Raw genomic sequence first — 57,671 nt, 5'->3', positions numbered from 1 at the left:
ATCTTCGCTGTGTTGGGTCGATAAGACGACTGTGTGGACGCGGACGGGGTGATGGTTGTCATCGTATTCGACGGTCACTTGCGACTTGGCGTCTGGCCTTAGATAGGTTAAGACATTGCGCTGCCTTTTTTGACGCAGTTCCCGCACAATGGCATGGGCTAACATCAAGGGGAGAGGCATGTACTGGGGGGTATCGTCGCAGGCATAGCCAAACATGAGTCCTTGGTCGCCAGCTCCCTGTTCTTTATAGGGATTTTGCTCTTCATTGACCCCTTGAGCAATATCTGGTGATTGTTTGTTGATGGAGGTAATAACGCCGCACGATTGATAGTCGAATCCGAGCTCGGGATGATCATATCCAATTTCTTTAATGGTTTTTCTGACAATGTCTTGATAGTCGATTGCGGCATGGGTCGTAATCTCCCCTGCAACCAAGACAAGTCCTCGAGAAACTAGCGTTTCACAAGCGACGCGGGAGTTGGGATCACCTGACAGGCACGCATCTAAAATGGCATCGGAAATTTGATCGGCAATTTTGTCCGGATGACCGATAGAGACCGATTCTGACGTGAAAAGAAAATGACTCATGGTTTAAGCTCGCTATATAATTTTTTGAATATAAAAAACACCATCGACTCGTTTACAATTAATTTCAAGAAACTTTTTGAGCCGTGAAAAATGACTGATTTGATTGACCTGCACAATTTTATTTAGAGGACAAATGAATACGACTTGGTTAAAAAGCGGGATAGTGGGGATCTGGCTGCTTTTAGTGTCTGCCCATGCACCGCTCTTTCTAACCTTTGATTCTCTCGAGCAGTCAAGCCTTGAGCAGGAATTTCCAAGAGTCATTCATATGAGGGGATTTCTTTATCAAACTCCTTCCCAATCGCTTGTATTGGCTGCACAGCCTGACCTAAAGAGTTGCTGTATTGGGACCTCTTCCAAAGTGTCGGAGCAGATTTTTGTGAAGGGGGAGATCGCTAAAGAGGCATTGACGCATCGAGCCGTCACCGTTCAGGGCGTGTTGAAAAGGGAGCCACTCTTTGATGCCCGGGGAGAGCTGGTTCAATTGTATGTATTGGAACAAGCGATCCTTCTCTCCTCAAAGCCTTTTCCTTTGTGGACAATTGTGGGTGTCGTTTTGATTCTTGCCCTTCTTGGATGGCTTCGCTATTCGGGAATCTTTTGCTTTTCAAAAAAATGATTGATCATTCATAACTATCTTTCTTAATTTCTTCATTTCGGTTTTTTTGAGAGCCCTGCTTTAAACGTATCCGACTGTTTATTAGAAATTAAGGATGTTTGCATCAGCTTGATATCAAAAGATACCATCCACCAGACCGGAGGTTTAATGCGTTTATTTCTATATTGCATGACGGCACTTACAGTTTTATTTGGACATTCTTTTTTAGTTTCAGAAGAAGTGGAGAGCGATCCAGCTTTTGCCATGCGGCACCGCTGCAGGCCAGATTATGCCAAAACAGCCACTCTTGAGAGTCCCAATCTTCTTCTGAATCCTATTGGAGGAAATGACTATGGCAATTCCGTGGCTTTTAATGGGCGCTACTTATTTATAGCAGATAAGAGCGCTGTTTCTGATTCATCCTTGTCCTCAGGAGCCGTCTATGTCTATTATTACAATGACAGCAATCAGTGGGAATTTACTCAAGCCTTGACGACTGGCGGCAATGAAGACAACGTAGGGAATTTGAGTGTCAAGTCAGAAGGAAAGTTTCTTTTCATTTCAGCCATTGGAACACCGCTGAATGAGGAAGATCCCCTTGCTAAAGATTACACAGGTGCACTGCTCGTCTATCACCGCTCTCATAAAAAGGTACCTGGCACAGAGGCTCATCGCTGGGAATTGGTGCAAGTGATCGATCGCCATACGCCTGGATTAGAGGGGTTGACTGCTTTTAGCTTCGAACATCTCAATAGCGGCGCTTTATTTGGACTGCAGCACGCGGTAGATTTGGAAAAAGGGTGGTTGCTCGTCGCAGCCCCTTTTCAAGTCGTCAATGATCCTGTGACACATGAAGCAATCGACAATGCTGGAGCTGTTTATGCTTTTCGTCGCAATAGCTTGAGCGGTCTTTGGGAGCTGCATCAAACGTTGATAAATCCAGAAAACCTCTCGTTGTTGCTGTTCGGAGGTAATCTGGCCGTGAATAATGGCTATGCATTGATTTCAAATTCGCTCGTTGGTTCAGTACCAGCTATTAGTCCCTTCATTTCTCGCAATGGGACTGTTTATGTTTTTCATCTATCAGAAAAAAAGCAGCATTGGCACTACTTTCAAAAGTTAAAAGGCGATGAAAGTATGGATCTTGCACAACAAGTGGAATTCGGGGATAGTTTTGGCGGTTCTCTTTCCATCGATGGAAAATGGGCTCTCATTGGAGCTCCCTTGGAAAGCTTTAGCGACTCATTAGAAGAGCGCTTTCAAGGAGCGGCCTATTTCTTTCATCTGCTAAATGATAAGTGGCATCGCGCACAAAAAATTGTCTCTGACGATGTCAATACGCCTTTTAAGCGTACCTCTTATTTCACGGCAGATATTAAAGGCCATATGGCCATTATTTCAGATTCTTCGCGTACTGGACCGGCTGGGGAGCAGCAAGGAGGCATTCTTGTTTATCATCGCCGCCATGGAAGCTGGAAGCCGTATCCAATTATTTTTGATCCCAATGGAGCTGCCTTTGAAAATTTTGGCGCTTCAGCCGCACTATCGTCTATTAGGCTGATTAATGGGCGGCCGAAAATATTTTTTGCAGGGGGCATATCAAATTTCACGTTGCCTTCTATTCAACCAAAATCGGTCTTGATTTTCGAAGGTATCTGCCAGTAATAAGCGGGGTGTATGAGTGAAGTCTTAAGACTTCACTCACCCCAAAAGATAAGCGTAGCCCGGAGTCACGTAGGCTTTGCCTGGATGAGGCAGAATACAGCCATTTACACATAAATTGTGCTTGCTTTGCCAGAATTTTATCTTAGATCTGGCAAAGTTTGACATAGCCTGCGAAACGGCATCATCCCCATCATAGACCGTATCGGGGTATTCTTTTTGCTCACTTTCTACATTGAAATATTCCGACGGCTGGAAGCAAGGCGCAGTTACTTTTTCTAAATCGCCCCATCGGTAAGAGGCCTCAATGCTGCCAATCAAGGCGCGCAGATCATAAGCATGATTGGGATTGATCAAGATGAAGCAGCTTGCCAAACAAACCAGGCTCAATGTAGTGGCATAGATAGGGGTGCGAAGGCAATCCATTACATTTCGGTAGATTCTTTGAGCAACCCTTTGGCAAATTTCACGCGCGGGCAGCTCTTCCTTTATTCCATAATAAATAGTGCATCCAATATCGATCGGCAAGGAGACGGGAAAGCAGATCAGATAGACCGTACGAATTGTCAATTCAATGGGATAAAGGATAGCCAGTCCTAAGCATTTGAGGGCAATTTTAAGGGGGCTGCAGTCGAAGTAAACAGCGCCGCTTCTTCGATCGATAGTAGCGACGTAAAAATGGCGTAGACGTGCATGTGTTTGCTGTTCATTCCACGCGCAAATCAGCCTGCCCCAATGAGGAGTCTTTGGTATGATATGGCTTTCTAGTTGGGGATGGCTTTCCAGCCATTCGTTAAATCTTGTTTCAATCATCGTTGCTGTCTTCTGACAATGTAGATTTTTAAGCCATGCATCGCCATAACTGATTTTAAGCTGTTTTTAAGTTATTGGTGTGGCAATTGAATCAATTTACTCCTATTGGCAATGTCTGTGCGTTGGGATGAATTCATCGCCTCTGTAAAGATATACTGCTTTTGCGCATAGGATATCTCTTCTGTTGGATATCGATTGGACTCTCTCCTTTTTTTGAAGACGCGGAGAACAGGCTTCTCATTTTGCGAGCAAGTGTGGATTTGCGCAACGCAATTGGTATTTACTTGGGATAATTTGTTGATCAGCTTGTCCAGCAACTCCGAATCGGCGCTATCAAATGCTCGTCTTCATTAAATGCGAGCAAGATTTCGGCGACTTTTTGCCCATTCTACTCATATTGATAGAATCCATAATGGGCAACTTGCTGATTGAGGCCCTGCTGATCAATTGCCTGATTCTCTGGCAGCTGGCTATTAACCATTTAAAAGTACTTTTCTTATTAACGTAATAGGGTAAATTTTGTTAAGGATAATTAGAATTATAATAATATTTGCATGTTAATTTATTATTAAGATGGCTTGTTTTGTATTAAACGTGAATTTAATGAAATTATTCTGGCTTTTGTAGTTCGATGTGGGGAAGGGGTTGGCCGAACAGCTTTTCACCCAGGTCATGGAATTTATCTGGGTCGTCGGAAACGTAGTAGCGGTGAGTGGCCTGATTGGTTGGCGACTCGAGCTTGTGGGTTTGCAGGAGATGTGCCACTGTTTGGGCGCAGGTTGAGGCAGAGTCCACCAAAGAGATATGGGGGCCGGCTTGCTCTTGAATCAACTCTTTGAGAAGGGGATAATGGGTGCAGCCGAGAAGGATTGTATCGACTTCGGCTTTTTCAAGCTGGTTCATGTATTCTTTGATTGCGAGTCGCGTGATCGGATGATTGAGAAAGCGCTCTTCGACAAGAGGGACAAGCAAGGGGCAGGCAACTGGAACGACGGTGGCTTGTGGCAAGAGGCGTTGAATTTCTAGCTGGTACGCACCTGACTGAATGGTTCCTTTCGTGCCCAATACGGCAATGCGCTGATTGCGCGTGACGGAAACAGCTTTTTGCGCGCCAGGTTCGATGACTCCGACGATTGGGATATTAAAAATCTGGCGCAGTTTAGGGAGTGCAAAGGCTGAGGCCGTATTACAGGCAACGACGAGGAGCTTAATCTGCTTTTCTAGCAAAAAAATGGCATTTTCTATGCTATAGCGGATGATGGTTTCTCGGCTTTTATTGCCATAAGGAACTCTGGCTGTGTCGCCAAAATAGAGAAGACTCTCGTGGGGAAGCAGACGGGCAATTTCTTGCATGACCGTCAAACCTCCCACGCCCGAGTCAAACAACCCAATGTGGTAGGTAGAAAGGGAGCCGTGCATGGTCATTCAGGGAATTTTGAGTGTTTGGCCGATGACGATGCGGTCTGTTGAAAGATTGTTGTAGTCTCTTAAGATCTGCACTGTCACTTTATGGGCCTTGGCAATTTTCTCTAAATTATCCCCTGCCTGGACTTTATACGTTTTAGCTGTCTCGGCAGCAGCTTGAGCCTGTTTGGCAGCAATTTCTTGGGCCGCAGTTTCTTTGGCTTGCCAGACATCTACCAGGGAATGCAGAGCGTTCTCTAAGCTTGTCATATGCTGATTTTGAGCCTCAATCATTTTTTCCAGTTCCCCAAGCTTCTGCTTATACTGGCCTAAAATGGTTACCGAGTCATTGGCTTGATCTTTGATTTGACGCAAATCTGCCATGACCCCTTTAACGGCATTATCGAGAGTATCGATCTTTCCTTCCAAATTGACGCTCATGGCGCGGGTATAGTCCTTCTGCCCTTGCAAATCATCTACAATCTGCTGCCTGATGTGGTCTAATGCACTTTCCTGATTGTGCAATTTGTTTTCAAAGATTCGAATTTCTGTTTCGTGATTACTTAATTCGTGCTTTAAATCGGCGACAGCCGTTTTAAGCTGGCGTGGATCCACATTGCTGTCTATAGCAGGTTGGCGCACTGTTTGTTGAGGAGGTTGTTGAGGAAGCGGCCGACCTTGATAGGCGGGATAGGGAGCGCTCCAACAAGCAAAAAGAGGGAACGCTAAAAGCGCTCCCATGAAACAAAGAGATTTAGCGTTCATAAATCTTGAACTCAGCTCGACGGTTTCTTGAAAAACCCTCTTCATGCTTTTCTAAGACGACTGGGCGCTCTTTTCCGTAAGAGATCGTAAAGAGATTGTCGGGACTAACGCCTTCGCTAATCAAAAGATTGCGCACAGCGTTGCTGCGGCGCATTCCTAGAGCTAGGTTGTAGGCTTGAGGCCCTCTCTCATCTGTATGCCCTTCGATGAAGATATACAAATTGGGGTGGCGGCGCATGAAATCAGCAATCTGATGGATTGTCTGAAGGTTTGCCTGTCCTTTAATCAAGCTGCTGTCGTAGTCGAAGTAAACGGTTCTAAAAATACCTGCCAATTGTGGAACTGTACTTGGATCTCTAAAATAAGAAATTCCCGGGATCGAACTACCAGCTTCGCCAGGAGCCTCTCTTGGTTGACGCGCTAGGATATCTGCCATTGCAATTTCATCGTTGGCTTGGTCTTCTAAAGGAATAAAATCGGCTTGAGAATAAGCATTCGATGTACAGCTATTTGATGGGCTGTCTTGATAGTCGCAGTCTTGAAAACTACCTTCTGGGTAATCATTTTGGTCTTCAATGCATTCAAAGTCGTTGCGGCAGCGAATTTGTCTGGAATCACCATGCTTACCACCTAAGGCTCTGACACCGCGGTTAACATGTCTTCCGGCTGATTTGGTATCTTCCCATACATCATTGCTTGTTCTGGCACAGCTTTGAAGTGCGCAAACAGTTCCCATAAGGGTAATAAAATGTAAAAATCGCTTTCTGTTCATAGATTTCTTCCTCAGAAATTAGAAGGAGATAAAAGAAAATTTGTTGTGGAAATGGATTTTAACAAAACCAATCCATATTAGCAAAAAAAATCACGATAAATTAGATGTTTGAAATAAGCGCTTAAATATCAATTGGATACGTTTTTCTGTGGGGTGCAAAAGGCGTTGCGGAGTTGTCAATGGAGTATCTTAAAGGTCATGGCGTTCTTTCAGAGTGGTTTTAAATGAGGGTAAGTTTCAAAAAATTTATCTTTATTGCTTCTCAGTTGTTTGAGACGAGGATGATTAGTTGATTATTGTATTTATAGCTCTGAAAGATAATCTAGAGGAGTGTTTTTGTTCATGAGTTAAAGGTCTTTATGCAGTTAGATCGGTTGGCCTGTGGCGGGTAAAGGGATTAACATAAAACAAGGGAAAAGCTTTCGATTTGCAAGAATCAGATTCGATCTCTGATTCTTGCATTAGCTTGCTATTTAAAGCGCGGCTCCCAGCTTGGATAGCGCTTTTCTCCTTGTCCGGATGTAATTTTGGTAGCGCTGCTTTGATTGAGATTGATGAGATAGAGTTGGCTATCGTGGGAGTCGGAGGAGTTGAAGACAAGATGGCGGCTGTTGGGAGCCCAGGATGGGTTTTCCTTGTTGCCAGGACCTTGAGTCAGCTGCCTTTCTTGATTCGTTGTGAAGTCGTAAATCCAGATCTGCCTTGTGCCGTCGGTGCGCGAACAATAGGCTATTTTGGTTCCATCTGGCGACCAGACAGGCGCCGAGCTTTCCCGGTTTCTTTTGGTGATGAGCGTTGCCTTCACATTTTTCAAGCTTGTGCCAGGCTCTGGAATAGTGATGACGTAGACTTTTGGAGCTCCATCCTTGTCTGATACGAAGGCGATTTTTTTGCCGTCTGGACTGAAGGTAGGCGAGCTTTGGGTGGCTTGCTTGGCTGAAAAAATTTGTTGGGGCTTGCCAATGGCTCCATTTTCTGGGCTAAAGGGCTGGAGAAAGAGATCAGGATTGCCGGTGGCATCGCTGATGAAAGCGACTTTGTCTCTTTGCTGGGATAGGGCCGGCATGAGCTGATTTCCTCTGAGAGAGAGCAGGCGGCGTCCTGTTCCATCCTTTAAATTGGCGACATAGATTTTAGGCTGGCCAAGCTGGTAGGAGACATACAAAAAGCCTCCAGTCAAATAGCCCGATTTGGGCGGAAGGTAGGCAGGCGTCACGCAAAACGATTTTTCTTGTGTAACTTGACGGGCATTGCCTCCATCGTAATCTGCTTCCCAAACGTCTGAGGTGAGTTTTTGACTGCTATTGACGAGGGGAGTTTTAACGGTATAGAGGATGCGCGTCGACGCAATGCCTTCTTTTCCAAAGAGGGCCTTGTGGATAATATCAGCCACGCGATGAATAGCCTTGCGGTCTTCGCTTAAATCTCCTGTCAATGAAATGGGATCGGAACTCTTCAAGTTCTGCGTATTTACGCTTAGCATGAAGACTTGTAAAGACTTGCCGGTCAGTTGGGCTTTGACTACGTAAAAAATGTTTTGCGACTGCCATGCTTGAGCAGGGCCTAGATTATTCGGCTCACCGCCTGTAGCCAAGTGATCATTGACTGGGTTGCGTTTGACTAAAAAGGTGGATCCATTGTGATTTAAGTCAAAGGCTAGAATGGATTCTAATTGGCGAAGATATGGCTCTACAAAATCGGTTTGCGTAGAGCTTAAAGGGGCTAGATAGAGAGGAACCAGGGGGCTTTCGGTAGCCAAGCGAACGATAATGGCATCTCCTTCATCCTCTTCTGCACAAAGAGGAGCTGAGAGGGAAAGCAGGCATGCAATGGCACTTAGCCATAAAAAAAAGTAGCGTAATGGATTCATAAAGACTCTTAAATAAATTGTTTGAATACTCAGACACCCTCTAATCAATCGGTTAGTAATCATTGTTTAAGGTGACTAAAAACGTATATTGCGATGCTCCTTCAAATTGATTGCCAAAGCTTGGGAAGAAGAGGGTGGGCAATGTCTTTTCGATATACTGCTTGTTTTTTTGGCTTTCGCTTGCAACGATGGTAACCTGAGAGACCTTGCCTGAGCGATCGAGGGTCAACTTGACTTTGACCGATCCATGATCGGGCAAGCGCAGATTGAGCTTCAAGCGCTGAGCGACCTCATCGCGATAGCTGATTTCCCGAGCATTCAGCTGAGCGGGAGTCGATCCAGTTGGTAAAGCATCGATTTGAAGGCTTTCAATTTGCCGGGGAATGGAGGAGCTTTCTAAGGCAAGAGAGGGAACGGCGCTCATCTTGTTGCGTGTTTCGCCTGCCTTGGTCAGGTTTTCTTTGGCTTTGGCAAGTAATTCTTGTTGTTTCTTACGAGCAACCTCTTGAGCTGCCGCAATCTCTTGCTGCCGGAGCCTTTCGGCTTCTTTATGTGCAGCCGCCTCTTTCGCAAGAGCCGCTTCTTTGGCGGCCGCGGCCTCTTTTTGCCGCTTTTTTTCGGCTTCGGCTAGGCTATTTTTATTGGCTTCTTCCTTGGCTGGTTTTTTGACAATCGGTTCCGCCTGTTTTTTGGCAGCGGGCGCTGGAGTCGTTTTTTTAGCCGGGGCTACTTTCTTAGGTTCTGGCGTTGCTGTCTTGGGCGCTGGTTTTGCCGCTTTTTTCTCTGGCTTAGCCTCTATTTTTTTTTCGGCCGGCTTGACTGCTTTGGTCTCGCGTTTGGGAACTTCGGCTGGTTCTGGAGCAGAAGCGGGAGCTATCAAAGGCTCAGCCACGGGTTTTGTGAGTACTGGTGGCAAGGGAGGAGCGATGTCTTCTTTAAGAATAGGCTTGGCAGGAGCGGGAGGCAGAGGCTCGGCTTTTGCGATGAGTTCTTCTTTGGGAGGAGCGGGGGGAAGGGGTAGAGTACTGGGGGGAGTGGTCGATCGTGGGATCTGCGCCACTTCCTGCACCTTTGGATTCAAGGTGATGGTTGTGACAACGACCCGCTTGGTCTCTTTTTTAGGAGCTGCAGCTGACCAAAAAGCTCCAAAGAGAAGAAGCAAAACGTGGCTAGCCACGACGGCAAAGCTTATGATCCACCAAGCCGCTTGCTGGGATTGGCGGTTTTCGAAGGAAATGAAGGATGAAGAATAGCCTTGCATAGGACGATTGGACTACTTAAGCGGGTTTTAAAATAATATCCATCTTTGAAAATCCGGCCTCTTCGGCAGCGTTTTTTACAGATTGATAGGTGCCAAAATGGGCTTTCTTGTCGTGGAAGATTTGAGGGGTGACAGTAGGATAGTGTGTTTTGGCTTCTTTAAGCTGCTCGACCAATTGATACAGGGTCGTTGGTTGGAGATTAAACCAAATAGTGTTATCGGCGTGCACGTGAACCGTAATGGGGCTGCTCTCTTGAACCGATTGAGTCGATTGCAGGGGAAGGTGGGGAGCGTCGGCTAATTCGACTCGGTCCTGTTCCAGCAAGGGGGCGATGACAATAAACATGATCAATATGACAAAGACAACGTCAATCAAAGGGGTTAAATTAACAGTTGGCTCTTCATGAGCCGATGAATGAGGAAAGGATAGGCGGCTTCTTGTCATCGTACATCCGTCTCTTGTAGAAATGAAAATTTATGATAGTCTTGTGTGCAATCAAAAGAAGCTTTGCCAAAAGGAGCCGATTCACTCACTTTGATCAAAAGAGGAGCTTTTGCACAAAAAGCATATTTTTTGCCATTTTGCGACTACCATACTAAAGGGCGATTTTGCACTCCACCTAAAGGAATGATTTGCACGCTAGATTCCAGCTCCTTTTTGGAGCGTCTGCCGCTAAGCCTCTACTTTGCGGTATTGGAGTTCGACGGCGGCTAAGATGTCATTTGAAAAGCCTTCCATCTCCATGGTAAAGTCGCGAATCTCGTTCTTTAAATAATTGTAGCCAATTAAAGCCGGAATAGCGTCGATCAGCCCAAGAACGGTCGTTGCCAGGGCAAGCGACAGCCCACTCAAAACCATTTGATGGGTTCCCCCTCCTGAATGCTGCGTCTGCATTTCAGCAAAGGTCGTTAAAATTCCCCACACAGTGCCCAATAATCCCAAAAAAGGAGCCAGACTGACCGTCGTTGAAAGAATATATAGATTTTTTTCCAGATGCTTGACTTGCGCAGACATCTGCGTCGATAAGTGCGAAGCCACAAAGTCAATGTCGCTCAAAGAAAGGCTCGTATTGGAACTGTTTGCCGACTCCGAGGTTTGAGCAAAGTGGCGATTCTTAGCCAAAAGATCGAGAGACTGCCTTTTTAAGACGCGATAGAGGTCTAAAAAGGGATTGATGCTCTTTTTCTGGCTGATCGTCTCGCAGTCAAGGCTTAAAGGATTGGCTTTTTGCATGAGGAAAGTTTCATGAAATCTGAAAGCATATTTCTTAGCTTGATGGGTCAACCACAACTTATGAAGCAATACAATCCAACTGCAAATTGAAAGTGCATAAAGCCCAATAAATATTAATTTGCCTAATAAATCAGATTCTGAATAAGCTTCAAAGAAAGGATTACTAGCTAATATATTATGATTTACATACATTTACAGTTCCTTTATAGTTTGATTTAAATTGCTTGATTGTAATTTTAAATTTTATTATTATAGTTATCCTATTACTTAACATTGAATAACTGATTGAGATCCTATTTGTCAAGAGATAGAGTATATAGGGAGAAATAAAAAAACTTAGTTGATGACTTTTGCCAGTGAGTGAAACTTCATCTATATGCGGAGTACCCGAAAAATTGGTTTTTGAGGCAATATAAGGTTTCGGTCATTCAAGCGATCATGAGTTCAATAAGGGCTTTGGTCTTGAGTCCGTAGGCTTTGGCACAGTAGAAACCAAGTTTTCGGGTACTTCGTGTATAAAAGGCTTAAGTAAATTAAGCCGTCTAAAGTCAGGAGATATTAATGAATTATTATATTCGTTTCTTTTTACTGTTAATTGGGCTTGCGTTACCTTTGCAGTCCTTTGCGGGATTTGGTGGCCCTGCGCATGTACAGGTCAAATTAGTTCAGGAGGAAGAGACGATTCAGCCCGGCCGCCCCTTTTGGGTTGCCATCCATTTGAATATTGAAGATGACTGGCATGTGTATTGGAAGAATCCAGGAGACGCCGGGATGCCTCTTAAAATAGAATGGAAGCTTCCGCCCGGGTTTGAAGCGGGACCTCTCCAATGGCCTTTTCCGGAAAAATTTACGGTTGCTGACATGGTTGGATTTGGCTATAAGGGCGAAGTTGTCCTTTTGAGCATGCTGAGTCCGCCAGCCGATCTTCCCTCGAATCAGCCTATTCAATTAGATGCGCAAGTCAAGTGGCTTGTTTGCTCTGCCCTAACTTGTCAGCCAGGATCGGCTCCGGTTTCGATCAAAGTTACGTCCCAAGACGGGATGCCTCAAACGAGTCAAGAGGCTGTTGCTCTATTTAGCAATGCACGAGCTAAGATGCCTACTTCGCATGCAGAGTTTAAAACGGTTCGCAAAGAGGGCATCGTTCAAATTGAAGTTCCCAATGCCGACCAAGAGCCGCAATCTAATAATATTGTCGGAGTCTATTTCTTCCCTGAGCAAAAAGATGTCATCGACCATTCGGTTGATCCAACTGTTGCCAACCATAAAACAGACAATCGCTATTTCGTGAATTTAAAAGGCAGCGATGAGATAGGGGCGAAGAGTCAGATTTTAAAAGGGGTCTTAGTTGTCCATACCCAGCAGGGTGCCGAAGAAAATGTACAAGCTTTTGACATCGATACTCCAATTGAGGAAGCCAATGACGATCTTTTGAGCGTTTTAGATCATTCTAGTCTTAGTTCAAATTCGATTGGCATCAAGAGTGCTACAGCCTCTCAGACACACGCTACTTTTGAAGGCGGACTTGCCCTTGCCCTCGTCTTCGCTTTTGTTGGGGGAATGATTTTGAATCTGATGCCTTGCGTACTGCCCGTGATGTCTTTTAAAGTCATGAGCTTTATTAAAATGGCGGGCCAGAGCCGTTCTTTAACGATCAAGCACGGCTTAATGTTTTCTCTTGGTGTGATCCTCTCTTTTTGGGCTTTGGCTTCTGCCATGCTGATGTTGCGTGCCTATGGACAAGCCGTGGGTTGGGGATTCCAGTTGCAAGAGCCTCTCTTCGTCATCATCTTGGCATCAGTCTTATTTATCTTTGCCTTGAGCCTGTTTGGGATGTTTGAGTGGGGAATGTTCTTTGCTTCGTGGGCAGGCCAGACTCAAGCTGAAAAAGCAACGCAGTCGGCTGGATTTACGGGATCATTCTTAAGCGGTGTTTTGGCAACAGCTGTGGCAACGCCTTGTACGGGTCCATTTTTAGGGTCGGCAGTTGGCTTTGCTGTGACCTTGCCCGTCTTCCAATCGCTCTTGATTTTTACGGTGTTGGGATTGGGAATGTGTTTTCCTTATTTATTGCTGGCGGCCTTTCCTTCATTCTTGCGATTCATGCCAAAGCCTGGGGCTTGGATGGAAACATTCAAAGAGCTAATGGGCTTTATATTAATCGCAACAGTGCTATGGCTTCTGTGGGTCTTTAGTGCCCAAACCAATACATTGTCGCTTATCTGCGTATTGGCAGGATTCTTGTGCTTCTCAATTGGAGCCTGGGTGTATGGCAAAGGAAGCACACCACTTGTGAGCCGTAGGAAAAGGCTTCTAGCCTATGCGTTTGTTGCTTTATTTATGTTTGCTGGTATTCAAGCCATCATTTTCCCGCGCGCATCTTGGTATCAAGATAGTTCGCTTGCAAAGGGACAAAAGGGAGAGTGGCAAGGATGGGAGACGTTTTCTCCTGAACGAGTCGCAGAATTGCGCAAGCAAGGACGTCCAGTCTTGATCGACTTCACAGCAAAGTGGTGTCTGATTTGCCAAGCCAATCACATGGTTTTAGATTCAGAAGATGTTGAGAAAAGATTGGCCGATGAAGGCGTTGTTAAAATGGTTGCAGACTGGACAAAGAACGATCCTGTCATTACAGAAGAGTTGAGTAAGTTTGGACGCAATAGCGTGCCGCTCTACGTCCTTTATGGAAAAGATGAAAAGCAAGCTCCAATCATCTTACCACAAGTCCTGACGACCGACGTTGTGACGCAACACATCGATTCTGCTATGAATAGTGAAGAGGTCGCATTAACCCCCTGATTGCACTCTATCTTTAGGCAAGTGCTACAGGCTAGCAAAAGATAGATTTTCCTATCGGCCATGTCGAACATGGCTGATAGGGAAAAATTGATAGCTGTCTTCGCTAGCCTGATAAAAGGATCCTGAAAAGCGGATCGAGCTTTTTGCTAAAAACTGTTTTATTTATTTTGGCGCAGCTAGTAGAGTTATATTCCCCTATAAGTTAGTCGCACGCAGCTTCATTTAAAACCTTGCTAACCTCCTGCCTCGCCAAACTCTCAAGTTTTGCTTATGACGGACATAGCATCCCTGGCTTTAAGATCAGGCTTTGAGCGAGAGGGGGCAACACGGATTAAAGTAATGAGTCAAATGCCTTTTTTTATCGATTCTCATGCTCACTTGACGAGTACTGCTGTTTTTGACCAGGTAGATGCTCTCATCGAAAGGGCGGAGCAGGCACATGTTCGTGCCATCGTCAATATCTGTACCGATCTTGTGACCTTGGAGAGGGGATTAGAGCTTTCGCGCCGCTATCCTTGGATTTATCAAGCGGCTGCTACGACCCCGCATGATGTGGAAGCAGAGGGAGAATTGGTATTCGAAAGCATCGCCACTTGCGCACGCCAAGGACTGCTAAAAGCAGTTGGAGAAACAGGACTCGATTATTATTATGAGCATTCTGCAAGGTCCGTCCAACAAGCCTTCTTGCGACGCTACTTGCACCTGGCTTTGGAGTGCAGGCTTCCTGTAGTCATTCATTGCCGAGAAGCCTTTGCCGATTTTTTTGAGATTCTCGATGCGGACTATCAAGTCAATGGACGCCATGCACCCGGCGTGCTGCACTGCTTTACCGGCACCATGCATGAGGCGGAAGAGGTTTTAAAAAGAGGATGGATGCTCTCCTTAAGCGGCATCGTGACCTTCAAAAAAAGCATCGAACTGCAACAAGTGGCAAGAGAAGTCCCTTTGTCGCAGCTCTTGATCGAAACTGATACTCCCTATCTCGCCCCCCAAAAACACCGGGGTAAAACTAATGAACCTGCCTTTGTCGCCGAAACGGCCGCCTTTATTGCCTCCATCAAAGGCATTCCCATCGAAGAGGTTGCACAAGCAACCGCTCAAAATGCATGCGAACTATTTAATCTGCCACATTAGTTTCTTGGATCTTTTTATAAGTTCTTTAATTTCATTTAATCTAAAGAAGAACTTTATTCATTATAATTAACTTTTAATTTATTCGAATTAAAGGTTTATTTCATGTTTTCTTTTTCTTCACATGCGTCTTTAGAAGTCGATCAAGTTAGAGAAACTTTGCACAATTTATATCAGTTGCGTCACGTTGCGAGTACAGGTGATGAAGTGTATGTGACGGATCATGCGATTGCGACTTCTGCGGAGGGAACGACAAGGCAAAAAGTGTACAATTATATGTCTACTTGGTGTGGTTGGAGCCGCGATTTGGACCATTTACCTATTTTGACAAAGAAGATAGTGGCTTTTATCAAGTCGGACAGCAGCTTTCAGATTAGTGAAAAAGAAGTAGTAGAGGCCATTCAAGGCCTGGGAACACTTCTCAGTGTAAAAGGGCAAAATAGTCAGTTGTGCAGCCAGATTGAGCAAGGGCTTAACGATTTGAACTCTGCTTTAGTGATGATTGAATCAAGGCAAGAAAAGTTTGAAACATCCGTTCAAGCAGAAAAGAAGGTAGGGGCCTGGCTGTCTTATGCATGGAGCCACTATGTTCCCAATCTTTCCTTACCGGGTCTTGCTAGCATGGCGGCTAATCAGTTGAGCCATTCTCTGTCCAATTGGGGGTATTTCGCAAAATCTTCTTCTCATCCCTTATACGGCAAGGCGGAGCAACGTCTGCATGCGTTTATTCATCCTCATTCGGAGGAGAATTCTCCTGCTTTAATGCAAAAAATTAGGGAGTTTATGGTCGACCCTTCGCTGACGAAAAAAGTCGAGATTGCCATGCCTAAAACTGAAGGACGATTGAACGTGCCTGAGCAGTTTTTTGTCGATTGTACTCGTTTTAGAAAAATATTTTTAAATAATCAGCTGATATACGATTTAATAGATCAGCCTGTTAAAGGCAATGAGATTGCATGGGCTATGGTGCAGGGGATGGGGCAGAAGGTTTTTGAGCGTTTGGGCTCTGTTGTCCATCAATCACTTGTAGCTGACCAAGTTGTCGCTTGGATGCTTAATTATTGGCCTCAAGAATGGTATGAGAGTGAATCACCTTTTAGTAAGGCGCATTTTATGCAAGCAGAGAGCTTTTGTTTCACAATCGACGTTCAGGATCAACTAATTAAAGTGGATGCCAAAGTACCTTTGGTTTTGAATGTTGCAGTGGATGGCATTGATGGAAATGATGAAGTTCAGGCTGTTGGGTATGTCATGATTCATAGACAGCTCACTTTTTTGAAAAAAGATCTCGAAGAAGATATGGAAGCCCTATCTTTGGAAGAGCGTCTTCCAAGTCTAACTGTTAAACATGCCATTTCTGGTTTTTGCTCGAGTTTGGATGAAGCGCGCAGTCATTTTTCTTGATTGGCAGCCTCTCATTCCCGATTATTTTTGCCTTTCGGCTTGAGCAAAGCTCTATACACCTTTCTTTGAGCGTTTGTAAACGATTTACCCATGCTACTGCACCCTACTTCCCCCAAATTTTCTTTGCTGATTAGACAATTGCTCCTCTTCGAATGGAGACAATCAAGTCTGTTGTGTTCAATCGCATGCTCACAAAAGATTCGGGTAAATGCTTTTAGGTTTTCCTTTTCAAAATAAAATCTGATAGTTATACACAGACTACTTGATGATAATTGTGCGAGCAAAGAGAAGACAATGAGTGATACCTATCAGGCTCCTCCCATTCCAAAGGCCTTTATTTGGCGCCGGGCTCATTCCTTAACAGGAATTTGGCTGGTCTTGTTTCTGATCGAGCATCTATTGACAAATTCGCAAGCCGCTCTTTTGATAGGACAGGATGGAAGCGGTTTTGTCAGAGCAGTCAATTGGATACAAGAACTGCCTTATTTGCATGTGATTGAAGTGACGCTGCTTGGCATTCCCTTTCTTATTCATGGAATATGGGGTGTCAAGTACCTATTCCAAGCACAATACAATGTTTTCCCAAGCGATGGATCGGCTCCTTCCCTTCCACAATATCCGCGCAATCAAGCCTATACATGGCAGAGAATCACCTCGTGGATCTTGCTATTTGGCATTCTCGCTCACGTCATTCACATGCGCTTTATTGAATATCCACAGTCTGCGCAGCTGAATAATCAGCAAGTTTTCTTGGCAGCACTTAAAAAAGATAATGGCTTGTATACGCTTTCCAGGCGTCTTGGGTTTGAAATATATGATGCAGAACAATTGCAGAGCATGAAGCTGGAAACTTTATTGCATTTAGGGCCAGTAAAAGCATATGAAGACACACCAAAGCAGCTTATTGAGGCTCAAAAAAATAGAGAAGGGCTTGCTTGGGTGAAGGCTTTGGATCAATGGGAACTAGGTGAAAATCATCTGCTTGCCGTTTCGAAATCGTTTGGCATGGCTGAATTATTGATCGTGCGCGATGCATTTAAAAGCCCAATGATGATTTTTCTCTATACAGGGCTTGTCATTGCCACTTGTTTTCATGCCTTTAATGGCCTTTGGACGTTCATGATAGCGTGGGGGATCACTCTTACGGCTGCTTCGCAAAATTTGATGAGAAAGATTGCGGTTTTTTTGATGGTCGTCATTGCTTTTCTCGGCCTTGCATCGATTTGGGGAACATACTGGCTAAATTTGACATACTGATAGGGATAAAAGATGGCGTGCAAAGATAAAGAAGTCATTGTTGTTGGTGGCGGATTAGCGGGCTTGTCGGCAGCCATGAAGCTGGCAGAAAACGGGTGCCGCGTCAAAATTGTGTCTGTCACCAAGGTAAAGCGCTCTCACTCAGTTTGTGCGCAAGGCGGCATCAATGCGGCGATGAATTTAAAAGGAGAGGATGACTCTCCGTTGATTCATGCCTATGACACCATTAAAGGGGGGGACTTTCTGGCCAATCAACCTCCCGTCCTGGAGATGTGTTTGGCGGCTCCAGCCATCATCCAGATGATGGCTCGCTTTGGATGCCCTTTCAATCGCACACCCGAAGGAAATTTGGATTTCAGGCGCTTTGGGGGGACGCTTTACAACCGCACAGCTTTTTGTGGGGCATCAACCGGCCAGCAGCTTCTTTATGCGCTCGATGAACAGGTACGAAAGTACGAGGTCATGGGACGGGTCAAAAAATTCGAGGCGCATGAATTTATGCGTCTGGTCATGGATGAGCAAGGCCTTGCGAGGGGCATTGTGATCATGGACCTCTTCAATATGAAGCTTGAGGTACTTAAAGCTGACGCGGTTGTCATTGCTACCGGCGGCATCGGCATGATTTTTAAAAAGTCTACTAACTCAACTTTTTGTACGGGAGCGGCTAATGGCAGGCTGTTTAAGCAAGGGATGTTGTATGCCAACGGAGAATTCATTCAAATTCACCCAACTGCCATTCCAGGACATGACAAGCTTCGGCTGATGTCGGAGTCTGCTCGTGGTGAGGGAGGACGCATTTGGGTTTACGGGGATTCTACTAAGCGTATTCAGATGCCAGACGGCAAAGAAGTTCCCTGTGGAAAGACAGGCGAGCCTTGGTATTTCCTGGAAGAGCTGTATCCGGCCTTCGGCAATCTTGTGCCTCGCGATATTGGCGCAAGAGAAGTGTTGCGCATTTGCGAGATGGGGCTTGGCATTAATGGCGAGATGCAAGTGTACTTGGATGTTTCTCATCTATCAGATGAGAAAAAAGAGAAATTAAAGGCCATTTTAGAAATTTACCAAAAATTTACCGGTGATGATCCCAAAAAAGTTCCCATGCGCATTTTCCCGGCCATGCACTACACGATGGGAGGGGCGTGGGTCGATTGGCCGGCAGCCGATGATCCAGACCGCTTTGAGCGCTATCGGCAAATGACCAATTTGCGAGGCTGCTTCAATATCGGTGAATCAGACTATCAATATCACGGCGCTAATCGTTTGGGAGCCAACGCTCTTTTAGCCTGTATTTTTAGTGGCCTGGTGGCAGGGCAGGAAGTGCCTAGATACTTGGACAATTTGAAGTCTAGTTATCATGATACGCCTGTAGCCGTATTTGAAGAGGCCTTAAAGGCAGAGCATGACATCAAGCAAGATATCCTTTCGCGCAATGGACCAGAAAATATCCACCAGCTGCACGATGAGTTGTCAGAATGGATGTTAGCGAACGTCACTGTTAAACGCGATAATCAAGGGCTGCAGAAGACGATGGACAAGTTGAAGGAACTAAGAGAGCGCTATAAGCACATTTCTTTGGATGATAAGAGTCAATTTGCCAATCAGACCTATGCTTTTGCCAATCAATTTGGCCCCATGCTGGAATTGGCCATGGTCATAACGAAGGGAGCGCTGCTTAGAGACGAATTTCGGGGGGCTCATTATAAGCCTGAATTTCCTGAGCGCGACGATGAAAATTGGCTGAAGACAACTCTTGCTAGTTACAGCCTGGCATTGGACGAGCCTACCATCACTTATGAACCTGTTGATTTGCGCCACCTAAAGCCTATCTTACGCGATTATACGCATGCCAAAAAAGTGAAGCCTAAATTAGAAAATATTCCAACCAACATTGTCTTGCCTATTTAACAGTCAAAGGGGATATGATGGCTCAAACTTATATTTTAAAGATTTACCGCGGGCAGCCAGGCCATCAATACTGGGAAGAGTTTGAGTTAGAGCTCATTCCTTATGCTAACGTCATTTCGTCTTTGATGAACATTCAGCGCAATCCCATCAATATTAAAGGGGAAAAAGTCACTCCGGTCGTATGGGAGTCGGGGTGTTTGGAAGAGGTTTGCGGATCTTGCTCCATGCTTGTCAATGCTTATCCGAGGCAGGCTTGTACAGCCCTAATTGAGCCCATTATCAAAGAAACGGGAAAACGCACCATTACGCTTGCTCCGCTGACTAAATTTCCTCTCGTGCGAGATCTGATTGTCGATCGCAGCATCATGTTTGATAACTTAAAAAAAATTCACGGGTGGATCGACGTCGATGGCACGCATCAGCAGGGCTCTGGGCCTAAAATTAGCCCCGAAAAGCAAAAAGTGATGTATTCTCTTTCTACGTGCATGACATGCGGCTGCTGCTCTGAAGCTTGCCCTCAAATCAACGACCATTCGCCCTTCATCGGTCCGGCAGCCGTTTCCCAGGCTCGCTTGTTTAATGCCAACCCGATTGGAAAAACGCAAAAAGACCTACGTTTGCACCCTTTAATGGAAGAAGGAGGAATCGGAAATTGTGGTAATAATCAAAATTGCGTTAGGGTCTGCCCCAAAAATATTCCTCTCACGGACTCCATTGCAGCCATTAGTCGCGATGTCACTCTGCAAGCCATCGAAGACCTTTTCAGTTTTCCTGACAGGCAAGATTAGGCTGCTTCGTCTGAAGGCACAATCTTAAGTGTGCCTGAGAAGCAGGCCAAGATTTTGACTGTACTGCCGTTTTCGCCTGAAATTCATTTTAAAGGCGAGTTGTTCAGGGACAAAGGGTTAACGTACCTGCATTTGAATTAAAGCAGGCGGAGCTGGAATAGCCCCGCCTTTTTTCTCTACCAATCTTCTAGATCAGAATCGAAGTCTGAATCTGAATCCTGGTTGTCAACATTGAAAAAGCCTAAGTTGCTCATGCTCTTTTTCAAATTAGTGATAAGAGTGGATTTTTCTTCCACTTTCTCTTCTACTACCACGGCCTTTAACTGGTTCTTATTGAATTTGGTTATGGAATCCAATAGGCTTCCCCGGTCCTGCTCAATGGGTTTTTGAAACAGATTTACTGGATCGCTTACTTGAAACGAATGCCCAGCATTCAAGGAATGCGTGGTTATGTCATTAAAAGACTTTGTGGTAATAGGAGTCATAGGCGTTGAAGGGCTTTCTGGTTCTTCACCGATTATTTGTGAGCGTCTTAAAATCAAGCTGTTTGTCAGAAAGTCACCTAAATGATGATTTTCCTGTTTGGGAGGGCGACTGGCAGATGTTGTATTGGGCTGCGAAAGCAGTTTAAAAGGCGGCGGTTCTGGTATAAACCCGTTTGTGGATTTGACTACAAAGTCTGTTTTATGCGCAGCTTCCAATTGCTCCATTTTAGCCTCGCTTTCTCGTGAAGAAGAAGTCATGACTTCTAGATCCTTTGATGCCTGGCTTTGAACCTTGTTGCTTCCTTTTTCTAAGGAGAGATCTTTCATAGCAGGATTTTGAATGGTTAGAAGTTGTAGATTCTCAATGCTTTCTACAAGATCCTGGCTTCCTTGATTGTCCACTATAGGATTTAACTCAACAGCTTTCTTATAGCTGCGCGGAGGTAGAGGCGGCGGAGTGCGATGAGTCAATCGATCTTTTAGGGAAGGGCGCTGAAGAATATCAACGGTCGTTAACGGGGATAAGTGAACTGTCTGCTCGATGGCTTTTTCTTCTCGATTCATGGCTTCTGTTTGCGGCAAAGATTGCAGGTTTGAGTGATCGACAGCCTTCTCTGCGAACCGATTTTTCACTGCAGAATTTAACTCTGCCTTCATATAATTGCGTGGAGGCAGAGGTGGCGGAGTGCGAATCAGTCGCTCTTCCCGATTAACTGCCTGCTCTATAGTTTTTTTCCCCCGGTTAACTGTTTTCTCTTGAACTGAAGCCTGAGTCTCGGAGTCGATAGATTTGGTCGAAATGGGGCTAACAGGAATCCGAGAAGTTGGCGAGTCGATGCCTACATTGGAAACCGCAGGAGATGAAGAAGAGCCGAACGGCCACAAATAATTGATGGATTGCTGAAAGATGTGAATGGGAATGGTTAAGAGGTTGACGATTTGATGAGAAAGGGAAGGATTGTTCTTTTGATTAGACAGGCCGGCCGCCGTCTGCGACTCATTGAGCCACTGAACAGTATGCTGGGAGACCAACTGAATCTGGGACAGCAACTCATTTTTTTCCTGCTCAGCAAATTCTACGAATGACACGTACTGAATATGACGCATGCTCTCATCTAGTACGTCTAACGGGCATTCTTGCTTGTAAAGCTCGTCAATAGATAGCAGCTCAACTTTAGCCTTAATGTCTAATAATTGATTCAAGTCCTCTTGAACTTGTAAGAAATGCCGCTGCAGAAGCTGTGTCTTTTCAATCGTATTTTGATCAGCCTGCATCGCTTTATCAAAGGCATTCTTGCCATTTTCTATGGTTGAATAGAATTGATAAAAAAAGCTTTCAAAATTATTAATCATAATCAGCTCCTTAATAATTGATTAGGTTAATTTGCTTTTATATTTAAATGTTAATGTTTTTTAGTTAAGTGGTTATTAAATGTTTATTCGTTTTGATTTAATTAATAAAAATAAATCCTAATAAAAGAAGTAGGTATATGGTAATTTGTAGAGATGAATTTAGAGAAAAATGATGAGTAAAAAAAAACGAAATGAATAGTGAAAAAAATTGAATGAGACTTTGTAAAAAGTCTAAATAAAAGGATTTAGTAATTTGCTGCGCTGAGTTATACTTGCCCTTCCATTAATCTTTTTTTGCAGGCCCTATTAATGTCATCCCAGACTCTTTTCTATTTCAAGCGTTTGTCTTTCTTATTAGCGGCTAAAATTTTTTTAGTGTTGGGAGTGATTTTGTGGGGAGGGGTTGGCCTGGGTCCCGATGAGGCTCAGTATTGGACATGGAGTCAGAAACTCGATTGGGGCTATTATAGCAAGCCTCCCGGAATTGCCTGGCAGATTTGGCTTGGCACGCAGCTTGTTGGTCAAACAGAGCTAGGAGTGCGCCTCTTTGCCTTATTGTGGGCGACTGGGCAAGCCTATTTAGTCTTTGCACTTGCCCTTCAGGCTGGTCTGCAATCTAGATCTGCTTTTTGGAGCGCCGTTTTGATGGCTTTATCACCGATTGGATTGATCGGTGCTTTACTTGCCATTACGGATGGGGGTTGTCTATTTTTCTGGACGTTAGCCTCTTTGGTCGTGGTTCAAGCCTTAAGGCGTGAAGAGGCTCCTTCACCTCTTTTAGTGGGGCTTTGTTTGCTGGGCGGAGCATTATTCAAGTGGCCGGTTTATTTATTTTGGCTTTTCTTTTTGCTTGCCCGCTGGCGTTGGTTTCCTCAGCAGCCTCTCACACGCGTTTTTGCAGGTGCTGCTATTTCTTTATGCGGGCTTTTGCCAAGCGTGTGGTGGAATATGACTCATGAGTGGGCCACTTTTCGCCATGTCTCATCTACTCTACAAGGCGGGCATGGGTCGCCTGGGGGGAATTTTTTTGAATTTGTTGGATCGCAAGCTTTGCTGCTCTCACCGGTCTTATTTGTTTTAATGCTCGTGAGTTGGTTTGGCTGCATGCGCAGGCCGCGCTTTTTACAGCCTGCCCTGTTTTTTTGCGGAGGTGTCTCTCTGATTTGCCTAGCTGGAGCTTCAGGATTGTCTCTTTTTCAGAAGGTGCAAGGCAATTGGATCAGTTTTGCTTATCCTACGGGGCTTGTTTGGCTGGCGTGGTATGCAAGTGAATGGCGTCCCAATTTATCGAAATGGCTGACAGTTGGTGTTTATGTTTCGGTTGTTTTGACAAGCTGTTTATTGACTCTTCCTTGGCTCTATACCGCCGATCAGTGGCGCCCTCGCCAACTCTCTCACCGGATGAATCCATTTAAACACAACATGGGGTGGGATCGATTAGACGAAGCACTTCAGCGTGCCGATTACAATCCGGAAACGGATTTTTTAATCAGTGATAAGTATCAAACGACGAGCATCTTGAGCTTTTATGGTCCCATGCAGAAGCGCGCTTACTTTCTCAATTTGCAAGGGGCGCGCCATAATCAATTTTCTTATTGGCCTAGCATGGTCGATGAACAGCAAGGCAAGACCGGCTATTTTGTCTGGACCGAGAATCAGCCCCATCTCGAGCGGGAGTGGAGGGGTAAGTTGGATTTTTATCAAAATGAACTGGAACGCTATTTTGAAAAGGTAGAATTCTTAGGCTTAACACCTCTTCTTTATGATCAGCAAAGAGCTGTAAAAGGGGCATTCATTTTTAAATGTTCTATTTGCAAAAAGGGCGCTCTGCCAACTACCACTCTTTATTAAAGATGACACAAATCTGCTGTTGACTTAGTGTGCAACGCCGAACTGCCGCGTCCAAGAGTCATGAGCTTATCCTTCGAATTGATGATAGATCTTGACGATCGCCTTCCAGATGCCATTGATTTTAATGAGGGTTAGGAATTCGTTGTAATCGGCGCCAATTGCAAGTACGTCGAGCCTCGTCTAATGTGAGGCACGGCGCCGTTTTTCTGGACAAAACCGTAAAGATTCTTGACCGATGCTTTAATCTGCTTTTCAAGCCTAGATTTTTCTTCTTTAGATATAGATTTAAGTAATATTGTGCTATGTGAGGGCATGGCTTAGCTCCAAGCTTGCATGCTCACACAATCGGCGTATTTTGCAGCGGATTTTTCATTTTTAACAAACTCCAGAGCCTTATTCCGTGCTCGCCCTAAATAGACTTGCTAAGTTCCATACGTTTGTTTGACGCATGGATACGTAGGAATGTATCTGTTTCAAGAGCGATTCTTTCTATTACCCACATCTTTTCTTGAGTTGTACAAAGCTATTCCCTGCTAAATAGCCTTCTAAAAAGCACAAAATTTTATATAGTTTCGCCTATCTTACTGAAGAAAAAATCATAAAAACCAAGGACCTTCAAATCCGTCATGTTATCTTCTTCAAATAGAAGGCGATCCAGAATTCAGGCTATTCTCTAAGTCCGCTAGAAAAAATGGAATAAAAGCCGAGTTTAATCCAGCTAGAGTTTAAATCCAGCTGGATGGATTTATCAAAAAAAGAGGGGATGGGATTATTGCCTAGAAAAAGCTTCCTTGCCTAAAATGGAATTGTAGATTTGAAAATAGGATCTATAAATAGCCATAAACCAGACGCGCAAGCGCTTTTTTGAGAGGGTTACCTTTTTCAATCACGTTTTAAACTAAAAAGTTTAAATGGTTTAAAAAATGAAGAATGGGGTATTATTAAAGTTAGAGATCTATTTTTCACTGCTAATTGGGATATTCGGATATAAAGCCAATCAACGATATTTATTTTTTTAAGGGACCAGGACGCTGACGGGATAGCTTGAATTGCTTGTCAATTTAAAGCGAAGACGTTGGGAAACGGACCCACGTTTACAAAACGTGTTGATAGTGCTAATTCGAGTCCCTCTTAGCGGTGTTTTCTTTTCCATCCTTGTTTGTATTTATTGTCAGGATGCTCATCCTTAGACCCGACTTAAAATTTAGACTACGTCATCGTTTTTTCTTTATTCTCTTTTCGTGGAAAGATTCTTAGTCTTTACAATTTATCTTTTTTTTTCTACTATAGTTCCATGTTTGCAAAGTTAAGCAAATAACCTGAATAAGTACTGGAGAGGATATGTCTTCTGTTAAAAAGAAGCGCAAGTATAAGATTGCGAAGCATAAGCGCAAGAAGCGTAGCCGACGTGATCGGCACAAGGGAAGATAGATCTCGTTGATCTAGAGGGTGTATTAGAAGCTAAATCATAGAATTTAATTTCTGATATGCCCTCTAGACGGCTAGATCGATTCCCTTCACTTGCGGTCTAAAATCATTTTAGACCGCAAGATCACCTTCTATCGCAGAACGCACTCATTCCCTAAAGAGCTAATTTCCTTCAATATTTCCAGCTTTCCGACTTCTTCTTCTTAGCTTTGCCCTAATTATTTAATTTGTTACGAGAGTTTCTAATCAATATGTGGAAATTTCCTGTTCGTTATGATGTCATTGTAATTGGCGGCGGTCATGCCGGATGTGAAGCAGCGTTGGCGTCTGCCCGCATGGGTTTGCGTACACTGTTGTTGACAATGAATTTAGATACGATTGCCAAAATGAGTTGCAATCCGGCTGTCGGTGGAATCGCCAAGGGGCATATCGTAAGGGAGATTGACGCCCTTGGAGGGGAAATGGGGAAGGTGATCGATGTCACTGGAATCCAATACCGCATGTTGAATGCAACCAAGGGACCTGCCGTTTGGGCTCCCCGCGCACAGGCCGATAAGCTGGCTTATCAAACCGAGATGAAGCACCGGATGGAGCAGACGCCAAATCTTGAGATTAAGCAAGGGACAATCGAAGATTTAGTCATTGAGAATGATCGGGTATGTGGTGTCATTACGAAAGAAGGGATTACCTATGACTGCCAGGCCATCGTTCTTTCATCTGGAACGTTTTTACGCGGCCTCCTACACATTGGAGAGACAAATTATTCTGGCGGCAGGGCTGGAGATCAGCCATCGGTTGGCATGTCGGCTAGCTTAGAAAAATACGGGTTGAAACTTGGGCGTCTAAAAACGGGAACGCCTCCGCGAGTTAACAAGCGCTCAATTGATTACAGCCATACCGAAGAGCAGCCAGGCGAGCCAGGTGTCAAATTTTCTTATGACGATGAAGGATTGCCACGCCTTCCTCAAGTCTCTTGCCACATTACCTATACAACTGAAGAGACTAAACAGATCATTCTGGCTAACATCCACCGCTCTCCCATGTATTCTGGCCAGATCAAAGGCGTAGGCCCGCGCTATTGCCCCTCGATCGAAGATAAAGTGGTCCGCTTTTCAGATAAAGAGCGGCACCAAATTTTCTTGGAACCAGAAGGATTACAGACTCAGGAAGTCTATGTCAATGGCGTATCCTCTTCATTACCCTTCGATGTCCAATTAGCTTTCATCCGCAGCATCCCGGCCTTAAAGCATGCCGAAATCATGCGACCAGCTTATGCGATCGAATACGATTATGTTGTAAGCGGGCAGATTGACTTTTCTCTGGAATGCAAAAACGTTGAAGGGCTCTTTTTAGCCGGTCAAATCAATGGAACCTCGGGCTACGAAGAAGCCGCTGGACAGGGCCTCATTGCAGGAATCAACGCGGCTAACAAGGTCCTTGGAAGAAGCCCTCTCATTTTAAAGCGTTCGGAAGCCTATATTGGTGTCATGATCGATGACCTCGTCACTAAAGGATTGGATGAGCCTTACCGGATGTTTACAAGCCGGGCTGAGCACCGTTTATTGCTCCGCCAGGATAACGCCGATTTGCGTTTGCGCCACTATGGATACGAAGCTGGATTGATCGATCAAACACGCTACAATCGCGTGCGCGATAAACAGCGCATCATGGAAGAAGAGAGCCAAAGACTTGGAAAAATCTTTAGGCAAATGAACGGAAAGGGATATACACTGGCTCAGCTTCTGTGTCGTCCAGAAAACTCTTATGCTTCTCTTTTACAGGACTATCCAGATGCCATCCAGGATTTTGGCGAGGACATCAATTTTCAAATTGAGCTTAACTTGAAATATGCCGGCTACATCAATCGCCAAACAACCGAAGTAGCCAAGCTGGCACATGTTGAAAATATTCAGATTCCTGAAGGATTTGATTATCAATCAGTGTCCGGATTGCGCAATGAAGCGAGGCAAAAGCTTAGCAAAGTATGCCCCCAAAATCTAGGACAGGCATTGCGCATTTCGGGTGTTTCGCCAGCCGATATTTCAATTTTGATGATCTCTCTTATGCGCCATCGCCCAGCCGAAAAAGGAGGCATGACTTCTTCTTCTGGTTGCTGTGAATTGGAATAAGAAGCGGCTAAGATGAGCAATTCCTGACATGGAAATTTTAAATGTTGTTCAGTTCAATCGCGTCCCCATCCTGCAGCAGCTAAAATGGGAAGAGGCATTATTGCGGGCGGATCACAGAAACTGGTGTTTGATCAATCAAGGATCTCCGCCTGCCATTGTCATGGGAATTTCAGGCAAAATTGCTGAGTTAGTTGATCGGGACAAATTGCAAGAAGCGCCTCTTCCTGTGATCCGTCGCTTTAGCGGAGGAGGAACGGTGGTTGTCGATGAAAATACGCTTTTTATCACCTTTATTTGCAATGCTGCCACCCTTCCCATAGCGCCCTATCCTCTTCCAATCATGCGCTGGACTCAAGAGCTTTACGAGCCAGTTTTTCATCCTCATTCCTTCCAGCTGCGAGAAAATGACTACGTCATTGGACATAAAAAGTTTGGCGGAAATGCCCAATCGATTGTGAAGAATCGCTGGCTTCATCACAGCTCTTTATTGTGGGATTACTCATCTGCCTACATGGACTATCTTTTGATGCCGCCTAAAATGCCAACCTACCGGGAAAAACGGTCGCATGCCGATTTTCTCTGCTGTCTGAAGGACCTTTGGCCTTCTCCTCAAACTTTTCAAACTACATTTTTGCATAGGCTTGCTCAGCAATTTACCGTGCAGGAGCAGCCTTTATCTCTTCTAACGCAAATTGCTGCTTTGCCCCATAGGCAGGCGACAGAAGTTATTGCTATTGGCAAGCAATAGCAATCGCTCTTTGATTTTTAAATTTATTTGTTGAATCTATTTTTAGTCATTGACCCCGTCGCTTCTGTTCGATTAAAAAGATATTTAAAATTATTTATTTATAAAGGAGGGTCTATGTTCTTGGAAGATGTTCCCGTCAGCTACTTTGCCGTGATAGTGGCTGCTTTGGCTTATTTTATTTTGGGTGCGATTTGGTATTCTCCTGCCGTTTTTGGACATCGCTCAATGAAGCATGATGCTGTATTGGATGACGATTTCAAAAAAACTCCTGTTATTTTGGCATACATTGGCGAGTTGATTATTTCCTTTGTCTTAGCCTATATTTTGGCACTTTTTATTGAGATCACCCAAGCCCGTGAAATCTTGGAGGGTGTTGTCGTTGCGCTTTGGATTTGGTTAGGGTTCATTGCTACGACCCATTTCTCAGCCGTTTTATGGGCACGTAAAACGCTTAAGAGTTTCTTCATTCATGCCGGATTTATGTTGTTTGGCTTTCTTCTCATGGGAATTCTGATTCCTGCCCTTCGTTAAAGTGAGCGGCGATTGCGTTGCAAACATCCTTCAAAATCGATGGCTGGCCATGCAGGTCATCGATTTCTAAAGCAATTCTTGGACTCCTTCATCGCATATCCATTGCTTGCTGGTTTAAAGCGTTTAAGCAGATTTACATCTATTCTAGATGAGATTTTAGCGGATTTGAAAAGGCATTTAGCAAGGGCAAATCGGCCTCAAAAAAGTTGAGTGCCTTTTTCTTCTTTGTTTCTGCAGTAAGAATAAATTGCATGAATTTAAAAAAAATACTTTAATGAAAATTGAGTATTCAAACAAAGGAGTAAGGATATGCCTCAGGGTGATAAATCAAGTTATTCGAATAAACAAAAAAGGCAAGCTAAGCACATCGAAGATGGATATGAAAAGCAAGGATTGAATGAAAAAGAGTCTGAGAAGCGGGCCTGGGCTACGGTCAATAAATTGACTGGCGGTGCAAAGAAAGGGGGAGTTGCGGCTAAAAAGTCTGCGGCCCCTTCAAAAACCACGGCCGCTAAAAAACCAGTTGCTGCTAAAAAAACGGCCAGCGCGCCTGCCAAAAAAACTGCAGTAGCTCGTACACCAGCTAAAAAGGCACCCCCTGCTAAAAAAGCTGCGGTTGTCCCTGCGAAGAAGGCTGCTCCTGCCAAGAAGGCAACAAGTGTTCGTATGCCCATTAAAAAAGTTGGTACAGGAGTAGCTGCTAAAAAGAGTGCGCCTGTCAAGAAGGCGGTCGTTTCCCATTCAATAGCTAAAAAGACAGAACCTAAAAAAAGTAGTGCTGGAGTAGCTAAGAAAGCCGCCTCTGCCAAGAAAGCTGCGGCAAGTCCAGCGTCTGCCAAGAAAGCAGTCCCAGTCAAAAAAACGGGGAGTGCGGCTAAAAGCCCTACATCAAAAGCCGTACCGGCAAAGAAGAGCGTAAAAACAACTGCGGCTAAGAAAACGACTAAATCCAAACCAAAAGCTAAATCGACAAGCATTTTAGGCTCCCTGTTCTCATTTTAAGCATAGAAGATGGCTTCTACGGTGGGTCCAGTAAGGACCCATTTTTTTTGTTTCAATTTCGGGTCTTACCTTGTGAGGCCGAATTTTTGACTCACTTATCCGTTAGACTCCTATGATTGCGTCCGAAACGGTCATTATTTTTTAACAATGCTGTTAGAGGCTAGTAGATCGAGTGACTTTAGAATCCGCCATGAAGGAAGAGTGGGTCACACGAGGTTAAAGACCGGTTGCAACCTTTTCCAGGATCTTTTTAAGATCGATTCCTTTGCCAAGAATCGGTTGAAATAAATCACCCAGCTTCTTGAATCGTTCGACGGCATTTTTGATGGTGAAGTCTGTCGGTTGTAAACCGGCTTTGACTTCGCTCCATTTTAAAGGGGTAGAGACAGGGGCATAGGGTTTTGGTCTTACAGAGTAAGGAGCGGCAACTGTTTGGCCGAAGCGGTTCTGCAAGTAGTCTAAATAAACTTTTTTTTGCCTGTTGCGCGGAGTGCGCTCAATGGAAGTGATTTTTGGCAGCGCTTGGTGGACAACGTGAGCAATCAAATTGCCAAATTGGCGCGCTTCGTCGTAATTATAGCGGGCTCCTAATGGAATGTAGATATGAAGGCCCGTTGCGCCAGACGTTTTGCAAAGGTTGGGAACATTCCAGCTCTCCAAGACGTGATGTACACCTTGGGCTACTTCCAAAACGTGATCGAAAGAAATATCTTCTGGATCCAGATCGATAATCAGGTAGTCTGGTTGATGCAGCGATTGTACGCGAGAATTAAAGGGATTTAAATCAATGCATCCTAAATTGACCGCGTATAAGAGGCTCTCTTCATCATCGATGACAAGGTAGCGGATCTTGCGCTCTTCGTGGTGAATGGGTTCAGTTCGTATCCAAGAAGGAGCATGGAACAGTTCTTTTTGATAAAAACTTGTTTCTCCGATCCCATTTGGATAGCGCCGCAAGGTTTCGGGGCGGTCTTTTAGATAAGGTAAAATGAGGGAAGAAACCTCGCGGTAATACTCAATTAAATCTCCCTTGGTGTATCCCTCTTGAGGCCAATAGAGTTTGTCGAGGTGGGTTAATTTGAGATGGAGTAGCGGCTTAGGACTGCTTTTCTTCTTTAACGAAGGGACTTTTGGATGGTCCTCGGACTCCGCTAGTACCTCTTTTGTCGGGACTTCCTTTTCGAATGCGACTTCTGTAGGGCTTTTATCTTCTCTAATGCCAATAAAAATAGCTTGACGCATGATCTTGTCGTTTGTCCATTCGGCAAAGCTTATTTCACAGACGAGTTTGGGCTTGGCCCAAGTTGGATTCATGTTCGTTTTAGGAACGTTTTCAAAAGGGCACTTGTCTTGTGCAAGTTTTTGAAGGCGTTCATAGAGCTCTTTTAACTTCTCTTCTCCAAAACCGCTGCCCGTGTGGCCAACGTACGTTAGCTTGCCTCCGTCATAGACACCTAAGATGAGAGACCCAAAATGCTTGCGCGACTTTCTTGGGGCCGTAAAACCGCAGATGATAGCTTCTTGGCGTTGATGTGTCTTGATTTTGAGCCAATTGCGGCTGCGTCCCGATGCATAAACACTTTGCGCATTTTTGGCAATGATGCCTTCAAAGCCTTGCTTCAATACCGATTGGAAAAACGCTTTGCCTTTTCCTGTGACATGATCGCAAAAAAGGATCTGAGAATTTTTGGGGAGAAGCTTTTTAAGCAGCTCTTTTCTCTGGAGGAGGGGCATATCTCGCAAGTCATAGCCTTGCAGATAGAGGAGATCGAATACGTAATAGACGAGCATTCCTTTTTGATTGCGCTGGTAATTTTGCATGAGCTGAAAGCTTGGCTTTTTATCTTCGTTTAATACGACGATCTCGCCATCCAGAACGGCATCCATTTCGATGGTTCTTAATGCCTTGACAAGCGAGGAGAAGCGGGTATTAAAGGATTGGTTGTTGCGCGATAAGAGTGAAACGTCTCCCTTTTGAATGTAGGCAAGCGTCCTATAACCATCCCATTTAATTTCAAAAATCCAATCTTTATTGTCAAAAGGCTCATCGACTAGGGTGGCCAGCATAGGTTTAATCGCTTCCGGCATGGAGCTAGGCTTAATCGAGCCTTGGCCTTCCGAAGAGTCGGAAACTAAAATAGGGTGTCGATCGCCCTTAGTTTTTTTTACTTTTTTTTTGGTTGGATGGTGCGGTTGGATAAAACAGATTGATTTTGCTCTATGACAGGAGTCATGCTTGCGTATTCATCCTTTTTCTTAATGAGCAGCCATTGCTTCGGTTGGCTTTCAAATCTAACCAGAGAAAACTCTCCTTGCAGCTTGTGCCCATGTAAGATGAAGCTGAGGCGCCCTTTTTCTAGGCCTTGCTTGATCAAATGCTCGCTCTCCTTTTTCGAAGAGGCTCTCACAGCATCATAGGTGCCCTCATCCCATACGATGACCTCGCCTGCTCCATAACTTCCTTCAGGGATTATTCCTTCGAAGGTGCGATAGTCGAAGGGGTGATCTTCCACTTGAATGGCAAGGCGTTTATCAGCTGGATCGAGTGAAGGCCCTTTTGGAACGGCCCAGCTTTTCAGGACTCCGTCAACTTCCAGCCGGAAGTCGTAATGCAGGTGGCTGGCCTGATGCAGTTGAACAACGAATTCCAGGCCTTTAGTGCGCGGCGAGCGAATTTTCCCTCTAGGTTCAGAGGTCTTTTTAAAATCTCTTTTGCTTTGGTAATCTTTCAGCGTCATGGTGACCCTTAAGCACTTTTGCGTTGATGCTCTTCTAAACTTTCTTTTAGCATCGCCATGATGTCTTTGACAGGAGTAATCTTAGCTTCTTTCGCTTTGGCGTGTTTTGGCTTGTTGCCTTTGAGCTTGTCGTCTATGATGGCTTTTAGTTCTTCTGTGTAAGTATCGTGATAATCTTCGAGATGAAAATGGGAGGTGAGCTGATCAATTAATTTAATGGCCATGGTGATTTCTTTGCTTGAAGCCACCTCTTTTTCAGGGATGTGGAGATTGGATGTATTCTTGATTTCGTTTTGATAGCGGAGCTGATTTAAAATGATCAGATGATCATGCGGCTTAATCACGGCAATATGTTCTCGATTGTGCAAAACGAATTTGGCCACACCAACCTTTTTGGATTTTTTTAGGGCTTCACGCAACAGGACATAGGCCTTACTGGCTCCTTTGTCGGGTTCTAAGTAGTAGGGTTTCTCGTAATAAAGAGGATCAATCTCTTTTTCAAAAGTGAAATCGAGAATATCGATGGTCTTGGTCTTTTTGACAGTTGCCTGTTTAAAATCTTCTTCGACTAAGACGACGTAGTCTCCTTTTTGATATTCATATCCTTTGACAATGTCTTTATAAGGGACCTCTTTGCCGTCTGATTTGCAAATCCTAGCAAAGCGAATAGGAGAGAGGTCTTTCTTGTGAAGCATATCGAAGCTTAGGCCATGATCTTGCGTTGCACTATAGAGGCGGACGGGAATGTTGATGAGTCCAAAATTTAAGGCACCTGTCCATAGAGCTCTCATATGACTCCTTTAACCTGAAGCTTTTAAACAAGGGATAAGTAGAATTAAAATAAAAACTTATAATTCCTGAATAGCAGAGATGGCTGGAAAGGTCAAGGGCAATAGCAAGGATGGGACTCTTTAAACCCGCAATTGCACCCAATTCGCGCGCAATCACGTCTTAAAGAGTCCCGAAAGAGATTAATGTGAAGCTGATCCGGCAGCAGCCGTATCTTCAATTAATCCCCCATTCTCATAAGAGAAGAAGTAGTCCACGATCGGTTGAGTGGAGAGCGCAGGGCGTCTGTATTCCCATTGCTCGCCTTGAGGGCTCATCCTATCGTGCTCAAAAGAGCCATCTTCCAATTGATAGTGCACATCGACAAAGCGTTTAGCATGCGAGGGTGCGAACCAGAATTTGATGAACTCATCTTCTAATTCCATTCCATGGTTGAAAGAAAAGGGCTCCATTGAATGGCTCACTGGCATCAGTCCTTTCACAGATAAGAACTGATAAGTGTAGGTTCTGGTATCATGGCCAACATTCTTATCGTTAATATAAGTAATGTTGAACGTGATGACGTCATTATCTTTTAAATTGTCAATTTGGTTGGTCCACGTCGTGCCCGATTTTTGCATGCGCAAATTCACTTGATTGCCGTTATTCACTTTGTAGTGAATGTCGACAATGTTTAAGGCTAGACTAGAGGTAAAAGCAGTCAACAAACTATTAGCAGTCGGCTGAACTGTAAGCTTAAAGTCATCTGTTTGATCAATGAAGATCGGCAGGGGCCCAGGTCCGGGCCCGGGTTCAGGCGGAGTTACTCCGCAGCGATAAACGTGCTGGCTCGGACTGCTATCGACCGCCTTGTTGTTGTCTTCATAGGTATAGTAATAATCGACAGTGTCGCCGCTTTTTAGGCCGTGGACTGTATATTGCCACATGCTATTTTGGCTAGTCATTGCTACCGTTTGAAGGGCGCCTCCATTGATTTTATAATTAAACTTAACGTATTGCGTCGACCAATTAGGCTTAAATGTGAAGACCACTTCGCCCGCATCTGCCGCATCATCTGTGAAAGAATGAGTAGGCGGTTGGGGTGTTTGGCCATCCGTTGCCATTTCATGGGACGCAACTGTCAATTTGACGCCATCGGAAAAGGTTACAACGATAGGGGCTGCATTTGGGTTATAAGCCACGTGGTTGCGTACGCCATTCTTATTGAAGACAGCATACGTTGGAGTGTCGGCAGTGATACTTGTATCTACCCGCCCTAATTGATTCACATTGTGAATCCAATGATAAGTATGTGCCTTGCTGTCGCCAGCTTCTGGGCCATAGCCTTGATTTTGATTGAATTCTGTAATGGCTGCCAAGGGATCGTATAGAGCCTTGACGCTCATGTGAATGTCGCGCCAAACATCGGTATGGGCCGCTCCGCCATTATTCAACATAAATGTTTGATTGGCTTTTAAATAATCTGGATAGCGTCCGAGGTAAAGCATGCCTGGGTTAATGGGCAAGAAATTGATTCCATGGAAAAACTGGGCAGGACCACCAAACCAAGTCGCGTAGGCGCCTCCGTCCGACCAAACCATTCCGAGAGTGTTAGGCTGGAAATCAGAGGGGAATACTTGATTGTCGACATCAAACCAATATTGCGGAATGGCAGATGTGGCAGTAGCGTACAAAAAGATTCCCAAATCACGCAAAGCCGTATTACCAGTAAGCGATCCCCAAAGGATCAGTGCAGAATCGTAATCAATTTCTTCCGAAGAAGATTCCAAGTTGTTGCCTGAAGCAAAGTTGGCTGCTCCAGATGCCCATCCATGGCCTGCATAAACATCCATCATGCGAAGGAAAGGATAGGTTTGATCGCTGCGGTCGGCGTTTGTGCAATCTTTAATCAAAAGATTGATCATACCGCCCCACTGGCTATTTTGAGCCCAGGAAGGATCGTAATGGGCGACGCAAGCGGCAGCCATCACAAAGTAACCGTAGTGGAAGTGGTGGTCATTTAAATTGTTATCGCTTCCATAGCTAGCGGGATAGCCAATTAAAGTTCGCCAGTTGTTGTTGTAGTAAAACAGCTGATTGCCTGTTCCATCCAGCCAATTTTGCAGGCGTGTTTTGATTTCGGCCAAGAACAGGTCGCGGGCAGCCGTATGCTTGACTTGTTCGGCGATTGGGACGAGGTGAGCAATTTTTGCCAATGCTTTACCCATCCAATAGCTATCTGTGCCATCATTGATATTCCATCTGGCATCAGGAGATTGCTTGAAGATGCCATCGATATAACCGTAAAGTTGGGTAGAGTTATAGGAATCGACCCCATCCTTGGCAAAATTTGGCAGGGCAGGGAGGACGCCTGAAAATTTGAGAGACGTTGTAAATTGAGAGGCATCGACGACTTTCATGCTGCCGTGAGCTGATGAATAGCTAAAGCCTAATACTGGATCTTTCGAATTTAACCACTGATGGCGATTAAGAGCCAAAACGGGATGGTTTATATTCGAATTGTTGGGTCCAGGCTCTTTTAAAGTGCTCTGGACAGCATAGGTCGAGGTGAGCAGGGAAGTTGCAGGATCGTACTTCCACGATACTTTTGTATCTGTGACAAAAGCATAGGCGCGTGCGCGGAAAAACTCCAAAGTTGACGCCTGATTATCTGGTAAAAGAGCAACGGAATAGTAATTTTTTCCGCTTAAATTGGATTGTAAATTGTTGCCGTTACGAGTCCAGCTTGAGCCTGCTGGGGCAAAAATTCCGTAATGATGACCATTAACGGTGACGCCGACTACTCCATTGTTGTTAGACCAGATAGTGGGATTACCTGAAAGATTGACGATTGCATCTCCACCTGCTTGAGTGACGTAGACAAAAGGGAGGCCGCTACCAAATGTTGTTTGCAGCGTTTTTCCATTGGCTGACCAATAAGCAGTAACCGCCCAATCAGAATAGTCAGAAACCTTTGTATCCGGTGCACTCAATCCTGAGATTCCAAGCAAAAGATCTCTTACATGAGGATAGTGGTACTCCTGAGCTTTAGTCCCATCCCCAATGGGATTAAAAGGAGTGACAAAATGGCTGGTTGGATATCCAACTTCTAGGCCACCTGTTTGGGCTTTAAATGATAACGGATGGGCAAACATGCTTTCCGACCAGGGTGACTCAGGATTGAATTTCCATATCAGCGATGACCACCATTGATTTGTTTGAGGAGCTTTGGCAAAACCCGGAGCCGTCCTCGGTGTGGCTGGATTGTTATTGCGATCGGATGGAACCATTCTTCCTGGAGGCAAGTCGGTGGTATAGCCTCCTGAACCTATTGGAATAACTGCAGCATCGCTTGATGCACAGATTAGCAGCATAGAACTCAATGTGGTATTCATTAAATTCCATTTTGTTGAGATTTGCTTCAAATAACGTCTCAATTTCATTCTATCTCTCCTGGTTTAATGATTTAAAAACCTAAAAAAAGTTAAAAGTGATGTTTGATCTCCTTAATAACAAGGGTTTCGCTTGGACGTGACTGTACCGCTTAGTTGTTAGCCGTTGCAGCCGAAATGTTAGGGAAAATATAACCTGAACTTCAGGTCTGTAGAAAATGTTACCAAATGGATCTCTCCATTTGATAATTGGTATTACATCATTTTAAATTTTTGGAAAGAATTTTTTTTAAATAATCTTAATTTCTTGCTCTGGCATATTCTTAAATGAATTATTAAAAATAAACGATTTAAACTTTTTGAAGTTCTTTTGAAAGAAAATAGGTAGGGATTTATTTAAAATGATAATACGTTTATTTGGTAGATTATGGCTTAGAAAAATACATGAGGGCTTTTAAACGTATAACTTTAAAGCTATTGAGGTTTTTTATAGTAACTCGCATAGCCATCTAGGCTATCTTCTTGCTATTTTATAGCTTTTATATGCTTTCAAAAAAGAGCGGGATTAATCGATAAGTAACTTATTAAATAGCATTAATTGGATGATTCGAATGTATAGTGGATTTGATATGAGAATGAGTTAATCCGCCTGAAAGACTTTAAGTATAGCTCAGAAATTTTTGCCAAATATCACTAACTTAAAAAACACTGCGGGTGAATTAGAAAGCAATGCTTTAGTAGTGCTTTTAGAGGCCCGTAGGCCGAAGATTATAAACGGCGATTATCTTGTCCTGTTTTAGGATCAAAACTTTTTCTTATTAACGGATTGCTATCTTGCCGATCAGTCGCTCTTTGAGCTCTTATTGTTTTTTATTCTGTTACCCACAATTCGCTAATCGCCCACTATGGGTTTTAAAATCAGTCGGCCTAAAGGCCTCTAACATCCTCATAGGGTAGGTTAAATTCATAAGATAATAATAATTAAGTATTTAAAAAAGAACAGAAGATTGACGCAGAGATGAGGGAGGCGGAGCGATGCAGAGATACAGATTTCAATAGCAGTAGCATAAGGGAAAAGATCGAATCATTGTGCTTTTTTGCATAACATCTAGATCATAAGGGTTGGAACATCAGGCAATACAAGAGAATCGTTATCGAGACAATTGTAGAGAGGGTTTTAAATTCATGTGGAAAGGCGGGGAGATAACCTTAGCCCATCAACAACTCATTGCTGATGGGCATATAAGCAAGTAGCTTGATCGCGATCAATCCTTCATCATTCTGATTGAGTGTCGTTAATATAAATACCCTCTCCATCTGAAGAAATGCCTTCCACAGGAATAAAATCTCCATCTACATTCACGTAAATTGCATGCGAATCGACGTACACCGAACCTGGCGATACGTAGAGCTTTCCATTTAATTCTTGAATGCTGCCGGCAAAGCATTGGAAGCTGAGCATGCATCCCATTAAGCTGAAAATGACTTGTTTCATCGCTCCTCCTTGCAAGGTTTAGTTTTAAAAAGAAAGAGCTATAGAATGTAAGAGATTTTTTAACAACCTTTTTGAAAAAAATCTTTTCTCATCCACGTCTATATGTCAGCTATCACTATCGGCAGTTCATTCTGAGGTCAGTTGAATAAAGGTTTGTTCGAACCAATCTTCTTTTGAGTAAATTTTATTGATTTTTGATTTAAACGATCGTATTTCAGGCGAATGTTTGTTGTTTCATCATGATTTGAATCGGCACCAAAACACACTCGATTTAAGGATGAAATAATATGAGAATCATGTTCATGCAGTGGTTGTAATTTAGCATTTATTAATTCCAATTTTTGAATGCTTCTAGAAAAGCTCACAAGGCTGAGTTATGGAAAGAAAGAGCTATATGATTTAAAATATTTTTACGCGATTTTTTTGAGGGTTTGCTTCTTGAGTATCTGTAGATGTTTTTTAGCGCGTCAGCGAAAAAATGAGTGATGAGAGAGGCGGAAAAAAATCGTTCATGCGCAGGAAGAGCTTGCCATAGCTTGGATTAAACATGAGTCTGTGGAGAAGCTTGCCGACAAGGATTTGCGAGTGAAATTGTCTCTTCCACCTCTTTTTGAACTCTTCAAATTGCCCTTGAAAGGCATAATCGGCCGCCATATGTCCTCCAATAAGTGCCATTGTCAGGCCATTTCCACAAGCTGGCGGAATGGTGCCTGCAGAATCGCCTATAAAATAGGCATTGGTCCATGCAGGGGTATTTTTGATCCCGAATTCTGGCAGGGGGGCTTGCATCCAACCGGAAAAAAGATTCTCTCCTTGTGCAAGATAGGACTTGAGTAGGGGGTGCTGCTGGCAAAGGGAATCGATGAAGGCATTGGCAGAACCTACTTGCTGGAATGCATGCACATCGGCCAGACAGGCAATATTGCATCCATGCTCAATGGGAGCCAGTCCAATATAGGCTTTCGGAAAAGAAAACATTTCGAGCCTGTCTTTCAGATCGATTCCCTTAAAATGAGCTTTGACGCCGATGTAGCGAGGAACAAGCGGCTGAGTACTAAATTGAGGGAGGCGGCCTGTAGCGATGATTAAGTGGCGCGTCTCTATTTTTTTCCCCGATGATAAAGTCAGCTCATGCCATTCATGCACGCTTTTAGAAGGGGTTAAGTGAGCTACTTTCGTTCCTGTGAGAAGATTTGTCCCATTGCTGACGGCTAGATCGGCAAGTGCTGGATCGAGCTGCCAATGAGAGAGGCTTCCTGCTGGAGAAGGGAAATTAAATGTGAGTGAACGCGTTGGGGTATGTACATGGGTTTGGTGGATTATCTTAGGGTTGATTCCCCATCGTTGCAGAAGAGGCAGGCTGTCAGGAGAGAGAAATTCACCGCATACCTTGTGGCTAGGGTAGTTTCCAGCCTCGATCAGCAAGGGGGCGCACCCAAGCTCTGCCAGTCTGATGGCAGCTGATAAGCCTGCTAAGCCTCCACCTAGAATGGCAAACTCATGTTTCATGATTGCTTCTCATTAGATTTGCATCAAACGGCTCAGAGGTATCGATCGTGACGGTCCATCTAAAGGCCCAATGCCAATTGATGGAACAGCGGTTTAGCGGAATATTGGCTTCGTTTAAAAGAGTGATCCAATCGGTGCATGTAAAAGAGCGGCGAATCGAAAGAAGGCCATCGTGCCAGACGAGGCGATTGGGGAAGAAGAAAGGCATGATCGCTGCGAAGCCAAGCCAAGCGAGCGAATGGCGATGAAGATCATTTAAAATCACAGCTTGTTTAGCTACTCGTACAGCCTGCCTAAGAAATTCAACGAGTTCGCAGTCTTTCAAGTGATGGCATACAAGAGTTGCTGTGACAACATCGAAAGAATGGGATGGATAGTCGAGGCTTGCCGAATCCGAGACAGAAAAATTCACCCGAGCTTGGGGGAGATCATTTGGTGAAAGATGCCTTTTTGCGAAATCGATGGCTTCCCGAGACAAATCGATGCCCGTTACTTTGGCTTTTGGATAGTGTTTTGCAAGCCGCTGCGTAAAAAGTCCTCCTCCGCACCCAACATCTAAGATGGATTCCGGGGGCTTTTTTAGCTGCTTAAAGGCCCAGAAAGAGGCACGGTCGCCTCCGAGAAAACGGCCTACCCGATCGAGCTGATAGAGGCAATTGCGATATTGTTTAGGCGTGTAATGAGGGGGGCCAAGATCGATCTTTTCGAGTTTACTGGAGCGGTTTTTCATCTTTTTACTTGCTCCATGCGCTTGAGCAAGACTCCTTCTATCGAAAGGCCTGGACCAAAGGCTAATCCTACCGCCCATTTTTGCTGGTTAACCTGTTTGGCGAGCTCTTCTAGAACGAATAAAAAAGTTGCGCTCGACATATTGCCATAGTTGGCGAGTGTCTTCCAGGCAGCCTCGGTTTGAGAGGGGACAAGCTTCATCGTTTTCTCTATGGCTTGCAGAATTGATTTGCCTCCCGGATGAATGGCCCAGTCGCATTCATCTGTTTTTAGAGACGAGGGAATCAAGTGATCGGTAAAAGCCTTGATGGATCTTCCCAAATAAACGGGTACAGTGTGAGAGAGACGCATTAAAAATCCTTGGTCGCCGGCTTCCCAGGACATTTTGTCTAAGGAATTTTCGAGTCCCATGGTGTGGCTATTGGCAATTTCCCATAGCGGATTCTCGAAAGGTTGAGGATCTGTTCCAATGACTACGGCTGAGGCTCCATCTGCAAACAGTGAGTTGGCAATCAGCGTCTCATTGTCTAAGTTCGCTTGCAAGTGCAGGCTGCAAAGTTCTGTACAGACGACTAAAATTCGGTTGCGGGGATGCTCCTTGGCGAAGGCTTGGGCAACTGAAAGTCCTTTAAAGGCTCCAAAGCACCCCATAAAATTGATTCCGAAACGATTAATTGAGGGGCTCAAATGCAAAAGAGGCATCAAAGTAAATTCAATGCCGGGTGCAACAATGCCCGTACATGAAATGGAAATGATGTGTGTCAGCGTGAGGGGGTCTCCGCCCCAGCGCTCAATCGCTTTTTGAGCAGCTTCGTAGGCAAGCCTCGGTGCTTCTTTTTTGTAGACTTCATTGCGCTTTTGCATGCCAGGAATCTCTTGGGGGAATGCCTGGCCCCAAAAATTCCATTCTGTTCTTTCCATGTTAAAATCGTTCAAAACAGAGTGTCGCTTGTGGATAGCCGAATTTTGATAAAGCTGCCGAATATAGCTGCTCTTCGCTTCGTCTATTCCAAGGATTTGCACAAATTTATCAGCCGCTTCACTTTGCAAGTAGTGATGGGGAGGAACGGCGGTTGCAAGGCCTAAGATAGCAGCTGACATGGCAATCCTTTTTATTGGGTGGCGCGGCGTTAACCTGAGTTATGGGACTTCAAAATCCGATCGATTTTAAGTCGAGACACTCTATCTAACACACAAGCTGTTTTTTTTCTAAAAGAATGAGACTCTTGAATTTTTAAAGAGTTCATTGAAGAATGAGGAGTAGGGGTAAAATTGATTGCCATTAAATGTTTAGCCACGTTGTCTAATAAAAGAGTAGGAGAGAGTATGTCCGATTACATGCAATTGGCCGTTGATAGTGCTTATCAAGGCATTGAAGAAGACGAAGGAGGCCCTTTTGGAGCTTGCCTCGTAGACGATAAGGGCGAAGTCGTTGCCGTCGCACATAATACCGTTCTAAAAGATCACGATCCGACTTGCCATGCTGAAATAAATTGCATTCGCGAAGCCTGCCGCCGCTTAGGCACCCATATTCTTTCCGACTGCACTCTGTATACGACAGCCGAGCCTTGCCCCATGTGTTTGGCTGCTATCTACTGGGCGCGGATCAAAAAGGTTTATATTGGAGTCAACAGAGAGTGCGCCGCCCGTTACGGATTCGATGATGCCTTTTTCTATGAACAATTGCAATTGCCACCTGAAGGACGCGAGCTCAGTGAAACCTTCGACCTTACCTCTACTAAAGCATGCGAAGGTGTCTTTGCCAAGTGGCGCCAGCTCGAACGGCGCCTTTACTAACCTAAAATATTGTAGCTAATCGATCTTTCGTCTAATTGAAAAAAAGAGCTAAAATGAGTCATAAAAAGAGATTTTTTTATGGCTAAACTCATCTATTTGGATGATCCCCACTTGATAAGTCAGTCGTGGCAGATGAGGATCATGTCTTTTACGGAAGAGATTGGTTCGGTCATCGTTAGGTCTATTGAACAAAAAGAACACCCGCTCATTTCAAGTCTGATGAGCGCTTGGAATTCTTCTCGGTGGTTACTTCTGCAGAGAAGAACCCCGACTTTTGGGAGGGGAATAATGCTGCGCTTATCGTTATCAACGCGTCTTATAGTCAAGTGGTTTTTGTTTGCTCTGTCAGTTTTTTGGATGGCCCATTTACCCCTCTTAGCAGGGGTTGAGCTTTTAACGCCCGTTGTCATTAGGCAGATTCCACACGATCCGCAGGCCTTTACACAAGGACTCGTGATTGATAACGATCGCTTATATGAAAGCACTGGACGTTACGGAACATCCTCTTTGCGCCAAATCGATTTGCAAACAGGTGCCGTCATTCGCCAGCATTCCCTGCCATTTGAGTTGTTCGGTGAGGGTATCGCGGCTGCCAATGGTCAACTCATTCAATTGACCTGGAAAGAGGGGATCGCTCTTGTTTACCAAATGGAATCGTGGCTTTTAACTCGCCATCTTGCTTATCAAGGAGAAGGATGGGGGCTTTGCTATGATTCTGCCCAGCATACTCTTTTCATGAGCGATGGATCTTCGCATCTTTTCCAAAGAAACCCTGACACGTTTGCCATTGAAAAAAAGTTGAAAGTCCATCTCGCGGGGAAAAAAGTTAAAAGCTTAAATGATTTAGTCTGTCTGGGAAATGAAATTTATGCTAATGTATGGAGAACCGATTTCATCGTCCGTATTAACAAAAAAACGGGAGCCGTAACAGCTCTCATTGATGCATCCCACCTTTTACCGGAAAACATCAAGCAACAACTGGAAGACGAGGCCGTGTTAAATGGCATCGCTTACCGCGAGCAAACCGATACGTTTTTTATAACCGGCAAGTTGTGGCCGTTTATTTTTGAAGTTAAATTTATGCCGAAGAGTCCCTGATGAACGACATTTACCATTCCCCTAAAGAAGTTAAAGATTACTTAGATCGACGCTTTGGACAAGAAGACGCTTTATTGCACTCTATTCGTGAATGTTCGCAAGCAAAAGGCTTACCTCCTATTCAAATCCCCATTCACGTGGGAAAATTGCTCCATTTGTTAGCTAAAATTCAAGGCGCAGAGCGGATTTTAGAGATCGGCACGCTTGGAGGATACAGCACTGTTTGGCTCGCTCGAGCTCTTCCTGCTCATGGCCGCTTGCTGAGTTTGGAGATGAATCCTCTTCATGTGAAGGTCTCTCGCGACCATGTTCAACAGGCAGGCTTATCCGATTGCGTGGAAATTAGGCAAGGCTATGCAGTCGACTTATTAGCGCAATTTGCGCAAGAGTCCTTTTTGCCTTTCGATTTAATTTTTATCGACGCTGATAAAGAAAATAATGCCTTATACTTAGATTGGGCTCTACACGTTTCCCGTCCGGGTTCCTTAATCCTCATCGATAATCTCATTCCGAAAGGCGATAAGGTCGGCTATCCAAGCCATGAAGAAGCCGCAACCGTTTACGCCTTTAATGATTATTTAGCCGTTCATCCCTTGCTTGAAACAGCCATTCTTCCTACACTGGTAGGCGAAAACGGTCGCTTGGATGGGCTGGCTCTTGTGCGTGTTAAAGAGCGCTAATAAGCTTTGATCGTTTCCGCTCTTCTACAGATTCATTTCTAGAGAGATAGAAAAAGAGTGCTGATTGCGTTGCTATCTTAATGGTTTTTTTATATTCTTTTAATAAGATGTTATTTAAAATAAGATAAATTTTATCTAAAAGAAATAAAATAATTATATTAATTTAGGCGGCTCATATGAAAAAGTTTTTATTCCTTTTCTATTAGCTATTAGTCTGATTACGCAATCCTTTATTTATTCTCCTCGTTATTTTGCTTTAATTCCCATTTTTGATTCGCCTCAAGCCGATACTTTACCAAAGAAGTGGCGCAGTGCAAAGCAAGATACGACCGATCTTGTTGCTCAAAATAAGTTCAGTGTAGTCGGATTAGATAGGTTGGCCATATCGGGTAGCGGCCAATTTACGGAAGAAAACTTTACGAATATGGTGCGCCAGCTAGCAGTGGCGCGTTTAATTGTTTTTGATTTGAGGGAAGAGTCTCATGGTCTCATTAATGGTGACGCTGTGAGTTGGACGGATGGTCAGACCAATTATGCCAATGTGGGCAAAACGCTAGCGGAAATCGAGGCAGATGAAAATCTCCGTTTGGTGGGAGCGGTGCAAAAAGGCAGTATTGTGGTGCTCAATCCCGCTAAAGATGCGCAGCGTTTAGTTGTCAAGCAGGCTAAGACTGAGCGGGAGTTTGTGGAGTCGATGGGGTATACTTATGTGCGCTTACCCATTACAGACCATAATCGTCCATCGAATGAAGCCATTGACCAATTTGTACGACTTGTTAAAGACCGTCCTTCCGATTCTTGGGTGCATGTGCATTGCAAGGGGGGGAAGGGTAGAACGACAACCTTTATGGCTTTGTATGACATGATGTTCAATGCCCAAGATGTGGAATTAGCGGATATTATTGAAAGGCAGAAATGGATTGGGGGAGCGGATCTCGTTCAAACGGATAAGCCTCTATCTTTCAAGCAAAAGCCAGCAGAAGAGCGTCTCGAGCTTGTGCGCACTTTTTATACCTATTGCCGCGAAGTCCCCAATTTTGAAATCAGTTGGTCTGAATGGGTTAGCCAGCAGCATGTTTTGGCTTCTAATCCTTAGATTGATGACTTGTAGTGGAGGATTTACCAATAAACTCTCCACGCGCCATCACAGAAGAGGGCATGCCCCTGTAAGGTGATTCGTCGATCCTCCTCTAGATATTCCTTAGCCGGTGCAATTTGATGGATGAGCAATCCATTATGTAAGACCATTTTACCAGTTTCGTATTCTACATAATGGCGTGGTAAATCCTGGATGGCTTCTTCAGGAATCATTTTTGAGCCTGGTTCATATTTCTTATCCCAATAGAACAATCCTCCTCCAAGTTTTGGCAAAGCAAGTGCAAGCGTGAAGCTCAAAGGATTGGATAAGTCAATGTTCTTATAGTGTCTCCAATCGATCTGTTGAAATTGAAGGTCAAAGTGAATTTTACCTCCCCTAGTCACAAATTCTGGATCGGATAAGAAGATGTGAAATCCAGGCAAGGCACGTGCTGGCTCATAAACAACTTCTTGATTTAACTCTTTTTTCAAGCTTTCGAGGAGCAGAGCGTATAAGTGAGAAAAGTGAATCTTCAGAAAAAAATTATTTGCTTCTACGCTATTTTCATAAAACGGCGAGTCGTTATTTTTATCTAAGTAGATTGCTGTGCCTAAAGTATAAAACCTATTTTGGCGCTTAGTCCAAAAAGGACGTAGTTGGTCAATCTTGGCAAGGATTTCTTGGGTTTTTTCTGAACTCAGTAGTGGAATGGGTGAAAGCATACGACCTCCCTGATTGGCTAACTTGCTGTATCTGTTCTGTTCGATAGATATGGCTTTAGACTAATATCGTGGCTTATGGATTAGAGACTTTTATTTTTTTATTATATACTAAAAAATTTTTTAAAAAAGCCAGGGTCTCACTGTTTAAAATTGTAAAAAGCATAGCCAAGCTTCTTTTTCTTTGTTATAAGATTAGACTTATTAATCTGAGTTTGGTTTCGGCTGAATGTTCATTTTGCTATTGGCTAAAAGATAGACCCAGAACTCAAATCCCTCAGGATCTCTATGCTATTCAGCCTCTTTTCTCAAGTCGTAAAACCCACTCTGCTATCGAAGGCGAGGTATGCTACTTGCCTCTTATTAATACTTGCGGCTACGTTGAGGGGTGATTTACCTCTTCCGGCTGTGGAAGAGCTGACATTGGAAGAGAAGGTCGGGCAATTGTTAATGGTCCATTTTCGAGGTCATGACTTAAGTGAAGAGGTTGAACGGCTGATTCATGAGGCTCATGTGGGAGGAGTCATCTATTATCAGTGGGCGAATGACTTGAGTACTCCTTCGCAGATTAAGTCGCTCAGCACGCATTTGCAGCAAAGTGCTAGCAGCAAAGAGCATCCAATTCCACTTTTAATCGCCACCGATCAAGAAGGCGGTGTTGTCAACCGCATCACAAATGGCGTCACAGTTTTTCCGGGAAACTTTGCTTTAGGGCAAACAAACGAGCCTCAGTTAGCCGAGGAAAGCGCTTATGCCATGGCTTGCGAACTGTTAACGATTGGAATTAATATGAATTTGGCTCCAGTCGTCGATGTTCACAGCAATCCTTTTAATCCGATTATTGGCATTCGAGCTTTTAGCTCCGATCCTAAAGAGGTCGCTCGCTTTGGATCTAAGGCCTTAGCGGGATATCAGAGGGCTCATATGGTTGCGACTCTCAAGCATTTTCCAGGACATGGGGATGTCAAATTGGATTCTCATGAAACTCTGCCAACGGTCTACAAATCGATTGAGGAACTTGAGGAAATTGAATTACTTCCTTTCCAAGTGCTTGCCTCTAAAACGCCTGTCATCATGACGGCTCACCTCATGGTGCCGGCATTGGATCCTACTGCTTGTACTACATTTTCGCGCTCCACTATCGAAGGCTTGCTGCGCGGACAAATGGGGTATGAGGGTGTGATTTTGACCGATTCGCTGGTCATGCAAGGATTGCTGGAGCAATGTGACTCCATTGAAGAAGCCGCGCTTCGCAGTTTGCAGGCTGGGCATGATCTCTTATTATTGGGAGGCAAGCAGCTCTTTAATCACCAGATAGGATTCGAGTTGAATTGCGAAGATATTTTGCGCATCCATCGCTTTTTAGTTGAGGCAGTCAAGCAGGGGTTGTTGACTGAAGAGCGTGTAGATGCTTCTGTCAAGCGTCTCTTGAATCTTAAAAAAACGTATCGTCTGTTTGAGACCGGGGAGGAAGAAGAGGCCGTAGAATTATCCTCAGAAGAAAACCGACAGCTGGCAAAGAAAATTGCGCAAATTGCCATTCAAACGATTCAGGGCTCCTATCCCTTGCCTGATCAAGATCAATCATTTGCTTTAATCTTGCCAGACGTATTGAGAGAGGAAATCGAGCGGACTGATTGGTTGACGATTGGCAAGCAAGTTAAACCGCTATTTTTTAAAAACTTGAATCCAAGCGAGAGCGAATCCGAGCACATTCTTGCCGAATGCGAGACGGCCGACATCTGCATCTTTTTTTCTTATAATGGATGGCGTTATGTCAAGCAGTTGGACTTGTTTCATGCCATTCAAAATAACTGTCCTCAGACAGTTGCATTAGTCGTGCGCGATCCGAAAGATGCCTTGCTTCTCTCTCATTCAGAGCGACTCTTATGCACCTTCAGTCCGAGTGCTTACTCGCTGCAGGCAGCTAAAAATCAATTGTTTGGAGGAGACGGTGAATAGAGCATGGATGCTTGGATTCCTTTTGCTTTGTGTTCCAGGCAATGGAACCGCTCTTTCCTCTTCTCCTTTCATGCTCGATCAAAAAGAGGCGACGCATATGGGCTTGCAGATTTGGAGAAATGAATGTGGTGGAAAACGAGAGGGGTTGACCAGTTGGAATCAAGGAGAAGAGTTTGCTTCTTTGGGCATTGGCCATTTCATTTGGTATCCAGAAGGAGAACAAGGGCCCTTTAAAGAAATGTTTCCGTCGTTGCTGGCTTTTTTAAAGCAACATGGCGTCTCTTTGCCCACCTGGCTAAATGCGCATGCAGGCTGCCCTTGGCAGTCGCGTGAGAAATTCTTGCAGGCGCAAAATGATCCAAATATGGAAGAGCTGCGCCAGATTCTCATCGACCACATCGATTTGCAAATTTGTTTTATGGTAGAGCGTCTGCACAGAGCTTTGCCTACCCTACTCAAGCACGCCCATTCCGATAAAAAAGAACACGTTGCTTCACAGTTCTATCGTTTGGCTCAAACGCCAAATGGCTTGTACGTCCTCTTAGATTACCTTAATTTTAAAGGTGAAGGGGTCTCCTTTCAAGAATGCTATAATGGGCAAGGATGGGGATTACTGCAAGTCCTTGAACGCATGGAGGGAGTCGCACCGGGTACCCCGGCCATTCAAGAATTTGCGCAAGCCGCTAAAGAAGTTTTGCATGTACGCGTCCAGAATTCCCCCGCAGAAAGGCGGGAGCAGCGCTGGATTAAGGGGTGGTGCAATCGAATCGAATCATATCTCTCGTTTCGCTTGGTTTAATAAGCCTGGACATTCACCCTATCTGAGGGTCCTTGTGCTAAAAAACATAGCGAGGCCCCTTAAGTCATTCCATTCATTCAATACAGACCAATGATAAATATCATTGCCCAAGTCAATATTTGCGTCTCATATTTCTTTAATTCTGAAAATTAATTTATTATTAACAAAACGTTCATTCAATTCTAAATATTGATCTTTATATTATAATAAAACGTTTAATAGTATTTAATTAATGTAAAAAAGGGATTTAAGGTGGAAATAAAACATAACCCACTAAAGAGCGAGAATACTTTTCAAAGTGAAGTTAGCAAGCCGGTTACAGGTTCTGATGTAAGAATGGCGGGGCTTGCGAGTCAAATAAGTGCCATGAAGCCGGCCGGGTCTGAGTTATCGACGGTGTCCGTTGCAGAGAGCCGCCCTCTTTCTTCTGCCAAAAACACTCTGCCAAGCTTGATATTTCCAACTTCCTTAGAAGAGAAGCAAAAAGCTTGTGATCAATTTAAAGTTGGCGATGTGATTGCGACTCATGTTACTGGTAATAAAGGAGTAGAATTTGTCGATCCTTTGATTCGTCTTGTACAAACCATTGCTAAATGGCTTGGGTTTTCGGACAAGAATGCTAAATCGACAGCTGTTCACATTGCGGTCGTTGTTGGAATAGATAAAGAAAAGGGGAGGGTCATCATTTCTGAGGCTATGCCGTCGAAAGAATCTGGATTGCGGACGGTGGATTTGTTTACTCATAAGTCGTGTGTGTTAGATTCGGGCGTCGGGTATGAATATGAAATTTATCGTCCAGAACAGCAATATGCGATGACAGCGGTCAAGGCTGCAGCGATTGCAGAACGATTTGCTCCTAAAGCTAGCTATTTATTGAGTGAAGAAGATAAGGCAAAGATCAAAAAAGATGGACAAGTTGAAAGCGAGGGCAAGAATAAAACGAAGCCTTTGATGAATAAATTTTCTTTTAAAATGGCTTTAAAAGCCATGTTTAATCGAAAAGGCTTATCTGAATCCGCTCAAAAAAGAGTCTTTAAGGGGATTTTTGAAGAGGCTGTGCAGGGCAATATTTTAATTGGTGGAAAAAAAGGACGAAGAATTTTTTGCTCTGCATTTGGGTCTCAAGTTTTTCAAAAGGCAGCAGCCGAAAAAGCCTGGAATGAGCTCATAGTCGAAAATCCAGCTATTAAAAAAGATTTGGAAAGACTTATCAAACAAGTCGAAGGGCAGGATAATGCCAACAAAGATAAGCTTGTCTCGGGTTGGGCCAAGAGCATGCAAAAACAGTACGGCAAAGAGCTGGAGAGAAAAATGGGAGTATTTGATTACGATTTTATGAAAATGGCTCCTCAAGATATGTTAGCCCATTTTAAGAACAATGGCATTGCTTCAGAGCAATTTAAAATCGTTCCTCCCTCATAGCCCAGGCATGGATGATTGAGGTCGAAAACATTAATCGCAGCCTCATCGCCCTCTCACATCAATAGAAAAAGATTGAACTCTCATCTTTTTCTATTGAGACACATGTTTCCATCATAAAAGATTCTATTATTTTTCATTTAAGTTCATTTTGATTCTCTGTTGTTAAGAATAAATTTTTTAATTTGATAGATTCTAAATGAAATAGTGAAAAAAAAACTTTAGCAAAAATATAAAAAAAAGACTTAAAACTAGATGACTCAATGAGAAGAGTTCTTTAAACAATACTAAGTATTGACGACTATGAAAGAGTCTGGATAATATGGAATAATCTTGATAAAATGCTTCTTAAAATTAAATTTGATAGGTATTAAAATGGTTATTGCTGTTGATTTTGGTCGGGTTGCTGCCGAGCCAAATCCCTTGGTTAGGAATTGGAGTTCGATTCTTCAAGTACTGGGGGCCTCTTTACTTATAGCGTTATGTGCTCAAATAAAAGTAACATTACCGTTTACGCCTGTTCCTATAACGATGCAAACGTTGGCCATCTTGCTAGTTGGGGCTACCTTAGGCAGTCGTAAAGGAGCATTGGCGGTCTTAGCATATTTTTCTGAAATTTTAATGGGCTTACCTGTTTTATCCAATGCAGCTATTGATCCGCTCGTATTTTTAGGACCCAAAGCGGGCTATGTTCTTGGCTTTTTAGTACAAGCTTATTGCATGGGCTGGATGGTTGAGAGAATGAAAGTATTTAGTGTTTCGCGCGTTTTCTTGGCGGGTCTTGTCGCTTGTACATTAGAAATGAGTTTAGGTGTGTTAGGATTGGCTCCTTATGTAGGTTGGAATAATGTCTTGTGGATGGGCGTTTATCCTTTCTTAGTTGGAGAAATCGTAAAAGTATGCGTCATGTGTTACATTCTCAAGCGTTCTTCTTTTGCATCTATTGAGCAACACGGCTAAACCATTTTAAGCCTTTGCAAAATCGCGAAGATTGGCCAAGAGCTTTGTGTATAGGGCTTTTTGAGTGTTGATGAATCTCAAAAAGCCTTTAGAATTTTGCAATCTTGACTCAAAGCCTAAAAATTGTTAAAATATTTGAGTCTACATTCCTTAAGTTCTATCCCTAAATGGAAAGGGAGATGGCTTAGAACGTTTAAAAAGAAGGATTTATTATGTTAGTCGATGCGATTTTCACCGCTCTTAGGACGCAGCCTAAACAAAACTGTTTCTTTTCTGTTCTTTCTATCCATCATCATTCTCTCCATTCTTTCCATTCTTGCTAAGCGCATTTTTTTAAGTTTTTTTCACAGTTTACCGATTTGTCCTCACTATCTAGTTCTCTCTTTATTTGAGTAAGGCTGCTTTTAACTATTTCAGGATGTAGCCCTTTAGATAGGAACGAAGGATTTTTATTGTTCAAATACTTATTAGGGATAAAAAATGAATATTTCGATCTTTATTACTCTCGTTGTTGTCATTCAATTGATGTGCTTTTTTGCAGGCAAAAGAGCCACCAAAAATCTAAACACGCAAAGCGATTATTTTTTAGCTGGCAAAGAGGTACGCTTTTTCCCCTTGCTAATGACTTTTGTTGCGACACAAATTGGAGGGGGTCTTATACTAGGATCGGCCGAGGAGGCCTATCGTTATGGTTGGAGCGTCATGCTTTATCCTATGGGAGCCTGCTTGGGATTCGTCCTCTTGGCTACCGGCATTGGAAAAAAAATGGCTCAATTTCAAGTCTCGACGGTGGCTCAATTATTCGAAGTCGTCTATCAATCACGCCTCCTCAAGCAATTAGCTTCTTTGCTATCGATTGTGTCGCTCTTCATGATTCTGGTGGCTCAAGTCATTGCCTCTAAGAAGTTTATGGTTAGTTTAGGCGTCGATCAACCTATCCTCTTCATGGCTTTTTGGGCCTTGATCATTGTCTACACAGTGATGGGCGGATTAAAGGCCGTTGTTTCGATAGACATTATACAAGCCCTTTTCTTTATTGCCGTTTTTGCCGGAGGTTTTTTCTATGTCCTCTACTTTCAAGATTCTGCATGGACTCTTGCTTGGCAAGGGGGGCTCGGGGGGGGGGCTTTCGACTATAATGTTTCGAAGTTGAGTGGTTGGCTTCTCATGCCATTGCTTTTCATGGTTATCGAACAAGACATGGCTCAGCGCTGCTTTGCGGCGCAATCGCCCCGTGTTGTGACACAAGCTGCAGCTTGTGCAGCCGTTTGCACTTTGACCGTTTGCATCATTCCGATCTTTTTTGGGATCTTAGGCAAGCAAATGGATCTTGCTGTGCCAGAGGGATCGAGCGTTTTCATGGAAGCCGTTAAAGCGGTGACTAATCCAACGTTTGCCGCCTTTCTGGGCTGTGCGGTCTTGATGGCGATTATTTCAACAGCCATTTCTTTGCTGAATGCTGTGAGTTCCAATCTCAGCCAGGACTTTGACTTTACAACCCTTGTCAAGTTGGATAGTGTGGCTATTTCCCGCTGGCTGACAGCCGGTGTTGGCTCGGCGGCTTTCATTGGGTCATTTCTTTTTTTGGACAAATTGTCGATCTCTTGATTCAAAGTTACGAATTATCTGTCTGTTGCTTGTTTGTCCCAGTCTTAGCAGCCTTGTTGAGAAAGCGCGGCTCGACTGTATCGGCCTTTTTAGCCATGCTATGTGGAGGAATAGGCTTTTGTTTTTTCCGCGCCTTGTCAATCGATTTTCCAAAAGAAATTTTGAGCATCTCTTTTTCTCTATGTGGATATGGAGCTGGAGTCATTTGGATGAAATGGAAGGGGGGAATGGAAGAAGAGGCTCAAGTCTTGAATAACACGACTTCTTAAGCCTATCTCAGAATGGAGACACTTCGGTTGTCTCCATTCTGATGTTTGGACTATTACAAAGCTGTTATTATGCGAGATCCGCAGTTATGAGAGGTTAAAATCTTTTGTGGCTAAACATTCATGTTGGGCATGAGTGAATCGCAATACCGCTTGCCGGCCGCAATTCCCTTTGGAGCGATTTGATTCAAATCCTCCAAGTCTTTATGGGACAAGTGGATTGATAGAGCCTTAAGATTTTCTTCTAAATAACGCACCTGCTTAGTTCCAGGAATTGGGATGATCTCGTCTTTTTGAGCCAATACCCATGCTAAAGCTAGTTGAGAGGGGGTGCAATCCTTTTTTGCAGCCATGGCTTCGATGGCGTGTACCAGGGCTAAATTTTGCTGAAAATTATTGCCTTGAAAACGGGGTGTTTGCCTCCTGTAATCGTCTTCTGCAAGTTCATTGACACTTTTGATTTTACCAGTTAAAAATCCTCTTCCTAAAGGGCTATAAGCAACAAATCCTACCCCGAGCTCGCGGCAAGTGTCAAAAACATCCTCTTCCGGATCGCGGCTCCAAAGAGAGTATTCTGTCTGCAAGGCAGTGATCGGATGGACTTGATGAGCCCGACGCAAAGTCGATGAAGAGGCTTCTGAAAGCCCTAAATAGCGCACTTTTCCTTCCTTGACGAGTTGAGACATTGCCTCTACGGTGTATTCTATAGGGGTATGAGGATCAACCCGATGCTGATAATAAAGATCGATTGCTTCAACTTTTAAGCGCCTCAAGCTGGCTTCGCAAGCCATTCGTACATATTCAGGCTTCCCAGAAACGGCATTTGCATTAGGGCCTTGGGAGCGAAGGATTCCAAATTTAGTAGCCACTATGATTTGATCGTGCTTGCGACGAATGGCTTGTCCGATGAGCTCTTCATTTTTACCCGAGCCGTACATATCTGCCGTATCTAAAAAGTTAAGGCCTAGATCGAGTGCACGGTGAATTGTGGCAATCGATTCTTCAGCGGCCGCAGGTCCGTAGAATTCTGACATTCCCATGCATCCCAAGCCGATGGCAGAGACGGTTAATAGGCTTGCTCCAAGGCGCCTTTGTTGTATTGTCATTGTTTCTCCTTTGCTCTATTAACCTGAGTATTTTGGTTTTCGATGATCATCATAAGAGGAGCTCAAAGACGGAACTATTTCAAATATTTTATATGTCTATTTAATTTTACAACGTGATAAAACTGAATTCAAGAACACAGCTTATTTGGAATCAAATAAAGGCTTATCTATGGTTTCTTCTCACCGCTTTCAAGTCGATGCAACTCCTCCCCAGAAACAAACGACGGGAGGGAGCCGCACAGACGTTACCCAACAAGAGTTAGCCGTTTTGAAGGGGATTTCGCTCTCGCTTTTACGCCTTCATCCAAAGGGTATTCGAGAGCCTCACTGGCATCCTAATGCCAATGAGCTTAGCTATTGTTTGGAAGGGCGTGCCTTGATGACTGTTTTTAGTCCAGGAGCTGTGCACGACACCTTCGTGATCGAGCCTGGAGCCCTGGCTTTTGTTCCCATGGGATCGATTCACCACATCGAAAATATTGGAGAAGAGCCTGTTAAATTGCTCATTTGCTTTGATCATGAAATGCCTGAAGACTTGAATCTCAGCTCTTCAGTGGCAGTTATGCCTTCAGAAATTTTGGGAGAAACATTTAGACAGAAGCCTGACTTTTTCTAAAAACCTACATGCGCAGCTTTCTCCAATTTTTATCGCAGAAAAGCCAAGAAGATTATTCGTTGATATGGCTTGGATGACAAATCGCTTGAAAATGAATCTGGAAGAGACTCATCCTCAAGTCCAAACAAAAGGAGGGACGGTGAAGATGAGCAATGACTTTTTGATGCCTGCCTTAGATAGGCTGGCAATGTATAGCCTAATGCTGGAGCCCAAAGGTGCAAGAGAGCCCCACTGGCATCCTAATGCGCATGAATTGAACTATCTCATCAGCGGACAAGCGCGCATTACTTTGCTTTCGCCAAACGGCGGGGTTGATACCTTTGACATGGTACCTGGAGACATGAGTTTTTTACCGCGAGGTTATTTGCATCACATTGCGAATACAGGCGATTCAAAGGCCCTTTTTGCCATCTTTTTTAACCACGCTGCGCCCTCAGATATTGGATTATCGGGGTGTTTGGGAGCCTACTCAAATGAAGTGCTAGCTTCACTATTTAACGTTCCGAGTTCCTACTTTGAGCATTTGCCTAAGTACCAACACGACCTATTTGTCGTAGGGGGCGGATAAATTGGTCATCTATACTCTTCCTCAACCCAATATCCTTAAAGGCAGCTCTTATGCTCTTCTGGCTTTTTTTCTCATGGCCATATTTGGAGTATTGACGAAAAGTGCAAGTGTTGAAGGGTCGATTTATTGGGTTAGTCTGCTGACGTATGCAACAGGCCTTGCCTTGATGTTCCCCATGGTTTATAAAGAGGGGGTGGAGGCCTTTAGAACCTCTCATATTGGCTATCATTTGGGCCGGGTGGGATTCGGATTGGCTGCAAGCCTTCTCTATACCCTTTCTTTAAGGGAAGTTCCGCTGGTTAATGCGACGCTCCTTTTCAATGCGGCTCCTCTTTTCATCCCCATTCTTTCTCTTTTTATGCTAAAGCAAAAAGTATCTATGTTTACCTGGTGGGCTGTTTTGGTTGGATTCATTGGCATTGTGATCATTATTAAACCAACTGCTTCGATTGTGGAGCATCCTGGCAATGTGATTGGTTTGGCATCAGGCATTTCACTGGCCATTGCTTACGTATTTATTAAAATGCTATCGCCAACCGATTCGATTGAACGCATTGTTTTTTATTTTTTCTTTTTTTCTACTTGCATCCAGCTTCTTTTTCTCCCTTCTTTTTCCGATCAACCACCCTCTTGGCATACCATTGGCTTTTCACTAGCTGCTGGAATTGCCTTTTATTATGCACAAATGAGCTTGGCAAAGGCCTACGAATATGCGACTGCACCTGAAGTTGGAACTTTTCAATATTCTTCGGTTGTTTTTGTCGGGATTCTCGATTGGATGATTTGGAAGCAAGTGCCTCCTATTTCAGATTTGCTTGGCGTCTTACTAGTCATCGTGGCTGGATTTCTAATCATGAAAAATTCTAATTTGTCTAAAAAAGTATCGCTGCCCATTTCCCCTTACGATTCAACCAATTCCAATCCATTTGAGAATTAGAAAAGGGTATGATAAAAGGGAATAGGTATAATTTAAAATAAATGAACAAAAATTTTAGATGGTCATCAGGAGGAATTATATGCGGTTCTTGCGATATTCGCTTTTCAGTTTAGGTGTAGGCTTTTTGTTGCCGTTTACTCTTTTGGCGGAGACAGAAACGCATAAGATTGATGATAAACAATGGGAAGAGCGGCGCGAAGAGTGGTGGCGCCAGCAAAAGATTGAGCAGGAGAAAAAAGATGCTGCGAAAAGGGAACAAGAGCGCATCGACGAGGCTCACCGCCAGGAGGCGCGTGTGCAAGAGGGGGTTGATGCAGCTCATCGCCAAGAGGGGAGAGTCCAAGAGCGAATCGATGCGGCCCATAGGCAAGAGCGGCGCATTGAAGAAGCTATTCAGATGAGAAGGCTACAGGATCGCCGCATTGACGATCGTCGCTACGAGCAACAGCAAGCAGAGCGGCGCAGGCAAGACTCGAGGCGTTAAGCAGAAAAGATAAAGCCCCGGCGTTTTTTACATCTCATTATTTTTTATACCCATAGTGCCTCTCACTATGGGTTTTAAAATCTGGCCTACAAACTCTTAAAGCATCTTTGTAAGACCGGATGTTGGCGCTATGAAAAACCTTTAGCCCTCTAACTCACTTCTATCTTTCCTAAGCTAAAGACATACGCCCTCGGTTATAGTTTCCTATCCGCTACAGCTTAAACATCCCTCTTCAGGAGTCAAAGAGCAGGCTGGAGAGGATGCTAAAGCGTCTGCCTTGTGTTCAACGGTAAATTTGATAGCATCGGCGGCGGCCTTAGTTCTTAAGTAGTACTGGCCTGTTTTGAGTCCTTTTTTCCAAGCATAAAAATGCATGGAGCTCAATTTGGCAAACGTTGGATTTTGAATAAACAAATTGAGAGAATGGGACTGGCAGATGAAGGCTCCGCGGTCGGCTGCCATGTCGATCAAGGTTTTTTGCTTAATTTCCCAAACAGTTTTGTAAAGTGCTTTGATGGATGCAGGAATGCTATCTATGGATTGAATGGACCCATTGGCAGCAATGATTTGATTTTTTAGCCGATCACTCCAAAGGCCTAAGCGTACCAAATCGCGTAGTAAATGTTTATTGACGACGATGAATTCGCCTGATAAGACGCGGCGCGTATAGAGGTTGGAGGTGTAAGGCTCAAAGCATTCATTATTACCCAAAATCTGTGAGGTGGAGGCCGTAGGCATGGGAGCCAGAAGCAAGGAATTGCGTACGCCATATTGGGCAATTTCCCGTTTCAAGAGTTCCCAATCCCAGCGATTGCTCGGCTTTATTCCCCACATGTCGTATTGCAATATTCCTTGGGAGATGGGAGATCCCTCATAACTTGAGTAGCGGCCTTCGCTTTTAGCTAAATCTTTGGAGGATGATAAAGCGGCGTAGTAGATCGTTTCAAAAATGGCTTGATTGAGCTCTTGGGCTTCTTTTGATTCAAAAGGCATCCGAAGTAAGATGAAAACGTCTGCCAATCCTTGTACACCTATTCCAAGCGGGCGATGGCGCAGGTTGGAGTTGCGCGCCCCTTCAACCGGATAATCATTGTAGTCAATAATCCGGTTGAGATTTTTAGTCACGACTCTTGTCACTTCATAAAGCTTTTGATGGTCAAATACA

At 44.1% G+C, this 57,671-nt stretch carries 49 protein-coding genes and 1 pseudogene (2 of these 50 running past the window's edge); 27 read left to right on the top strand and 23 right to left on the bottom strand.

The window, feature by feature from the left end:
- Positions 1–588: the start of a methionine adenosyltransferase gene (metK, locus tag PNK_RS11025; RefSeq protein WP_059062036.1), read on the bottom strand. The gene continues 597 nt to the left of window position 1, outside the view; only the first 588 of its 1,185 coding nucleotides appear in the window; its start codon is at positions 586–588; its stop codon lies off the left edge, out of view.
- Positions 589–721: 133 nt separating this feature from the next.
- On the opposite strand from metK, the gene PNK_RS11020 reads away from it, so the two are divergent.
- Both PNK_RS11020 and PNK_RS11015 read left to right on the top strand, forming a co-directional pair.
- Entirely contained in the window at positions 722–1,207 is a 486-nt protein-coding gene (locus PNK_RS11020) for a hypothetical protein (RefSeq protein WP_059062034.1), read from the top strand.
- 147 nt (positions 1,208–1,354) lie between these two features.
- Complete coding sequence (locus PNK_RS11015) at positions 1,355–2,851, top strand: hypothetical protein (RefSeq protein ID WP_158021795.1); 1,497 nt, start codon at positions 1,355–1,357, stop codon at positions 2,849–2,851.
- A gap of 36 nt (positions 2,852–2,887) precedes the next feature.
- Here the strand turns inward: PNK_RS11015 and PNK_RS11010 are convergent, their stop codons facing one another.
- From PNK_RS11010 to PNK_RS10975, 8 genes are all read right to left on the bottom strand, one after another.
- Positions 2,888–3,661, bottom strand: a complete 774-nt coding sequence (locus PNK_RS11010) for a hypothetical protein (RefSeq protein ID WP_059062030.1) — start codon at positions 3,659–3,661, stop codon at positions 2,888–2,890.
- A 609-nt stretch (positions 3,662–4,270) separates the two neighbouring features.
- Positions 4,271–5,080: a glutamate racemase gene (gene murI, locus PNK_RS11005; protein WP_032125798.1), complete on the bottom strand. Its 810-nt coding sequence runs from the start codon at positions 5,078–5,080 to the stop codon at positions 4,271–4,273.
- 6 nt (positions 5,081–5,086) lie between these two features.
- A complete protein-coding gene (locus PNK_RS13925; RefSeq protein WP_059062028.1) occupies positions 5,087–5,830 on the bottom strand; it encodes a LysM peptidoglycan-binding domain-containing protein in 744 nt (247 codons plus the stop codon).
- A complete protein-coding gene (locus PNK_RS10995; RefSeq protein WP_173636867.1) occupies positions 5,820–6,602 on the bottom strand; it encodes an OmpA family protein in 783 nt (260 codons plus the stop codon). Before PNK_RS10995 ends, PNK_RS13925 begins: the two co-directional genes overlap by 11 nt.
- A 469-nt stretch (positions 6,603–7,071) precedes the next feature.
- The gene (gene tolB, locus PNK_RS10990) at positions 7,072–8,472 is read right to left on the bottom strand and encodes a Tol-Pal system protein TolB (protein WP_079992911.1); all 1,401 of its coding nucleotides are present in this window, start codon (positions 8,470–8,472) and stop codon (positions 7,072–7,074) included.
- Between the two features lie 52 nt (positions 8,473–8,524).
- A complete protein-coding gene (locus tag PNK_RS10985) occupies positions 8,525–9,733 on the bottom strand; it encodes a hypothetical protein (RefSeq protein ID WP_059062026.1) in 1,209 nt (402 codons plus the stop codon).
- Between the two features lie 16 nt (positions 9,734–9,749).
- Entirely contained in the window at positions 9,750–10,178 is a 429-nt protein-coding gene (locus PNK_RS10980; protein WP_032124508.1) for an ExbD/TolR family protein, read from the bottom strand.
- A 228-nt stretch (positions 10,179–10,406) separates the two neighbouring features.
- Positions 10,407–11,159, bottom strand: a complete 753-nt coding sequence (locus PNK_RS10975; protein ID WP_032124507.1) for a MotA/TolQ/ExbB proton channel family protein — start codon at positions 11,157–11,159, stop codon at positions 10,407–10,409.
- A 369-nt stretch (positions 11,160–11,528) separates the two neighbouring features.
- Between PNK_RS10975 and PNK_RS10970 the strand changes: the two genes are divergently transcribed.
- The 6 genes from PNK_RS10970 to sdhB all read left to right on the top strand — a co-directional run bounded on the left by PNK_RS10970 (position 11,529) and on the right by sdhB (position 20,251).
- Positions 11,529–13,766, top strand: a complete 2,238-nt coding sequence (locus PNK_RS10970; RefSeq protein ID WP_059062023.1) for a protein-disulfide reductase DsbD family protein — start codon at positions 11,529–11,531, stop codon at positions 13,764–13,766.
- 339 nt (positions 13,767–14,105) lie between these two features.
- Positions 14,106–14,900, top strand: coding sequence for a TatD family hydrolase (locus tag PNK_RS10965; RefSeq protein WP_079992960.1), 795 nt, complete (start codon positions 14,106–14,108; stop codon positions 14,898–14,900).
- A 102-nt stretch (positions 14,901–15,002) separates the two neighbouring features.
- Positions 15,003–16,301, top strand: a complete 1,299-nt coding sequence (locus PNK_RS10960) for a hypothetical protein (protein WP_059062022.1) — start codon at positions 15,003–15,005, stop codon at positions 16,299–16,301.
- Positions 16,302–16,595: 294 nt separating this feature from the next.
- On the top strand, positions 16,596–17,558 hold the full coding sequence (locus tag PNK_RS10955) for a succinate dehydrogenase cytochrome b558 subunit (protein WP_059062020.1): 963 nt from the start codon (positions 16,596–16,598) through the stop codon (positions 17,556–17,558).
- Positions 17,559–17,570: 12 nt separating this feature from the next.
- The gene (gene sdhA / locus PNK_RS10950; protein WP_059062019.1) at positions 17,571–19,463 is read left to right on the top strand and encodes a succinate dehydrogenase flavoprotein subunit; all 1,893 of its coding nucleotides are present in this window, start codon (positions 17,571–17,573) and stop codon (positions 19,461–19,463) included.
- Positions 19,464–19,480: 17 nt separating this feature from the next.
- Positions 19,481–20,251, top strand: a complete 771-nt coding sequence (sdhB, locus tag PNK_RS10945; RefSeq protein WP_032124502.1) for a succinate dehydrogenase iron-sulfur subunit — start codon at positions 19,481–19,483, stop codon at positions 20,249–20,251.
- Between the two features lie 176 nt (positions 20,252–20,427).
- Here sdhB and PNK_RS10940 read toward each other — a convergent pair whose 3' ends face one another.
- The gene (locus PNK_RS10940; protein ID WP_059062017.1) at positions 20,428–22,089 is read right to left on the bottom strand and encodes a hypothetical protein; all 1,662 of its coding nucleotides are present in this window, start codon (positions 22,087–22,089) and stop codon (positions 20,428–20,430) included.
- Positions 22,090–22,398: 309 nt separating this feature from the next.
- On the opposite strand from PNK_RS10940, the gene PNK_RS10935 reads away from it, so the two are divergent.
- The gene (locus tag PNK_RS10935; RefSeq protein ID WP_051981765.1) at positions 22,399–23,940 is read left to right on the top strand and encodes an ArnT family glycosyltransferase; all 1,542 of its coding nucleotides are present in this window, start codon (positions 22,399–22,401) and stop codon (positions 23,938–23,940) included.
- Positions 23,941–24,006: 66 nt separating this feature from the next.
- Here the strand turns inward: PNK_RS10935 and PNK_RS14095 are convergent.
- Positions 24,007–24,173 (bottom strand): annotated as a pseudogene (locus PNK_RS14095) (nuclear transport factor 2 family protein); the annotation flags it as partial.
- Positions 24,174–25,281: 1,108 nt separating this feature from the next.
- Between PNK_RS14095 and PNK_RS14050 the strand changes: the two are divergent.
- From PNK_RS14050 to PNK_RS10920, 4 genes are all read left to right on the top strand, one after another.
- A complete protein-coding gene (locus PNK_RS14050; RefSeq protein WP_075882539.1) occupies positions 25,282–25,371 on the top strand; it encodes an AURKAIP1/COX24 domain-containing protein in 90 nt (29 codons plus the stop codon).
- Positions 25,372–25,619: 248 nt separating this feature from the next.
- Positions 25,620–27,497 (top strand): tRNA uridine-5-carboxymethylaminomethyl(34) synthesis enzyme MnmG, encoded by a 1,878-nt coding sequence (gene mnmG / locus PNK_RS10930; RefSeq protein ID WP_051981764.1) that lies wholly within the window; start codon positions 25,620–25,622, stop codon positions 27,495–27,497.
- A gap of 28 nt (positions 27,498–27,525) precedes the next feature.
- A complete protein-coding gene (locus PNK_RS10925; protein WP_059062015.1) occupies positions 27,526–28,245 on the top strand; it encodes a lipoate--protein ligase family protein in 720 nt (239 codons plus the stop codon).
- 114 nt (positions 28,246–28,359) lie between these two features.
- Positions 28,360–28,776, top strand: coding sequence for a DUF1761 domain-containing protein (locus PNK_RS10920; protein ID WP_032124499.1), 417 nt, complete (start codon positions 28,360–28,362; stop codon positions 28,774–28,776).
- Positions 28,777–29,108: 332 nt separating this feature from the next.
- On the opposite strand, the gene PNK_RS13710 is transcribed toward PNK_RS10920, so the two are convergent.
- From PNK_RS13710 to PNK_RS10875, 9 genes are all read right to left on the bottom strand, one after another.
- Positions 29,109–29,753: a hypothetical protein gene (locus tag PNK_RS13710; protein ID WP_197560212.1), complete on the bottom strand. Its 645-nt coding sequence runs from the start codon at positions 29,751–29,753 to the stop codon at positions 29,109–29,111.
- Between the two features lie 241 nt (positions 29,754–29,994).
- A complete protein-coding gene (gene ligD, locus PNK_RS10910; RefSeq protein ID WP_059062011.1) occupies positions 29,995–31,866 on the bottom strand; it encodes a DNA ligase D in 1,872 nt (623 codons plus the stop codon).
- A gap of 77 nt (positions 31,867–31,943) precedes the next feature.
- Positions 31,944–32,516: a DNA polymerase ligase N-terminal domain-containing protein gene (locus tag PNK_RS13530; RefSeq protein ID WP_059062009.1), complete on the bottom strand. Its 573-nt coding sequence runs from the start codon at positions 32,514–32,516 to the stop codon at positions 31,944–31,946.
- Between the two features lie 8 nt (positions 32,517–32,524).
- Positions 32,525–33,307, bottom strand: coding sequence for a non-homologous end joining protein Ku (gene ku / locus PNK_RS10900; protein WP_059062007.1), 783 nt, complete (start codon positions 33,305–33,307; stop codon positions 32,525–32,527).
- 180 nt (positions 33,308–33,487) lie between these two features.
- Positions 33,488–36,727, bottom strand: coding sequence for a glycosyl hydrolase (locus PNK_RS10895; RefSeq protein WP_059062004.1), 3,240 nt, complete (start codon positions 36,725–36,727; stop codon positions 33,488–33,490).
- A gap of 1,225 nt (positions 36,728–37,952) precedes the next feature.
- Complete coding sequence (locus PNK_RS10890; protein WP_059062003.1) at positions 37,953–38,171, bottom strand: hypothetical protein; 219 nt, start codon at positions 38,169–38,171, stop codon at positions 37,953–37,955.
- 459 nt (positions 38,172–38,630) lie between these two features.
- Positions 38,631–39,680, bottom strand: a complete 1,050-nt coding sequence (locus PNK_RS10885) for an NAD(P)/FAD-dependent oxidoreductase (protein ID WP_059062001.1) — start codon at positions 39,678–39,680, stop codon at positions 38,631–38,633.
- A complete protein-coding gene (locus tag PNK_RS10880) occupies positions 39,670–40,410 on the bottom strand; it encodes a methyltransferase domain-containing protein (protein ID WP_059061999.1) in 741 nt (246 codons plus the stop codon). The genes PNK_RS10885 and PNK_RS10880 overlap by 11 nt, the downstream gene beginning before the upstream one ends.
- A complete protein-coding gene (locus PNK_RS10875) occupies positions 40,407–41,510 on the bottom strand; it encodes a type III polyketide synthase (RefSeq protein ID WP_032124494.1) in 1,104 nt (367 codons plus the stop codon). Before PNK_RS10875 ends, PNK_RS10880 begins: the two co-directional genes overlap by 4 nt.
- 225 nt (positions 41,511–41,735) lie before the next feature.
- Here PNK_RS10875 and PNK_RS10870 point away from each other — a divergent pair, with 225 nt between their 5' ends.
- The 4 genes from PNK_RS10870 (at position 41,736) to PNK_RS10855 (ending at position 45,080) form a co-directional block, all read left to right on the top strand.
- On the top strand, positions 41,736–42,206 hold the full coding sequence (locus PNK_RS10870; protein WP_032124493.1) for a nucleoside deaminase: 471 nt from the start codon (positions 41,736–41,738) through the stop codon (positions 42,204–42,206).
- A gap of 78 nt (positions 42,207–42,284) precedes the next feature.
- The gene (locus PNK_RS10865) at positions 42,285–43,304 is read left to right on the top strand and encodes a glutaminyl-peptide cyclotransferase (protein ID WP_059061997.1); all 1,020 of its coding nucleotides are present in this window, start codon (positions 42,285–42,287) and stop codon (positions 43,302–43,304) included.
- Entirely contained in the window at positions 43,304–43,984 is a 681-nt protein-coding gene (locus tag PNK_RS10860) for an O-methyltransferase (protein WP_079992910.1), read from the top strand. Before PNK_RS10865 ends, PNK_RS10860 begins: the two co-directional genes overlap by 1 nt.
- Before the next feature lie 376 nt (positions 43,985–44,360).
- Positions 44,361–45,080, top strand: a complete 720-nt coding sequence (locus tag PNK_RS10855) for a phosphatase domain-containing protein (RefSeq protein WP_158021794.1) — start codon at positions 44,361–44,363, stop codon at positions 45,078–45,080.
- A gap of 23 nt (positions 45,081–45,103) precedes the next feature.
- Here the strand turns inward: PNK_RS10855 and PNK_RS10850 are convergent, their stop codons facing one another.
- Complete coding sequence (locus PNK_RS10850) at positions 45,104–45,784, bottom strand: hypothetical protein (RefSeq protein ID WP_059061993.1); 681 nt, start codon at positions 45,782–45,784, stop codon at positions 45,104–45,106.
- A gap of 285 nt (positions 45,785–46,069) precedes the next feature.
- On the opposite strand from PNK_RS10850, the gene PNK_RS10840 reads away from it, so the two are divergent.
- The 6 genes from PNK_RS10840 to PNK_RS13800 all read left to right on the top strand — a co-directional run bounded on the left by PNK_RS10840 (position 46,070) and on the right by PNK_RS13800 (position 52,798).
- Positions 46,070–47,743 carry a glycoside hydrolase family 3 protein gene (locus PNK_RS10840; protein WP_079992909.1) on the top strand — a complete coding sequence of 558 codons (1,674 nt, stop codon included), beginning with the start codon at positions 46,070–46,072 and terminating at the stop codon, positions 47,741–47,743.
- Positions 47,736–48,542 carry a hypothetical protein gene (locus tag PNK_RS10835; RefSeq protein ID WP_231909251.1) on the top strand — a complete coding sequence of 269 codons (807 nt, stop codon included), beginning with the start codon at positions 47,736–47,738 and terminating at the stop codon, positions 48,540–48,542. The genes PNK_RS10840 and PNK_RS10835 overlap by 8 nt, the downstream gene beginning before the upstream one ends.
- Positions 48,543–48,794: 252 nt before the next feature.
- The gene (locus tag PNK_RS10830; protein WP_059061988.1) at positions 48,795–49,964 is read left to right on the top strand and encodes a hypothetical protein; all 1,170 of its coding nucleotides are present in this window, start codon (positions 48,795–48,797) and stop codon (positions 49,962–49,964) included.
- Between the two features lie 372 nt (positions 49,965–50,336).
- Complete coding sequence (locus tag PNK_RS10825; protein ID WP_051981755.1) at positions 50,337–50,921, top strand: biotin transporter BioY; 585 nt, start codon at positions 50,337–50,339, stop codon at positions 50,919–50,921.
- A 480-nt stretch (positions 50,922–51,401) separates the two neighbouring features.
- Complete coding sequence (locus tag PNK_RS10820; protein ID WP_231909250.1) at positions 51,402–52,529, top strand: sodium:solute symporter family transporter; 1,128 nt, start codon at positions 51,402–51,404, stop codon at positions 52,527–52,529.
- A complete protein-coding gene (locus tag PNK_RS13800; RefSeq protein WP_231909249.1) occupies positions 52,526–52,798 on the top strand; it encodes a hypothetical protein in 273 nt (90 codons plus the stop codon). The genes PNK_RS10820 and PNK_RS13800 overlap by 4 nt, the downstream gene beginning before the upstream one ends.
- Positions 52,799–52,908: 110 nt before the next feature.
- Here the strand turns inward: PNK_RS13800 and PNK_RS10815 are convergent, their stop codons facing one another.
- The gene (locus tag PNK_RS10815; RefSeq protein WP_032125784.1) at positions 52,909–53,895 is read right to left on the bottom strand and encodes an aldo/keto reductase; all 987 of its coding nucleotides are present in this window, start codon (positions 53,893–53,895) and stop codon (positions 52,909–52,911) included.
- 175 nt (positions 53,896–54,070) lie between these two features.
- Between PNK_RS10815 and PNK_RS13795 the strand changes: the two genes are divergently transcribed.
- From PNK_RS13795 to PNK_RS10800, 4 genes are all read left to right on the top strand, one after another.
- Positions 54,071–54,517 (top strand): cupin domain-containing protein, encoded by a 447-nt coding sequence (locus PNK_RS13795; protein WP_231909247.1) that lies wholly within the window; start codon positions 54,071–54,073, stop codon positions 54,515–54,517.
- Positions 54,518–54,590: 73 nt separating this feature from the next.
- Positions 54,591–55,085: a cupin domain-containing protein gene (locus tag PNK_RS13790; RefSeq protein ID WP_231909246.1), complete on the top strand. Its 495-nt coding sequence runs from the start codon at positions 54,591–54,593 to the stop codon at positions 55,083–55,085.
- Position 55,086: 1 nt separating this feature from the next.
- Positions 55,087–56,022, top strand: coding sequence for a DMT family transporter (locus PNK_RS10805; RefSeq protein WP_032124486.1), 936 nt, complete (start codon positions 55,087–55,089; stop codon positions 56,020–56,022).
- 79 nt (positions 56,023–56,101) lie between these two features.
- A complete protein-coding gene (locus PNK_RS10800; protein WP_032124485.1) occupies positions 56,102–56,506 on the top strand; it encodes a hypothetical protein in 405 nt (134 codons plus the stop codon).
- Between the two features lie 204 nt (positions 56,507–56,710).
- On the opposite strand, the gene PNK_RS10795 is transcribed toward PNK_RS10800, so the two are convergent.
- A protein-coding gene (locus tag PNK_RS10795) for a ribonucleoside-diphosphate reductase subunit alpha (RefSeq protein WP_059061986.1) crosses the window boundary here: on the bottom strand, positions 56,711–57,671 show its final stretch. The gene runs 1,373 nt beyond the window's last position; only the last 961 of its 2,334 coding nucleotides appear in the window; its start codon lies off the right edge, out of view; it ends in the stop codon at positions 56,711–56,713.

The organism is Candidatus Protochlamydia naegleriophila (genome assembly GCF_001499655.1).
GTDB lineage: Bacteria > Chlamydiota > Chlamydiia > Chlamydiales > Parachlamydiaceae > Protochlamydia > Protochlamydia naegleriophila.
This window is presented reverse-complemented; position numbering and strand designations above follow the sequence as displayed.

Bases quoted from the DNA above. Each gene is read 5' to 3' on its own strand.
- PNK_RS11020 (WP_059062034.1), top strand. From the start codon at position 722: ATGAATACGACTTGGTTAAAAAGCGGGATAGTGGGGATCTGGCTGCTT.
- PNK_RS11015 (WP_158021795.1), top strand. From the start codon at position 1,355: ATGCGTTTATTTCTATATTGCATGACGGCACTTACAGTTTTATTTGGA.
- PNK_RS11010 (WP_059062030.1), bottom strand. From the start codon at position 3,661: ATGATTGAAACAAGATTTAACGAATGGCTGGAAAGCCATCCCCAACTA.
- murI (WP_032125798.1), bottom strand. From the start codon at position 5,080: ATGCACGGCTCCCTTTCTACCTACCACATTGGGTTGTTTGACTCGGGC.
- PNK_RS13925 (WP_059062028.1), bottom strand. From the start codon at position 5,830: ATGAACGCTAAATCTCTTTGTTTCATGGGAGCGCTTTTAGCGTTCCCT.
- PNK_RS10995 (WP_173636867.1), bottom strand. From the start codon at position 6,602: ATGAACAGAAAGCGATTTTTACATTTTATTACCCTTATGGGAACTGTT.
- tolB (WP_079992911.1), bottom strand. From the start codon at position 8,472: ATGAATCCATTACGCTACTTTTTTTTATGGCTAAGTGCCATTGCATGC.
- PNK_RS10985 (WP_059062026.1), bottom strand. From the start codon at position 9,733: ATGCAAGGCTATTCTTCATCCTTCATTTCCTTCGAAAACCGCCAATCC.
- PNK_RS10980 (WP_032124508.1), bottom strand. From the start codon at position 10,178: ATGACAAGAAGCCGCCTATCCTTTCCTCATTCATCGGCTCATGAAGAG.
- PNK_RS10975 (WP_032124507.1), bottom strand. From the start codon at position 11,159: ATGTATGTAAATCATAATATATTAGCTAGTAATCCTTTCTTTGAAGCT.
- PNK_RS10970 (WP_059062023.1), top strand. From the start codon at position 11,529: ATGAATTATTATATTCGTTTCTTTTTACTGTTAATTGGGCTTGCGTTA.
- PNK_RS10965 (WP_079992960.1), top strand. From the start codon at position 14,106: ATGAGTCAAATGCCTTTTTTTATCGATTCTCATGCTCACTTGACGAGT.
- PNK_RS10960 (WP_059062022.1), top strand. From the start codon at position 15,003: ATGTTTTCTTTTTCTTCACATGCGTCTTTAGAAGTCGATCAAGTTAGA.
- PNK_RS10955 (WP_059062020.1), top strand. From the start codon at position 16,596: ATGAGTGATACCTATCAGGCTCCTCCCATTCCAAAGGCCTTTATTTGG.
- sdhA (WP_059062019.1), top strand. From the start codon at position 17,571: ATGGCGTGCAAAGATAAAGAAGTCATTGTTGTTGGTGGCGGATTAGCG.
- sdhB (WP_032124502.1), top strand. From the start codon at position 19,481: ATGGCTCAAACTTATATTTTAAAGATTTACCGCGGGCAGCCAGGCCAT.
- PNK_RS10940 (WP_059062017.1), bottom strand. From the start codon at position 22,089: ATGATTAATAATTTTGAAAGCTTTTTTTATCAATTCTATTCAACCATA.
- PNK_RS10935 (WP_051981765.1), top strand. From the start codon at position 22,399: ATGTCATCCCAGACTCTTTTCTATTTCAAGCGTTTGTCTTTCTTATTA.
- PNK_RS14050 (WP_075882539.1), top strand. From the start codon at position 25,282: ATGTCTTCTGTTAAAAAGAAGCGCAAGTATAAGATTGCGAAGCATAAG.
- mnmG (WP_051981764.1), top strand. From the start codon at position 25,620: ATGTGGAAATTTCCTGTTCGTTATGATGTCATTGTAATTGGCGGCGGT.
- PNK_RS10925 (WP_059062015.1), top strand. From the start codon at position 27,526: ATGGAAATTTTAAATGTTGTTCAGTTCAATCGCGTCCCCATCCTGCAG.
- PNK_RS10920 (WP_032124499.1), top strand. From the start codon at position 28,360: ATGTTCTTGGAAGATGTTCCCGTCAGCTACTTTGCCGTGATAGTGGCT.
- PNK_RS13710 (WP_197560212.1), bottom strand. From the start codon at position 29,753: ATGCTTGTCGATTTAGCTTTTGGTTTGGATTTAGTCGTTTTCTTAGCC.
- ligD (WP_059062011.1), bottom strand. From the start codon at position 31,866: ATGCCGGAAGCGATTAAACCTATGCTGGCCACCCTAGTCGATGAGCCT.
- PNK_RS13530 (WP_059062009.1), bottom strand. From the start codon at position 32,516: ATGACGCTGAAAGATTACCAAAGCAAAAGAGATTTTAAAAAGACCTCT.
- ku (WP_059062007.1), bottom strand. From the start codon at position 33,307: ATGAGAGCTCTATGGACAGGTGCCTTAAATTTTGGACTCATCAACATT.
- PNK_RS10895 (WP_059062004.1), bottom strand. From the start codon at position 36,727: ATGAAATTGAGACGTTATTTGAAGCAAATCTCAACAAAATGGAATTTA.
- PNK_RS10890 (WP_059062003.1), bottom strand. From the start codon at position 38,171: ATGAAACAAGTCATTTTCAGCTTAATGGGATGCATGCTCAGCTTCCAA.
- PNK_RS10885 (WP_059062001.1), bottom strand. From the start codon at position 39,680: ATGAAACATGAGTTTGCCATTCTAGGTGGAGGCTTAGCAGGCTTATCA.
- PNK_RS10880 (WP_059061999.1), bottom strand. From the start codon at position 40,410: ATGAAAAACCGCTCCAGTAAACTCGAAAAGATCGATCTTGGCCCCCCT.
- PNK_RS10875 (WP_032124494.1), bottom strand. From the start codon at position 41,510: ATGTCAGCTGCTATCTTAGGCCTTGCAACCGCCGTTCCTCCCCATCAC.
- PNK_RS10870 (WP_032124493.1), top strand. From the start codon at position 41,736: ATGTCCGATTACATGCAATTGGCCGTTGATAGTGCTTATCAAGGCATT.
- PNK_RS10865 (WP_059061997.1), top strand. From the start codon at position 42,285: ATGGCTAAACTCATCTATTTGGATGATCCCCACTTGATAAGTCAGTCG.
- PNK_RS10860 (WP_079992910.1), top strand. From the start codon at position 43,304: ATGAACGACATTTACCATTCCCCTAAAGAAGTTAAAGATTACTTAGAT.
- PNK_RS10850 (WP_059061993.1), bottom strand. From the start codon at position 45,784: ATGCTTTCACCCATTCCACTACTGAGTTCAGAAAAAACCCAAGAAATC.
- PNK_RS10840 (WP_079992909.1), top strand. From the start codon at position 46,070: ATGCTATTCAGCCTCTTTTCTCAAGTCGTAAAACCCACTCTGCTATCG.
- PNK_RS10825 (WP_051981755.1), top strand. From the start codon at position 50,337: ATGGTTATTGCTGTTGATTTTGGTCGGGTTGCTGCCGAGCCAAATCCC.
- PNK_RS10820 (WP_231909250.1), top strand. From the start codon at position 51,402: ATGAATATTTCGATCTTTATTACTCTCGTTGTTGTCATTCAATTGATG.
- PNK_RS13795 (WP_231909247.1), top strand. From the start codon at position 54,071: ATGGTTTCTTCTCACCGCTTTCAAGTCGATGCAACTCCTCCCCAGAAA.
- PNK_RS13790 (WP_231909246.1), top strand. From the start codon at position 54,591: ATGACAAATCGCTTGAAAATGAATCTGGAAGAGACTCATCCTCAAGTC.
- PNK_RS10800 (WP_032124485.1), top strand. From the start codon at position 56,102: ATGCGGTTCTTGCGATATTCGCTTTTCAGTTTAGGTGTAGGCTTTTTG.